Annotated in this window: 56 protein-coding genes, 4 tRNA genes and 1 pseudogene (1 of these 61 only partly in view); 23 read left to right on the top strand and 38 right to left on the bottom strand. The window is 68.3% G+C overall.

Annotation, left to right across the window (positions count from 1 at the left end; all coding sequences use genetic code 11):
- Nucleotides 1–250 carry the start of an IclR family transcriptional regulator gene (locus tag AC6LJ5_RS04320; RefSeq protein ID WP_103275486.1) on the bottom strand. It extends 515 nt beyond the left edge of the window, so the window shows 250 of its 765 coding nt (coding positions 1–250); it begins with the start codon at nt 248–250; its stop codon lies beyond the left edge, outside the window.
- 85 nt (nt 251–335) lie between these two features.
- Nucleotides 336–959, bottom strand: coding sequence for a cysteine dioxygenase family protein (locus AC6LJ5_RS04315; RefSeq protein WP_498139895.1), 624 nt, complete (start codon nt 957–959; stop codon nt 336–338).
- 262 nt (nt 960–1,221) lie between these two features.
- On the opposite strand from AC6LJ5_RS04315, the gene AC6LJ5_RS04310 reads away from it, so the two are divergent.
- Entirely contained in the window at nt 1,222–2,085 is an 864-nt protein-coding gene (locus AC6LJ5_RS04310; RefSeq protein ID WP_498139894.1) for an SIR2 family NAD-dependent protein deacylase, read from the top strand.
- 105 nt (nt 2,086–2,190) lie between these two features.
- On the opposite strand, the gene AC6LJ5_RS04305 is transcribed toward AC6LJ5_RS04310, so the two are convergent.
- Nucleotides 2,191–2,910, bottom strand: a complete 720-nt coding sequence (locus AC6LJ5_RS04305; protein WP_498139893.1) for a hypothetical protein — start codon at nt 2,908–2,910, stop codon at nt 2,191–2,193.
- On the opposite strand from AC6LJ5_RS04305, the gene AC6LJ5_RS04300 reads away from it, so the two are divergent.
- Both AC6LJ5_RS04300 and AC6LJ5_RS04295 read left to right on the top strand, forming a co-directional pair.
- Nucleotides 2,893–3,246: a hypothetical protein gene (locus AC6LJ5_RS04300; protein WP_498139892.1), complete on the top strand. Its 354-nt coding sequence runs from the start codon at nt 2,893–2,895 to the stop codon at nt 3,244–3,246. The two genes, AC6LJ5_RS04305 and AC6LJ5_RS04300, sit on opposite strands and share 18 nt — an antisense overlap.
- 88 nt (nt 3,247–3,334) lie before the next feature.
- Nucleotides 3,335–3,562, top strand: coding sequence for a hypothetical protein (locus AC6LJ5_RS04295; RefSeq protein ID WP_103275490.1), 228 nt, complete (start codon nt 3,335–3,337; stop codon nt 3,560–3,562).
- 12 nt (nt 3,563–3,574) lie between these two features.
- Here AC6LJ5_RS04295 and AC6LJ5_RS04290 read toward each other — a convergent pair whose 3' ends face one another.
- Nucleotides 3,575–4,459: a LysR family transcriptional regulator gene (locus AC6LJ5_RS04290; protein ID WP_392411470.1), complete on the bottom strand. Its 885-nt coding sequence runs from the start codon at nt 4,457–4,459 to the stop codon at nt 3,575–3,577.
- Nucleotides 4,460–4,585: 126 nt separating this feature from the next.
- On the opposite strand from AC6LJ5_RS04290, the gene AC6LJ5_RS04285 reads away from it, so the two are divergent.
- On the top strand, nt 4,586–5,182 hold the full coding sequence (locus AC6LJ5_RS04285) for a short chain dehydrogenase (protein WP_103275492.1): 597 nt from the start codon (nt 4,586–4,588) through the stop codon (nt 5,180–5,182).
- Between the two features lie 29 nt (nt 5,183–5,211).
- Here the strand turns inward: AC6LJ5_RS04285 and AC6LJ5_RS04280 are convergent, their stop codons facing one another.
- Entirely contained in the window at nt 5,212–5,667 is a 456-nt protein-coding gene (locus tag AC6LJ5_RS04280) for a GNAT family N-acetyltransferase (RefSeq protein ID WP_158658465.1), read from the bottom strand.
- A 196-nt stretch (nt 5,668–5,863) separates the two neighbouring features.
- Nucleotides 5,864–5,940 (bottom strand) — tRNA-Arg (locus tag AC6LJ5_RS04275).
- A 210-nt stretch (nt 5,941–6,150) separates the two neighbouring features.
- On the opposite strand from AC6LJ5_RS04275, the gene AC6LJ5_RS04270 reads away from it, so the two are divergent.
- Nucleotides 6,151–6,375 carry a DUF3079 domain-containing protein gene (locus AC6LJ5_RS04270; RefSeq protein ID WP_392411468.1) on the top strand — a complete coding sequence of 75 codons (225 nt, stop codon included), beginning with the start codon at nt 6,151–6,153 and terminating at the stop codon, nt 6,373–6,375.
- Between the two features lie 162 nt (nt 6,376–6,537).
- Here the strand turns inward: AC6LJ5_RS04270 and AC6LJ5_RS04265 are convergent.
- The 8 genes from AC6LJ5_RS04265 to cysS form a co-directional block, all read right to left on the bottom strand.
- A tRNA-Arg gene (locus AC6LJ5_RS04265) sits at nt 6,538–6,614 on the bottom strand.
- Between the two features lie 156 nt (nt 6,615–6,770).
- Nucleotides 6,771–6,847: transfer RNA gene (locus tag AC6LJ5_RS04260), tRNA-Arg, on the bottom strand.
- A 342-nt stretch (nt 6,848–7,189) separates the two neighbouring features.
- Nucleotides 7,190–7,282 (bottom strand) — tRNA-Ser (locus AC6LJ5_RS04255).
- Nucleotides 7,283–7,371: 89 nt separating this feature from the next.
- The gene (locus AC6LJ5_RS04250; protein ID WP_103275495.1) at nt 7,372–8,637 is read right to left on the bottom strand and encodes an aspartate kinase; all 1,266 of its coding nucleotides are present in this window, start codon (nt 8,635–8,637) and stop codon (nt 7,372–7,374) included.
- A gap of 167 nt (nt 8,638–8,804) precedes the next feature.
- A complete protein-coding gene (gene tilS / locus AC6LJ5_RS04245) occupies nt 8,805–9,776 on the bottom strand; it encodes a tRNA lysidine(34) synthetase TilS (protein WP_498139915.1) in 972 nt (323 codons plus the stop codon).
- A 152-nt stretch (nt 9,777–9,928) separates the two neighbouring features.
- A complete protein-coding gene (locus tag AC6LJ5_RS04240; protein ID WP_103275496.1) occupies nt 9,929–10,894 on the bottom strand; it encodes an acetyl-CoA carboxylase carboxyltransferase subunit alpha in 966 nt (321 codons plus the stop codon).
- Nucleotides 10,895–10,930: 36 nt separating this feature from the next.
- Nucleotides 10,931–11,575 carry a DNA-3-methyladenine glycosylase family protein gene (locus tag AC6LJ5_RS04235; RefSeq protein ID WP_103275497.1) on the bottom strand — a complete coding sequence of 215 codons (645 nt, stop codon included), beginning with the start codon at nt 11,573–11,575 and terminating at the stop codon, nt 10,931–10,933.
- Nucleotides 11,576–11,599: 24 nt separating this feature from the next.
- Nucleotides 11,600–13,054 (bottom strand): cysteine--tRNA ligase, encoded by a 1,455-nt coding sequence (gene cysS / locus AC6LJ5_RS04230; RefSeq protein WP_498139891.1) that lies wholly within the window; start codon nt 13,052–13,054, stop codon nt 11,600–11,602.
- A gap of 294 nt (nt 13,055–13,348) precedes the next feature.
- On the opposite strand from cysS, the gene AC6LJ5_RS04225 reads away from it, so the two are divergent.
- The 3 genes from AC6LJ5_RS04225 (at nt 13,349) to AC6LJ5_RS04215 (ending at nt 15,442) form a co-directional block, all read left to right on the top strand.
- Nucleotides 13,349–14,032 (top strand): tetratricopeptide repeat protein, encoded by a 684-nt coding sequence (locus AC6LJ5_RS04225; protein ID WP_498139890.1) that lies wholly within the window; start codon nt 13,349–13,351, stop codon nt 14,030–14,032.
- Between the two features lie 134 nt (nt 14,033–14,166).
- On the top strand, nt 14,167–14,676 hold the full coding sequence (locus tag AC6LJ5_RS04220) for a peptidylprolyl isomerase (RefSeq protein ID WP_103276590.1): 510 nt from the start codon (nt 14,167–14,169) through the stop codon (nt 14,674–14,676).
- Nucleotides 14,669–15,442: a UDP-2,3-diacylglucosamine diphosphatase gene (locus AC6LJ5_RS04215; protein ID WP_498139889.1), complete on the top strand. Its 774-nt coding sequence runs from the start codon at nt 14,669–14,671 to the stop codon at nt 15,440–15,442. Before AC6LJ5_RS04220 ends, AC6LJ5_RS04215 begins: the two co-directional genes overlap by 8 nt.
- A 49-nt stretch (nt 15,443–15,491) precedes the next feature.
- On the opposite strand, the pseudogene AC6LJ5_RS04210 reads toward AC6LJ5_RS04215, so the two are convergent.
- The 5 genes and pseudogenes from AC6LJ5_RS04210 to AC6LJ5_RS04190 form a co-directional block, all read right to left on the bottom strand.
- Nucleotides 15,492–17,153: pseudogene (locus AC6LJ5_RS04210) on the bottom strand (YadA family autotransporter adhesin); the annotation flags it as partial.
- 798 nt (nt 17,154–17,951) lie between these two features.
- Entirely contained in the window at nt 17,952–18,815 is an 864-nt protein-coding gene (locus tag AC6LJ5_RS04205) for an undecaprenyl-diphosphate phosphatase (protein ID WP_103275501.1), read from the bottom strand.
- Nucleotides 18,816–18,834: 19 nt separating this feature from the next.
- Nucleotides 18,835–20,418: a TerC family protein gene (locus AC6LJ5_RS04200; RefSeq protein ID WP_498139888.1), complete on the bottom strand. Its 1,584-nt coding sequence runs from the start codon at nt 20,416–20,418 to the stop codon at nt 18,835–18,837.
- Between the two features lie 136 nt (nt 20,419–20,554).
- Nucleotides 20,555–21,190, bottom strand: coding sequence for a TerC family protein (locus AC6LJ5_RS04195; RefSeq protein WP_498139887.1), 636 nt, complete (start codon nt 21,188–21,190; stop codon nt 20,555–20,557).
- A gap of 208 nt (nt 21,191–21,398) precedes the next feature.
- Complete coding sequence (locus AC6LJ5_RS04190; protein ID WP_392412294.1) at nt 21,399–22,184, bottom strand: inositol monophosphatase family protein; 786 nt, start codon at nt 22,182–22,184, stop codon at nt 21,399–21,401.
- 239 nt (nt 22,185–22,423) lie between these two features.
- Here AC6LJ5_RS04190 and AC6LJ5_RS04185 point away from each other — a divergent pair, with 239 nt between their 5' ends.
- Nucleotides 22,424–23,176 carry an RNA methyltransferase gene (locus AC6LJ5_RS04185; RefSeq protein WP_392412337.1) on the top strand — a complete coding sequence of 251 codons (753 nt, stop codon included), beginning with the start codon at nt 22,424–22,426 and terminating at the stop codon, nt 23,174–23,176.
- Nucleotides 23,177–23,278: 102 nt separating this feature from the next.
- Here the strand turns inward: AC6LJ5_RS04185 and AC6LJ5_RS04180 are convergent, their stop codons facing one another.
- Nucleotides 23,279–24,268: a Bug family tripartite tricarboxylate transporter substrate binding protein gene (locus tag AC6LJ5_RS04180; RefSeq protein WP_392412296.1), complete on the bottom strand. Its 990-nt coding sequence runs from the start codon at nt 24,266–24,268 to the stop codon at nt 23,279–23,281.
- Nucleotides 24,269–24,440: 172 nt separating this feature from the next.
- On the opposite strand from AC6LJ5_RS04180, the gene AC6LJ5_RS04175 reads away from it, so the two are divergent.
- A complete protein-coding gene (locus tag AC6LJ5_RS04175; RefSeq protein WP_103275514.1) occupies nt 24,441–25,202 on the top strand; it encodes an IclR family transcriptional regulator in 762 nt (253 codons plus the stop codon).
- Between the two features lie 91 nt (nt 25,203–25,293).
- Here AC6LJ5_RS04175 and AC6LJ5_RS04170 read toward each other — a convergent pair whose 3' ends face one another.
- The 6 genes from AC6LJ5_RS04170 to AC6LJ5_RS04145 form a co-directional block, all read right to left on the bottom strand.
- On the bottom strand, nt 25,294–26,070 hold the full coding sequence (locus AC6LJ5_RS04170; RefSeq protein WP_498139886.1) for an APH(3') family aminoglycoside O-phosphotransferase: 777 nt from the start codon (nt 26,068–26,070) through the stop codon (nt 25,294–25,296).
- Nucleotides 26,071–26,127: 57 nt separating this feature from the next.
- Entirely contained in the window at nt 26,128–26,925 is a 798-nt protein-coding gene (locus AC6LJ5_RS04165) for a mechanosensitive ion channel family protein (RefSeq protein ID WP_369869799.1), read from the bottom strand.
- 167 nt (nt 26,926–27,092) lie between these two features.
- Nucleotides 27,093–28,262, bottom strand: coding sequence for a DUF1513 domain-containing protein (locus AC6LJ5_RS04160; RefSeq protein WP_498139885.1), 1,170 nt, complete (start codon nt 28,260–28,262; stop codon nt 27,093–27,095).
- Nucleotides 28,252–29,256: an imelysin family protein gene (locus AC6LJ5_RS04155; RefSeq protein ID WP_498139914.1), complete on the bottom strand. Its 1,005-nt coding sequence runs from the start codon at nt 29,254–29,256 to the stop codon at nt 28,252–28,254. The genes AC6LJ5_RS04160 and AC6LJ5_RS04155 overlap by 11 nt, the downstream gene beginning before the upstream one ends.
- A 173-nt stretch (nt 29,257–29,429) precedes the next feature.
- Entirely contained in the window at nt 29,430–30,938 is a 1,509-nt protein-coding gene (locus AC6LJ5_RS04150; RefSeq protein ID WP_498139884.1) for a di-heme oxidoreductase family protein, read from the bottom strand.
- Nucleotides 30,935–32,233 (bottom strand): imelysin family protein, encoded by a 1,299-nt coding sequence (locus tag AC6LJ5_RS04145; protein WP_392412306.1) that lies wholly within the window; start codon nt 32,231–32,233, stop codon nt 30,935–30,937. Before AC6LJ5_RS04145 ends, AC6LJ5_RS04150 begins: the two co-directional genes overlap by 4 nt.
- A gap of 236 nt (nt 32,234–32,469) precedes the next feature.
- On the opposite strand from AC6LJ5_RS04145, the gene AC6LJ5_RS04140 reads away from it, so the two are divergent.
- Entirely contained in the window at nt 32,470–32,703 is a 234-nt protein-coding gene (locus AC6LJ5_RS04140; protein ID WP_498139883.1) for a hypothetical protein, read from the top strand.
- A gap of 39 nt (nt 32,704–32,742) precedes the next feature.
- Here the strand turns inward: AC6LJ5_RS04140 and AC6LJ5_RS04135 are convergent, their stop codons facing one another.
- Entirely contained in the window at nt 32,743–33,282 is a 540-nt protein-coding gene (locus AC6LJ5_RS04135) for an antibiotic biosynthesis monooxygenase (protein ID WP_103275520.1), read from the bottom strand.
- 166 nt (nt 33,283–33,448) lie between these two features.
- Here AC6LJ5_RS04135 and AC6LJ5_RS04130 point away from each other — a divergent pair, with 166 nt between their 5' ends.
- Nucleotides 33,449–34,000 (top strand): NADPH-dependent FMN reductase, encoded by a 552-nt coding sequence (locus tag AC6LJ5_RS04130; RefSeq protein ID WP_392412311.1) that lies wholly within the window; start codon nt 33,449–33,451, stop codon nt 33,998–34,000.
- A gap of 783 nt (nt 34,001–34,783) precedes the next feature.
- Here the strand turns inward: AC6LJ5_RS04130 and AC6LJ5_RS04125 are convergent.
- Nucleotides 34,784–34,999 (bottom strand): dodecin, encoded by a 216-nt coding sequence (locus AC6LJ5_RS04125; protein WP_103275523.1) that lies wholly within the window; start codon nt 34,997–34,999, stop codon nt 34,784–34,786.
- A 188-nt stretch (nt 35,000–35,187) separates the two neighbouring features.
- Between AC6LJ5_RS04125 and AC6LJ5_RS04120 the strand changes: the two genes are divergently transcribed.
- The gene (locus tag AC6LJ5_RS04120; protein WP_103275524.1) at nt 35,188–35,697 is read left to right on the top strand and encodes a DUF6496 domain-containing protein; all 510 of its coding nucleotides are present in this window, start codon (nt 35,188–35,190) and stop codon (nt 35,695–35,697) included.
- A 69-nt stretch (nt 35,698–35,766) separates the two neighbouring features.
- On the opposite strand, the gene AC6LJ5_RS04115 is transcribed toward AC6LJ5_RS04120, so the two are convergent.
- Nucleotides 35,767–36,669, bottom strand: a complete 903-nt coding sequence (locus AC6LJ5_RS04115; RefSeq protein ID WP_498139882.1) for a LysR family transcriptional regulator — start codon at nt 36,667–36,669, stop codon at nt 35,767–35,769.
- A 162-nt stretch (nt 36,670–36,831) separates the two neighbouring features.
- On the opposite strand from AC6LJ5_RS04115, the gene AC6LJ5_RS04110 reads away from it, so the two are divergent.
- The 3 genes from AC6LJ5_RS04110 to AC6LJ5_RS04100 all read left to right on the top strand — a co-directional run bounded on the left by AC6LJ5_RS04110 (nt 36,832) and on the right by AC6LJ5_RS04100 (nt 39,091).
- Nucleotides 36,832–37,626: an SDR family NAD(P)-dependent oxidoreductase gene (locus tag AC6LJ5_RS04110; protein WP_103275526.1), complete on the top strand. Its 795-nt coding sequence runs from the start codon at nt 36,832–36,834 to the stop codon at nt 37,624–37,626.
- A gap of 30 nt (nt 37,627–37,656) precedes the next feature.
- Complete coding sequence (locus AC6LJ5_RS04105) at nt 37,657–38,670, top strand: zinc-binding alcohol dehydrogenase family protein (protein WP_498139881.1); 1,014 nt, start codon at nt 37,657–37,659, stop codon at nt 38,668–38,670.
- A 145-nt stretch (nt 38,671–38,815) separates the two neighbouring features.
- Nucleotides 38,816–39,091, top strand: a complete 276-nt coding sequence (locus AC6LJ5_RS04100) for a hypothetical protein (RefSeq protein ID WP_233772512.1) — start codon at nt 38,816–38,818, stop codon at nt 39,089–39,091.
- Between the two features lie 21 nt (nt 39,092–39,112).
- Here the strand turns inward: AC6LJ5_RS04100 and AC6LJ5_RS04095 are convergent, their stop codons facing one another.
- Nucleotides 39,113–39,469 carry a hypothetical protein gene (locus AC6LJ5_RS04095; protein ID WP_498139880.1) on the bottom strand — a complete coding sequence of 119 codons (357 nt, stop codon included), beginning with the start codon at nt 39,467–39,469 and terminating at the stop codon, nt 39,113–39,115.
- A 30-nt stretch (nt 39,470–39,499) separates the two neighbouring features.
- A complete protein-coding gene (locus AC6LJ5_RS04090; RefSeq protein ID WP_498139879.1) occupies nt 39,500–40,417 on the bottom strand; it encodes an aldose 1-epimerase in 918 nt (305 codons plus the stop codon).
- Nucleotides 40,418–40,541: 124 nt separating this feature from the next.
- Here AC6LJ5_RS04090 and mutS point away from each other — a divergent pair, with 124 nt between their 5' ends.
- The 3 genes from mutS to AC6LJ5_RS04075 all read left to right on the top strand — a co-directional run bounded on the left by mutS (nt 40,542) and on the right by AC6LJ5_RS04075 (nt 44,853).
- On the top strand, nt 40,542–43,196 hold the full coding sequence (gene mutS / locus AC6LJ5_RS04085) for a DNA mismatch repair protein MutS (protein WP_498139878.1): 2,655 nt from the start codon (nt 40,542–40,544) through the stop codon (nt 43,194–43,196).
- Nucleotides 43,193–44,386: a ribosomal protein uL16 3-hydroxylase gene (locus AC6LJ5_RS04080; protein ID WP_498139877.1), complete on the top strand. Its 1,194-nt coding sequence runs from the start codon at nt 43,193–43,195 to the stop codon at nt 44,384–44,386. The genes mutS and AC6LJ5_RS04080 overlap by 4 nt, the downstream gene beginning before the upstream one ends.
- Before the next feature lie 251 nt (nt 44,387–44,637).
- Nucleotides 44,638–44,853 carry an endopeptidase gene (locus AC6LJ5_RS04075; RefSeq protein WP_212319459.1) on the top strand — a complete coding sequence of 72 codons (216 nt, stop codon included), beginning with the start codon at nt 44,638–44,640 and terminating at the stop codon, nt 44,851–44,853.
- 188 nt (nt 44,854–45,041) lie between these two features.
- Here the strand turns inward: AC6LJ5_RS04075 and bamC are convergent, their stop codons facing one another.
- The 4 genes from bamC to AC6LJ5_RS04055 form a co-directional block, all read right to left on the bottom strand.
- A complete protein-coding gene (gene bamC / locus AC6LJ5_RS04070; protein ID WP_199770900.1) occupies nt 45,042–46,166 on the bottom strand; it encodes an NlpB/DapX family lipoprotein in 1,125 nt (374 codons plus the stop codon).
- A 17-nt stretch (nt 46,167–46,183) separates the two neighbouring features.
- A complete protein-coding gene (gene dapA, locus AC6LJ5_RS04065) occupies nt 46,184–47,119 on the bottom strand; it encodes a 4-hydroxy-tetrahydrodipicolinate synthase (RefSeq protein ID WP_369869709.1) in 936 nt (311 codons plus the stop codon).
- An 88-nt stretch (nt 47,120–47,207) separates the two neighbouring features.
- Nucleotides 47,208–47,858, bottom strand: a complete 651-nt coding sequence (locus AC6LJ5_RS04060; protein ID WP_103275546.1) for a site-2 protease family protein — start codon at nt 47,856–47,858, stop codon at nt 47,208–47,210.
- 83 nt (nt 47,859–47,941) lie between these two features.
- The gene (locus tag AC6LJ5_RS04055) at nt 47,942–48,568 is read right to left on the bottom strand and encodes an L-threonylcarbamoyladenylate synthase (RefSeq protein ID WP_103275547.1); all 627 of its coding nucleotides are present in this window, start codon (nt 48,566–48,568) and stop codon (nt 47,942–47,944) included.
- Between the two features lie 84 nt (nt 48,569–48,652).
- On the opposite strand from AC6LJ5_RS04055, the gene ypfJ reads away from it, so the two are divergent.
- From ypfJ to AC6LJ5_RS04040, 3 genes are all read left to right on the top strand, one after another.
- Entirely contained in the window at nt 48,653–49,507 is an 855-nt protein-coding gene (gene ypfJ / locus AC6LJ5_RS04050; RefSeq protein ID WP_103275548.1) for a KPN_02809 family neutral zinc metallopeptidase, read from the top strand.
- 227 nt (nt 49,508–49,734) lie between these two features.
- Complete coding sequence (locus AC6LJ5_RS04045) at nt 49,735–50,271, top strand: hypothetical protein (RefSeq protein ID WP_103275549.1); 537 nt, start codon at nt 49,735–49,737, stop codon at nt 50,269–50,271.
- On the top strand, nt 50,268–51,032 hold the full coding sequence (locus AC6LJ5_RS04040; RefSeq protein ID WP_103275550.1) for a DUF1828 domain-containing protein: 765 nt from the start codon (nt 50,268–50,270) through the stop codon (nt 51,030–51,032). Before AC6LJ5_RS04045 ends, AC6LJ5_RS04040 begins: the two co-directional genes overlap by 4 nt.
- Before the next feature lie 13 nt (nt 51,033–51,045).
- Here the strand turns inward: AC6LJ5_RS04040 and AC6LJ5_RS04035 are convergent, their stop codons facing one another.
- The 3 genes from AC6LJ5_RS04035 to AC6LJ5_RS04025 form a co-directional block, all read right to left on the bottom strand.
- Complete coding sequence (locus AC6LJ5_RS04035) at nt 51,046–51,318, bottom strand: hypothetical protein (protein WP_103275551.1); 273 nt, start codon at nt 51,316–51,318, stop codon at nt 51,046–51,048.
- A gap of 231 nt (nt 51,319–51,549) precedes the next feature.
- Complete coding sequence (locus AC6LJ5_RS04030) at nt 51,550–52,245, bottom strand: N-acetyltransferase (protein ID WP_498139876.1); 696 nt, start codon at nt 52,243–52,245, stop codon at nt 51,550–51,552.
- 72 nt (nt 52,246–52,317) lie between these two features.
- Nucleotides 52,318–53,061 carry an ArsR/SmtB family transcription factor gene (locus tag AC6LJ5_RS04025; protein WP_103275553.1) on the bottom strand — a complete coding sequence of 248 codons (744 nt, stop codon included), beginning with the start codon at nt 53,059–53,061 and terminating at the stop codon, nt 52,318–52,320.
- A gap of 76 nt (nt 53,062–53,137) precedes the next feature.
- Here AC6LJ5_RS04025 and AC6LJ5_RS04020 point away from each other — a divergent pair.
- Nucleotides 53,138–54,351: MFS transporter (locus AC6LJ5_RS04020; RefSeq protein ID WP_498139875.1), on the top strand; the 1,214-nt coding region annotated here is incomplete at its 3' end.

Raw genomic sequence — 54,351 nt, 5'->3', positions numbered from 1 at the left:
CCAGCTTGCGCACGTCCAGCTGCGCCAGCTGCCGCGCGGCCAGCTCAAACAGCCGCACCGCGCCGCGATAGCCGCCGCCCTCGTCGTCCTTGATCACATAGCCGGCATGGATCAGCGTCTGCAGCGTGCGATGGGTATTGCTGCGGGTCAGTCCCACGCGGGCGGCCAGCGCATCGATGGTGCGCGGCGGATTGTCCACGTCGGTGACCGCCTCCAGCACCATCAGCCCCTTGAGCAGCGTCTTGTCCATATCGTCTATTTCCTAATATTTAGGACGAGACCATAGCATGAGACGTCAAGCGCGGACAGGTCCGCGCCCCCTGGGCCGGCGCCTGTCAGGCCGAGGCGGCCAGCCCGGCGCGCACCGCTTGCGAACGGTCCCAGAGATTGGGCAGGCTGGTCGAGGAATAGCCCGACACGAAAGGCTTGGCCATGCCGGTGACCGGATCATAGACATGGCGCGACACCGCGCCGATATTGCCGCCATACAGGTGCACGCTGATCGATACGCGATCGGCATGCGCGTTGGACACCTGATGGATATCGCCTTCCTCGGGCGCCAGCCGCTCCACGTCGCCCGGCAGCAGGGTCGATGCCGCGCCCGCCAACCGCAGGCCGCCGTCCGCCTCGCGCACGTAGCGCTGGTTGATCTCCGAGCCGCGCAACATGCCCACGTAGCCCCAGACCTCGTGATCGTGCACCGGCGTGCTCTGGCCCGGCCCCCAGACAAAGCTGACCATGGAGAAGCGCTCCAGCGGGTCGCAATGCAGCAGGTATTGCTGGTAATACTGCGGATGCGGCACGGTACAGGCCTCGGGCAGCCAGTCATCGTGCCGCAGCAGCTCCGTGAACGCGGACTCCAGCGCCGGGCTCTGCGCCAGGCCCGCCGGGCCGGCCAGCCGCGTGGCGGTGGCGATGAAGCAACGAAGCCGGTCCAGGCCCGTGATCGGTTCAGGCATTGCTAGTCTCCCAGGTCGGGCGCGGCGGGCGAATCCGCCCTGGCCCGGTTGATGTTCCCAAAATCCTGGTGGCAGTATCCACGATTCGGGAACCCGCAGGCGCAATGCCCATGCGCCGGTCGCGGCGATTGCAACAAGCACGGCGATTGCTCCCCCGCTTGACAGGCATGCCCGCGTACAGGCAGCGTAGTGAACCATCGATCAGGTTGAACATGCATCACGCCACCGACTTTCCCACGCGCCCCGCTTGCGCCCGTCCGCGATGACCGGCCCGCGGCACGACATTCCCGCCGCGCTGGCGCAGGCCCTGCGGCAAAGCAGGCGGCCCGTGGTCTTCACGGGCGCGGGCGTCTCCGCCGAAAGCGGCATCGCGACGTTCCGCGACGCGCTCACCGGACTATGGTCGCGCTTCGACGCGCAGGCCCTGGCCACGCCCGAGGCCTTCCGCGCCCATCCCGACCTGGTCTGGGGCTGGTATGAATGGCGACGCGAGCAGGCCCTGCGCGCCTGGCCGAACGCCGCGCACCTGGCCATCGCCAGACTGGCCGCGCATGCGCCGGCGCTCACCGTGATCACGCAGAACGTGGACGATCTGCACGAGCGCGCGGGCAGTCCGAAAGTACTGCATCTGCATGGCAGCCTGCACGCGCCGCGCTGCGCCGATTGCCGCGCGCCCTGGAGCCGCGCCGAGCCCGCGAGCGCTGACGCCGCGGCAGCCGGCACAACGGCAGCCGATATCCGGACAGCCGACGCCGCGACCGCCAGCGCGGCCGCGTCCGGCGCGCCGAACGGGGAACAGGACGAAGGCCGCCGCATCGAGCCGCCCCGCTGCGCCGCTTGCGGCGGTCCCGTGCGGCCAGGCGTCGTCTGGTTCGGAGAAAGCCTGCCCGCCGACGCCTGGCGCGCGGCCCAGCTCGCCGCCGAGCAATGCGATCTGCTGCTGAGCATCGGCACCTCGGCCCTGGTCTATCCCGCCGCGGAGCTGCCGCAACGCGCGCTGGCCGCGGGCGCCGTCGTCGCGCAGGTCAATCCGGCCGCCACGCCAATGGATGCGCGCGTGAAGTTCAATCTGCGCGGCCAGGCCGCCGACGTGCTGCCCAGGTTGCTGCAAAGCGCGGGGATCTGAACCGGCGACCGCGAACGCGGGCCACGCCGTGCGCATCATCCGCAAATGGCGCCCGCATGGCTATCAGCCACGCGCATCATGCGTGCCCTGCCGCGCCTGCGGCGATCACCACTTGCAGCCGCTGTCCGTGACCGTATCAGCCAAAAGAAAGGGCAGCGCCAGCAGGCCCTTGGATGCATGCGCATCGCGGCAAGGCGGACGCGCGGCCTTCTCCATCTCGCGCGACAGCACGGTGCGTTCGGCCGGCGCCTTGGGCGCGAGCCTGGGCACGGGTTCGCCGCGCGCGCGCCGTTCGCCGGGCGCGGCCGAGTCCGACGGCTGCCAACCGAAATCGCGTGACGCAGGCGCTGGCGCGCCGGCGGACGGCGCATCAGCCGGCTTGCCCGCGCGAGGCTCGAACTGGACGCGAGATCGCGCTGCCGCTGGCTGCGTGTCTGTCTGCATGTTTTTTTGAGTGTTCGTCTGCGTGGGCGACGGCTGCGCACGCGATGGCTCGGCGCGCTCGGGCTGTGCTCGCGGCACCTTCGCCGCCGGCGTCTCCACGGAACCCCGCGCGGGCGCCGCGACCTGCCCGCTCTCGCCGCGTGGCGACGCGCTGCGCTCGACGCGTGGAGTCGGCGGCGCAAGCAGCTCCACGAACATGGATTCGGAATCAGACGGCATGGCCGGCGGAATCGGCGACGGCGTCATGCCGCGCCAGATCAGGCTTCCGATGCCCACATGCAAGGCGCAGGCCAGCAAGGCCGCGATCCACGACGTTGCGCGCCTGCCGCGCGCATTCCCGCCATCCCAGCCCAGGCCGTTGACATGGCCGGCGGCAAGCATCGGGACCATCTGCAATACTCGACTGACAAGCCCGATTCCACGGGCGACCGGGGGATGATAGCCCTCGCGCCGGTGAAGATTTGTGAAGTTGTAGCCGAGTCCTGTGAGCGCTACGCGCGCGCCGCCACGAAACGAGGGGAAACCCCAAATTCCAGGGCGCTCGCGATGGACTTAAAGTGGCAAGACACCATCCGGCCCTGGAGAGCATCATTCCATATCGAACTGGAACGGCCGCGGCCGCGCCCCCGCCAGATCATCCTGGAGCGGGTATCGGCAGCGCTGGGGGTATCGCCCGAACAGCTCGACGACTCGTCTTTTGGCGGACACATGCATTGATGTCCGCTGGCGGGACGGTTTCGGCGCCGTAGCAGGAAATGGCCCGCGCATGAGGGGGATGGAAAAAATGCTCGGAACAGCAAGAAGATTGACCGACGTCCTGGCCACCGCGCCAGACGGCACGCTATACCGGATCGAGCGCTTCGTCTCGGACCCCGACGCCTACTCGGCCATGGGCACCTCGCGCTTCGACCCCCGGACGCATTGCGTCTGCCGCACCAGCTCCGGCGAGAAGGTCGCCTGGCTGGGCGGACAAACCTACCAGCTGCTCAAGAGCGGCACCTCGCTGACCGCCGTCGACCGACGACGCGGCTGACCCCCGGTCCTGCTAGGGCGTGAAACGCGCCACCACGAAGTTCACGAAAGTGGTGAGCTTGGGCAGCGCCTGCCTGTCCTTCGGATAGAGCAACGAGATCGGCCGCGCCGCCGGCCAATAGGGCCGCAATATCGGCGTCAGCCTGCCCGCGCGCACATCATCGGCCAGCAGCAGCTCGGGCTGCAGCACGATGCCGAATCCCGCCAGCGCCGCCTGCCGCAGCGCCTGACCATTGTTGGACACGAAACGGCCGCTGGGATAGCCCGTCTCGCCGCCATCGCCATTGCCCAGGCGCCAGCCGGTGCGACGGCTCCAGTACGAGAAATCCAGGCATTGATGCCGGACCAGATCGGCGGGCGTGGCCGGCGTGCCGTAGCGCTCCAGATACGAAGGCGCCGCGCAGACCATCATCTGATAGCGGCCCAGCCCACGCGCGATCAGCCCGGAATCCGCCGGCTCGCCGATGCGCACGGCCAGGTCGTAGCGCGAGGCGACCAGGTCTTCCACCAGATCGCTCAGCGACAGTTCCACGCTCACGTCCGGATAGGTGGACAGGTAGTCGGCGATGACCGGCGTCAGGGCGAACGAACCGAAGGACACGGTCGAGGTGATGCGCAGATTGCCGCGCGGCGCCTCGCGCATGGCCTCGGCGCCCTGCTCGGCATCGCGGATCTCGGCCAGGATGTCCTTGCAGCGCGCGAAGTAGGCCTGCCCGGCCTCGGTCAGGCTCTGGCGGCGCGTGGTGCGCACCATCAGTCGCAGCCCCAGACGCGTCTCCAGGTTCTTCAAATGCTTGGCGGCCATGGCCGGCGACATCTCATGCAGCGCGGCCGCGGCGGTCAGGCTGCCCAGCTCCACGACGGCCACGAACACTTCCATGCTGAGCAGGCGGTCCATGAATTACTGACTCCAGGTATGAAGTATTCCAACCATTCTAGGATTTTTCGAAAGGAATCGGGCGGCCAGAATGCTTGCATGCGCCGGCCTTCCGCCAGCGCCCGCAACCACACTCACGGAGATCCCATGAAAATCGTACTCATCGGCGCCAGCGGCACCGTCGGCAGCGCCATCGTCCAGGAACTGGGCCAGCGCCACGACATCATCGCGGTCGGCAGGAACAGCGGCCAGCATCAGGTCGACATTACCCGCAGCGACAGCATCCGCGCGCTGTTCGAGCGCATCGGCAAGGTCGACGCCATCGTATCGGCGGCGGGCGGCCTGCATTTCGGCCCCCTGGCGGAAATGACCGCCGAACAATTCAAGATCGGCCTGCACGACAAGCTGCTGGGCCAGGTGGACCTGGCGCTGATCGGACAGCACTACCTCAACGAAGGCGGCTCCATCACGCTGACCAGCGGCATCGTCAGCGCCGAACCGATCCGCTACGGCGCCAACGCCTCGGCCGTGAACTCGGCCATTGACGGCTTCGTGCGCGGCGCGGCGGTGGAACTGCAAGGCCGCCGCATCAACGCCGTCAGCCCCAGCGTGCTGCAAGAGTCCTGGGGCAGCTACGGCCCATACTTCCTGGGCTTCGAGGCGGTGCCTGCCCAGCGCGTGGCGCTGGCCTACAGCCGCAGCGTGGAAGGTGCGCAGACCGGACGCGTATTCCAGGTCTGGTAAGCGCCGGGGCCGGACACAACGCCGCGGCGTCAGGCCGCCAGGTCGCGGGTGTAGGTGTAGAAGACCTCGTCGCGCACCCAGCCCAGCGATTCGTACAGCGACTGCGCGGTGGCGTTGTTCCGGGCCGTGGTCAGGTCCATGCGCTTGCAGCCGCGCTCGCGCGCATGCGTCTCGGCCGCGCGCAGCAAGGCCCGGCCCGCGCCGCTCTGGCGCGCGGCCGGCGCGACGAACAGGTCGTACAGCACGTAGATGGGCGCGGCGATCACGGAGCAGAACGACGGGTACATCTGGCAGAAGCCCACCGGCGCGCCGTCCACGCTGGCCAGCAGGATCACCGATTCGCCGCGTTCCAGGCGCGCGCTGATGAAGGCCAGCGCGGCGGCGGCGTCCGCCGGCTGCTCATAGAACTGGCGATACGCATCGAACAAGGGCGCGATGCGGGCGGCGTCGGCGACGCTGGCGTGGCGGATGTCGAGCTGGCTCATGGATGTAGCGGCGATCCTGTCATGGAGGCGATGAAAAACGCCGGCGCGATGTCGAATCCCTGCGCAAGCCGGCGGCAAGACGCGCACTATAGGCAGAGCGCGTGTCAGAAGTAAATCGCCGCGACTGGGCCCTAAAGCAAAATGCCCAAAGCAAAGCGGCTTGATGCGCAATGTCATCAAGCCGCTTTCGTATTGGTGGCGCGCCCGGCAGGATTCGAACCTACGACCCCCTGGTTCGTAGCCAGGTACTCTATCCAGCTGAGCTACGGGCGCGCTAAAGAGGCGTGTTTATACCATGGATAGGCCGGGGCTCGCAAATGGACGGCATGCGGGACCGCATACGGCCCGCGCACAATCCGCGCGTCCTTGCGCCAGCGCAAATGGCGCGGCGCATGCCCGGCGTAGCCTGGGGGCAAGCAGGCCGGGATGCCATGGCGCAAGGCGCGCGTGGCCCCTGGCTCGCATGAAGCACGAGGAGACCCCATGGCAAAGAAATTTCCGCTCCATCCCAAACACCCCGAGCGCATCTGCTGGGGCTGCGACCGCTATTGCGCGGCCGACGCCATGGCCTGTGGCAACGGCTCCGACCGCAGCATGCATCCGGCCGAACTGCTGGGCGATGACTGGTACACGGTGGGCAACTGGGGATTGGAAGTGGAAGCCGACGCGGCATCGCGCGATGCGAACGGCAAGACGCTGGAGCGATAGGCTCGGGCCGGCCTTCCGGACGCGAGGCCCGCGAAAGCTGACTATCGCCGCCTGCGCGCGCTCCGGGGCCGGCAAGAGCAGCGCAAGGACAAGGACAGGAACCAAAACAAAAAGGCCTTCGATCAATGATCAAAGGCCTTCTCATCTGTCTCTTTCAAGACTTGGCGCGCCCGGCAGGATTCGAACCTACGACCCCCTGGTTCGTAGCCAGGTACTCTATCCAGCTGAGCTACGGGCGCTCCGGTAAAGAGGCAAAATTATATCAGATAATTCGCCGTACTTCTGGCAATTCGTCACGGCATTGCCATACTACGAACTGCATATTGCGCATTGCATACTACGAATTGCATGCTACTTGCGCTTGCTTCGGCATCCAGGCTCCTTTTTCAAGAGCTTGGCGCGCCCGGCAGGATTCGAACCTACGACCCCCTGGTTCGTAGCCAGGTACTCTATCCAGCTGAGCTACGGGCGCGTTTCAAAGCAAGCCTTGAATAATAGCGTTGTTTCGGAAACTGCGCAAGTCGACTGGTTCCGCCGCACAATGTCATGACGCAGGAACGGCGACCTGCACAGCCGCGCAGACAGGTTCGTACAAGCGCTCCGCGCATGCCTCGCACATGCCACGCAGATTTCGATCTACTCACTGGCGCATGTGGAATGATCCCTTGGCAACGGCATCAACCCCAGGCATGCGCGGCACACGCGAACCACAGGCCGGACAAGCAAGCGCCGCCTGAAAAAGAAAAACCCGCAACAGCTTGCACTGTTGCGGGTTTTTGTCTTCGATCCAGTCAGACTGGACCGAAGAGGCGTCTGGCGGAGACGGAGGGATTCGAACCCTCGATGCAGTTTTTAGCCACATACTCCCTTAGCAGGGGAGCCCCTTCAGCCTCTCGGGCACGTCTCCGAAGAGAACGAGATTCTAGCACGACTTTTTTGGACCTTGCCCGGAATCGGGTACGAATCACAAAAAAATTTGCGCCGGATCCTTGTTCCTCAGGCCTTGGCGGCGGGCGCCTGGTCCAGGCCGAAGGCCTTGTGCAGCGCGCGCACGCCCAGTTCCATGTACTTGTCGTCGATGATCACCGAGGTCTTGATCTCGCTGGTGCTGATCATCTGGATGTTGATGCCCTCTTGCGACAGGGTCTGGAACATCAGGCTGGCCACGCCGACGTGCGAGCGCATGCCGATGCCGACGATGGAGACCTTGGCGACCTTCTCGTCGGTGGACAGCTCGCGGGCGCCCACGGCCGGGATGACCTCGCGCTTGAGCAGGTCCACGGCGCGCGCGAACTCGTTGCGGTTCACGGTGAACGAGAAGTCGGTCGTGCCGGCCACGGACTGGTTCTGCACGATCATGTCGACGTCGATGTTGGCGGCGGCGACCGGACCCAGGATGGAGAAGGCGATGCCGGGCTTGTCCGGCACGCCCAGCAAGGTGATCTTGGCTTCGTCGCGGCTGAAGGCGATGCCGGAGACAACGGCGGCTTCCATTTTTTCGTCTTCCTCAAAAGTAATCAGCGTGCCCGAATGCATTTCTTCTTCGAGCGGGATGAGCGGGTCGGTCAGCGAGGACAGCACCCGCGTCGGCACACGGTATTTGCCGGCGAATTCTACCGAGCGGATCTGCAGGACCTTGGAGCCCAGCGAGGCCATCTCGAGCATTTCCTCGAACGACACGACCGCCATGCGGCGCGCTTCGGGCACGACGCGCGGGTCGGTCGTGTAGACGCCGTCGACGTCGGTGTAGATCAGGCATTCATCGGCCTTGATCGCCGCCGCCACGGCCACGGCCGAGGTGTCGGAACCGCCGCGGCCCAGCGTGGTGATGTGGCCGTCGGCGTCCACGCCCTGGAAGCCCGTCACGATGACCACGCGGCCGGCGTCAAGGTCGGCGCGGATGCGCGCGTCGTCGATCGAGGTGATGCGGGCCTTGGTGTAGGACGAATCGGTGCGCACGGGCACCTGCCAGCCGGCGTAGCTGCGCGCGGCCACGCCTTCGGCCTGCAGCGCGATGGCCAGCAGGCCGCTGCTGGCCTGCTCGCCGGTGGCGGCGATCATGTCGAGCTCGCGGCCGTCCGGCACGGGCGAAATCTCGCGCGCCAGACCGAGCAGGCGATTGGTCTCGCCCGCCATGGCCGACGGCACCACGACAACCTGGTGGCCTGCGGCGTGCCACTTCGCGACGCGACGCGCCACATTCCTGATGCGCTCGACCGAGCCCATCGAAGTACCGCCATATTTGTGAACGATGAGGGACATCTCGTACTCTGGCTGGGAACCCGCCCCAAGTATGTTGACGGGCAAAACCTCATATTCTAGCGCCACGGTGAAAATTTGCGCAGCCTGGGGCTTTCCCTCGGGTTTACCCGCAACACCGCCCTGCTCGCCCCGGAGACAGCGGCGTTCCAGCCAGGCCCGACCTGGATTCAGCGACGCTCCAGCCAGACCCGGCCACGGTGGCAGCGGATCGCATGGCCGGCCTGCTCGACGCGCAGCTGGCGGTCATGACCCAGGCTGTGCAGGCCGCGCAGCTGGCGCAGCAGGTCGCGCATGCGCGCTTCCGAAGGCATGCGCGCGCCATTGGCGTCCAGCCACCAGCGCAACACCTGCGCCTGCCGCGCCGGCGACAGATCGCGCCACGCGCGCAGCGAAAAGCTGGCGCCGTCCGGGCCCGGCTCCAGCGCGGCGAAATCCTCGCGCGCCACTTCGTCCAGGATCGACGCGGCCTCGGCCATGTGGCGCGCATGCCGCGCCACGATGCCGCGCCAGCCGGGCCAGCGCGCGTCCAGCGCCGGCGCCAGCAACTCGCGCAGCGCCGCGCGGGTGTAATGGGGATCGGAATTGGTCGGGTCCTGCACCGCGCGCCAGTCGGTGGCCGCCTCGAAGGCGGCGCAGGCTCGCAGGATGTCATCGCGGTCCTGGTCCAGCCAGGGCCGCAGGTAGTCCACCTCGTCACGGCGCGACAGCGGCGCCATGGCGGCCATGCCCGCCAGCCCGGTGCCGCGCAACAGGCGCAGCAGCACGGTCTCGGCCTGATCGCCCCGGTGATGCGCCAGCAGCACCAGCGGCGCGCCGTGTTCGCGGGCCAGCCCGGCCAGCGCGCGGTAGCGCGCATCGCGCGCCGCCGCCTCGATGCCCTTGCCGGCGCCTTCGGCCACGGTCACGCGCGCCTCGTGCGCCGGCAGGCCCAGCAGCCGGGCCAGCGCCCGCGTCTGTTCACTCCAGGCATCGGCGGCGTCCTGCAAGCCGTGATGCACGTGGAACAGCAGCAGGTCGATGCCCTGCTCCCGGGCGATGGCGGCCGCATGCAGCGCCAGCATGGCCGAATCGGCGCCGCCGCTGACGGCCACGGCCATGCGCGGCGGGCGCGCGGGCAGGCCGGCCAGCGCCTGTCGCAGCGCCTCGGCCAGGGCCGGGGAAAGCACATGGGAATGGCAACCAGCCGGCGCGCCCGAGGGCATGGCGTCGGGCGCGGTCGGCGTGTTCATGGCGGAACGGGGCGCGTGGACCTCGGCCGCGGCGCCGGCGACAAGGCCGGCGCCCGCGCGGATCAGGCGCGCACTTCCTGGAAGGCGCCGTAGGACAGCAGGCGCTGGATGCGCTGCTCCACGAGCTGCTCGGGCGTCATGCCCTGCAGCTGGCGCAGGGCGTCGCCCAGCGCGCGGCGCAGCAGGCGGGCCATGACGCGGGGGTCGCGGTGCGCGCCGCCCACGGGTTCGTTGACGACGCGATCGACCAGGCCCAGGTCCTTCAGGCGCGGGGCGATGATGGCCAGCGCCTCGGCGGCCTCGGGCGCCTTGTCGGCGCTGCGCCACAGGATGGACGCGCAGCCTTCGGGCGAGATCACCGCGTAGGTGGCGTATTGCAGCATCAGCACGGCGTTGCCCACGGCGATCGCCAGCGCGCCGCCGGAGCCGCCCTCGCCGATGATGGTCACGATGACCGGCACTTTCAGCTCGGCCATGGCGTACAGATTGTGGCCGATGGCCTCTGACTGGCCGCGCTCTTCGGCGCCGATGCCGGGATAGGCGCCGGGCGTGTCCACGAAGGTGAACACGGGCAGGTTGAATTTCTCGGCCAGGCGCATCAGGCGCAGCGCCTTGCGATAGCCCTCGGGCCGGGGCATGCCGAAGTTGCGCGCGGCGCGTTCCTTGGTGTCGCGGCCCTTCTGGTGGCCGATGACCATGCAGGGCATGCCGTTGAAGCGGGCCAGGCCGCCGATGATGGACTGGTCGTCGGCGTACATGCGGTCGCCGTGCAGCTCATGGAAGTCGGTGAAGATCTCGCGCACGTAGTCCAGCGTGTAGGGACGCTGGGGATGGCGCGCCACCAGCGCCGTCTGCCACGGCGTCAGCTTGGCGTAGATCTCCTTGGCCAGCGTCTGGCTCTTCTGCTGCAGACGTCCGATTTCATCGGAGATGTCCACGGCGGAATCGGCCTGCACGTAGCGCAGCTGCTCGATCTTGTTCTCAAGCTCGGCGAGCGGTTGTTCGAATTCCAGGAAAGTATTGCGCATGTAGTGTGGTTCCGTAGATGGGCGGCCTGATGAACGTCAGTATTGAACCGGATCCGGTTCCAGACTGCGCCACAGATACCAGGTCGCCACGGTACGCCAGGGCTGCCACGCCAACGAGACCTCGCGGGCCTCGAAGCGAGAGACGGGCTCGCCGCTGAAGTAGTGTAACGAGATTGCCTTCAGCAACCCAGGATCATCCAGTGGCAGGATATCGGGTCGCTGCAGATTGAAAATCAAAAACATCTCCGCCGTCCAGCGTCCGATGCCGCGGATCGCGACCAGCTCGGAAATAACGGCTTCGTCGTCCATGTCCGCCCAACGCTCGGGATGCACGCGGCGCTCGCCGAAATGGGCGGCCAGGTCCAGCACGTACTCTGCCTTGCGCTGCGACAGGCCGGCCTGCCGCAGGCCGTCGATGCCGACGCGCAGCACCGCCACCGGCGTGGGGCGCTTGCCAGCGGCTTCGATGAACTTGTCCCAGACGGCGTCGGCCGCCTTGGTCGACACCTGCTGCCCGATGATGGCGCGCGCCAGCGTCACGAACGGCGTGCCGCGCGAGGTCAGCCAGGCGTCCGGGTGCTGCGGGATGATTTTCTTCAGGATGCGGTCGCGGCGCATCAGGTGCGCGACGGCGGCTTCCCAATAGTCGGGCTTGGGAATCGGGGTATCTGCGGTGGACATGTCGGGCTTATTCCTGCCGGCTCATCAGGCCCGGCGCCACTGCGTCACGCCGCCGGGCTTGTCGTCGAGCTCGATCCCGGCATCGCGCAGCTCGGCGCGGATACGGTCGGCTTCGGCGAAGTCGCGCGCGGCCTTGGCGGCGGCGCGGGCGTCGATGCGGGCCTGGATGGCCTCGGCGTCCAGCGCCGGGCGGCCGCCCTGCTCCATGCCCACGGCCGAATAGCGGGTGGGCGACTGGAAATAGGCGGCCGGTTCCTGCTGCAGCAGGCCCAGCAGGTCGCCCAGCGCTTTCAGCTGGCCGGCGCTGCGGGCGCTCTTGGTCCGGTTGGCCTCGGAGGCCAGCTCGAACAGCGCCGCGACGGCGCCCGAGCTGTTGAAATCGTCGTCCATCGCGGCCTTGAATGCCTGGGCCTGCGGCTCGTTCCAGTCCACGCCCTGGCCGTCGGCGGGCACGTTCTGCAACGCCTGGTACAGCCGGTCCAGCGCGTTCTGCGCGTCGACCAGGTTGTCGGGCGTGTAGTTCTGCGGGCTGCGGTAGTGGTTGCGCACGATGAAGAAACGCACCATTTCGGCCTCGCGCGGATTGACGCGATAGCCGGCCTGGTCGGAGGGCGCGTCGTCCAGCGCGATGGTCTGGCGGATGGTGCGGAAATTGCCCAGCGACTTGGACATCTTGTCCGAGTCCACCATCAGCGGGCCGCAGTGCATCCAGACGTTGGCCAGCACGCCGCCGAAAGCGCCCTCGGTCTGGGCGATCTCGTTCTCGTGGTGGGGGAACTTCAGGTCGGGACCGCCGCCGTGGATATCCAGCGGCAGGCCCAGCAAGGATTTGCTCATGGCCGAGCACTCGATGTGCCAACCCGGACGCCCAAGGCCGTAGGGCGACTCCCACTTGGTGTCCTCGGGCTCCTCGGACTTGGCCGATTTCCAGAGCACGAAATCCAGCGGATCGCGCTTGGCCGAGCCGACCGCCACGCGCTCGCCGGCGCGCAGGTCGTCCAGCGACTTGCCCGACATCTTGCCGTAGCCCTCGAAGCCGCGCACGGCGTAGTTCACGTCGCCGTCATCGGCCTGGTAGGCCAGGCCCTTCTGTTCGAGCTTGCCGATGATGTCCAGCATGTCGCCGACATACTGCGTGGCGCGCGGCTCGCGGTCGGGCTTCTGCACGCCCAGCGCCCGCTCGTCGGCGTGCATGGCGTCGATGTAGAACTCGGTGACCTCGCCGATGCGGCGGCCGGTTTCCACGGCGCGGCGGATGATCTTGTCTTCGATGTCGGTGATGTTGCGCACGTAGTCGACCGCCAGGCCGCTGGCGCGCAGCCAGCGCTGCACCACGTCGAAGGACACCAGCATGCGGGCATGGCCCAGGTGGCAGAAGTCGTACACGGTCATGCCGCACACGTACATGCGCACCTGGCCGGCCTGGGCCGGTTTGAACGGTTCTTTGGTACGCGATAACGTGTTGTAGATTTGCAGCATGGCGCTATTGGGTTCGTGTGGGTTTCCGGGATGGCCGCGAGGTCTTGCGCTCCGGCGCGGCATCCCCATATGGCACGGATACGCTCGAGAATCTCGCGCCGCAAGCCGCCGGCTCCTGCCCCGGCCTGTGCTCCAGGTCGCCGGGAGGATCATCTCCAGGGGGCTGTCCGCCATATCCGCCCGGTCTTCCGGCAAGAATCGGTTCCGGGGCTAAAATGGCGACCGACAAGTATAGCAAGCGGCCCGGCCGCGCGCGTAAGCGCGGCGGGTTCGCGACTTTTAACGGATGCCCACGTGACTATCAAGCCGCGTTTCTGCGTCGCCCTGATCGCCCTGGCCCTGGCCGGCGGATCGGCCGGTCCCTCGTTCGCCCAATCCATGTCCGGCGGCGGCGCCGCCAATCCCAACGCCAGCCGCACCACCCTGGATCCCATCCCCCCCGAAGGCGGCTGGGAAGGCCTGGCCAACGTGCTCAAGGCCGTCCAACCCGGCGTCGACACCCGCCTGACGCCGACCGCGTCGCAGGTCACCGACCATATCGAGCGCCTGCTCAACCGTGGCGACAACGCCACCGCGCTGGACATGATCGAAAAGCGCCTGGCCGAGACCAAGGGCCAGCGCGGCACCGACGTACAACTGATGTTCCAGCATGCGCGCGCCCTGGCCGCCCTGCACCGCACGGCGGAGGCCATCGACGTCTACACCGAGATGACCACCAGCTACCCCGAATTGCCGGAACCCTGGAACAACCTTGCCGCTCTATATGCGGGTCGCGGTGAATTGGAAAAAGCGCAGGACGCCCTGCAAATGGCGCTGCGCGCCGATCCCGGCTACGCCGCGGCGCGCGCCAACCTGGGCGACCTGCAATTGCTGCAGGCCCTGCGCACCTACAAGCAGGCCGCCAGCGATGGCGTGCCGGGCATGCAGGACAAGGCCCGCGAAGTCGAAACCATGTTGAAGGAAAAACAAGGCAAATGATGTCGAGCTATTCTCCCCTGCGCCTGCTGCGCCTGACGGCCTGCGCATTCACGCTGGCCGCTGTCGCGCCCGCGCTCGCCAGCGCCGCGCCCGCGGCCTCCTCCACCCCCTCCACCACTGAAGGCACGAAATCCATGAGCACCAATCCCCGCGTCAAGCTGCACACCAACCAAGGCGACATCGTCATCACCCTGGACGCCGCCAAGGCGCCCAAGACGGTGGCCAATTTCCTGACCTACACCAAGGAAGGCTTCTACAACGGCACGGTGTTCCATCGCGTGATCGACGGCTTCATGGTCCAGGGCGGCGGTTTCGAGCCCGGCATGAAGCAGAAGCAGACCCACGCCCCGATCGAGAACGAGGCCAACAACGGCCTGAAGAACGACAAGTACACGCTGGCCATGGCCCGCACCAGCGACCCGCACTCGGCCACCGCCCAGTTCTTCATCAACGTGTCCAACAACGACTTCCTGAACTTCACCGCCCCCACGCCCAATGGCTGGGGCTATGCCGTGTTCGGCACCGTGACCGAAGGCACCGACGTGGTCGACAAGATCAAGGGCGTGAAGACCGGCAACAAGGGCTTCCACCAGAACGTCCCGAACGAGGACGTGATCATCGAGAAGGCCGAAGTTCTTGAATAAGATCGCCCTGACCGGCCCGGTCTGGCTGGCCTCTGATCTGCACCTGGGGCCGGCCACGCCGGCCACGTCCGAAGCCTTCCTGGCCTTTCTGCAGGCCGCGCGCGAGGAAGCGGGCGCGCTGCTGCTGCCGGGCGACATATTCGACGCCTGGATCGGCGACGACGCGATCCGCGTCGCCCCGCCCTGGCTGGCGACGGTGTTGAAGGCGCTGCGCGAGACGGCCGCCGGCATTCCGGTCTGGCTGGGGCGCGGCAACCGCGATTTCCTCATGGGCGAGGAACTGGCGGCCGCGATCGGCGCCAAGCTGCTGCCGGAACCGGCCCTGCTGGAAACGGACTACGGCACGGTGCTGCTGACCCACGGCGACGAATTCTGTACCGACGACGCCCCGTACCAGCAGTTCCGCGCCATGGTGCGCGATCCGCAGTGGCAGGCCGCCTTCCTGGCCAAGACCATTCCGGAACGCCTGGCCATGGCCCAGCAGGCGCGGGGCGAAAGCCAGGCCGCCAACCAGATGAAGTCGCAGGAAATCATGGACGTCAACGCCGGCGCCATCGAAGCCGTCTTCCGCGACACGGGCGTGAGCCTGCTGGTGCACGGCCACACGCACCGCCCGGCCCGCCACGTGCTGGAGATCGACGGCAAGAAGCGCGAGCGCTGGGTGCTGCCCGACTGGGACTGCGACCACGCCCAGCCGCCGCGCGGCGGCTGGCTGGTGATCGATCAGGATGGCCTGACGTTCTACGACCTCGATACCGAGGACTGAACGCGCAGCCGCATCCGCCCGCGCCACCTCGTGGCGCGGGCGCCCGATCTCACCATTGATAGCCGGCGCCTATCACCGCGCCGCCGTGCCCCCGGGTGCTGGTCGCGAGCGAACCCTTGTAGCTCCAGCGGCCTCTCTCGGACACCCGGGATACGCCGATCGCCATGCCCTGCTGCCCTTGCCACGTCGAACCGGCCATCGACACCATGTTCTTGCCCGGCTCCGTCGCTTGCGGCAGGCCCGCGACCGCCATCGTCGCGGCGACGCCGCCGTCCACATAGCGTTTCAGCCCCTTGATCTGCTGATCCGTATAGCGGTTCGACTGCGCCGCCGCGTTGTTCAACTGGTTCAGGTTGACGGCATCGGTGCCGTTCACGCCCGGCGCCACGTTGCTGATGCCGCGCTCATTGCCGACCGAGCCCACCGACAGCGTGTTGGGCGCGCTCGCCACTGAATTCGCCCCCACCGCGACCGAATTCGCGCCGCTTGCGTAGGCGTGATCGCCTATCGCGGTGCTGGCGTCGCCCGATGCCACCGCGCCGCTGCCCGTCGCCGTCGCGTTCCGGCCGCTTGCGGATGGCGCGGTGTAGGTCGTCGGATTGCCTGTGGCCCAGGTCCTGCCGCCGCCACCCGGCGGCAGTCCGTTGATGGTCTGGTTCAGCGTGCTGACCGCGCTCTGGAGCTGGCCCAGGTTGACCGCGTCGGTGATCTGCACGCCGGGCGCGACGTTGATGACCTGCCGCGCCCCGCCTGCCGCGCCGACCGACACCGCGCCGGCCGTCGTCGTGAAGCCGTTGCCGCTGACCGGATCCACGTAGGCGCCGGCAGCCCGGTCGGCCACCGAGCCGGCCCCCAGCGCGACCCCGCCGACCGTCGTCGCGCTCGATTGATAACCCAGCGCAACGCCGGTGCTCTGCGTGGCATGGGCCGCGTTGCCGAAGGCAATCGCGTCGTTGACCGGCGCGGCCGACGAGCCTATGGAACTGCCCGCGTCCATGCCGATCGCGATATTGTTGTTGCCCGTCGCGTACAGCCCCGCCCGGGAGCCGATGCTCACGTTGTTGCCGCCGGCCACTGCTGTACCGGAATAGGTACCGATCGAGACGTTGTTGTCTCCGCCAGAGACGGCATTGCCACTGACGTAGCCAATGGCCACGTTGGTGCTGGTCAACACGCCGTTGCCAGCCAGGGCGCCAAACGCCGCGTTGTTGAGTACCGGCGCCCCGATGCGACCAACGCCGATGCCGGCACTCGTGCCTATCGCCGTGTTGCTATCCCCGATGACGGATATCCCCGCGCTGAGTCCAAAGGCGCTGTTGTGGTTGCCCGTCACCGAGACGCCACTGGTGTTGCCCGTCGCCGTGTTGTGGTTGCCCTGCACGAGCGCCCCAGCGCCCGTGCCAACCGCCGCGTTGCCTATGCCCTGCACCGAGTTACCCGTCATCGCGCCCACCGCGACGTTGCCCGCGGAGCCAACAAGCGAGTTGATGCCGGCGGCTGTTCCGATCGACACGCTATCCTCGCCAATCGCCAGCGCCTGATAGCCGATGGCGATGGTATGGTCTCCCGATGCCTGCGCCTTGGATCCCACCGCCGTCGCCGCACGCCCGGTCGAGGTCGCGTCCGTCCCGGCGGCCAGGGAGCCGGCGCCGGTCGCGCCGTTATTCGTGCTATTCCCGCCCGGCGTACCGCCGTCGTCCACGCTGTAGTACTGCGCATGCGCGGGGCTCGCCGCGATCGCCGCCGTGATCGCCAGCGCACAGGCCGCGACCCGCATCGGGCCGGCCTTGCCGCCCGTCGCCGACGAAACCGGGACGCCAACAGCCGGCCGGCCCGCGCGGCCCTGGGCCGCTCTAGACACTGACTTCATCCTTACTCTCCAACATCGATCTGGAAGCTCTGTTGTCGCCACGCGGCAAGACCCCGAGACATCCGCAATGCCGAATCCCGCATGCCGGGCACGCGCCCCGCGACGGACGCCAGACTGGCGTCGACGCGAGCCATGCCCGCCGCCTTGATTCAAGCCGTTCACCGATGCGCATCGCAGCCTGTCCGGCAAGGCTCGCGCGGCGCTATCGCCCATCCCGTCCAGCGCATGCCAGGCGATGGAAATCTGCCTGGCACGCCATGAACGCCCGGACAATACAGCGCCGTTCGTGTTGGATTTTTTTCTCTTGACAGTTGTTGACAGCGCTGGGCAACAGTGCGTCGTCAAAAGGCATATTTCCATGCAAGCGTTGCGCGCAATGACACGGAAGTCACCTTTTCCATCGGCTTGCCGCCATGCTGGCGTACCGGATGTCCTAGGACGGAGCCCGGGATTCCAGGCTTCCGATGCATCGCGGCGCGACAACGGTCAAGCGCGGCGACGCCGAGCGCGCGCGCGTAAAAAAGCCCAAGGGCTGGACTGATATCCCACCCTTGGGCCGCAATGCGCGAACGATTCAGCGAACGATTCAGCGAGCGCGCGGCGATGTCGCGCCCGCGAGGCGCCTTGCCGGACGGGCGATCACGCCATCCAGATCCACGCCGCCACGATGGCGCCGAACACGATCCGATACCAGGCGAACACGCGGTACGTGTGGTTGGCCACGAAGCGCAGCACCGCCCGCACCACCACCATCGCGCTCAGGAAGGCAGCGACGAAGCCCACCGCGATGCCGGACAGGTCGTGCTGGGTCAGCAGCCCGAAGTTCTTGTACATGTCGTACACCGCCGCGCCCAGCATGGTGGGCATGGCCAGGAAGAACGAGAACTCGGTCGCGGTCTTGCGCTGGATGCCGGCGATCATGCCGCCAATGATGGTGGCGCCCGAGCGCGAGGTGCCCGGGATCATGGCCAGGCATTGCGCCACGCCCACGCCCAGCGCCTGCTTCCAGGTGATCTGCTCCAGGCTGCGCGCGGTGGCGCGCTCGTCCGAAGCGGTGTCGTCGGCCGCGCCCGGCACGTCGCCGGGCGTATGCCGCGTCTTGCGCTCGACCCACAGCATGATCAGGCCGCCCAGCACCAGCGTCACCACCACCACGCCCGGGTGGTAGAAGACCTGCTTGATGGACTTGATGAAGATGCCGCCGATCACCGCCGCCGGCAGGAAGGCGATCAGCAGGTTGCGCGTGAAGGCGACCTCGCTGGGCACGCCGGTGAGCGTGCCGCGGATCAGCTGCAGCAGCCGCGCGCGGAACACCCACATCACGGCCAGGATGGAGCCGAGCTGGATCACCACCTCGAACACCTTGCCCTGGCTGGATTCGAAGTTGATCCAGTCGCCGATCAGGATGAGGTGGCCGGTGCTGGACACCGGAATGAACTCGGTCAGTCCTTCGACGATGCCCAGGAAGAAGGCCTTGATCAGATACAGGGTGTTTTCAGTCACGATATGGGCGGGTCCGGGGTTAGTCGTTGGTCAGGGACGCTTCGTCGGACAGCGGCTCCTGGGGCTTTTTCTCGACCCGCACCAGGGCGATGCGGCGTCCGTCCATCTCCAGCACTTCGAAGCGGAAATGATCGTGGTGGATTTCATACTCGCAGGCGTCGCCCGGCTTGGGCAGATGGCCAAAGCGCGACAGCAGATAGCCGGCCAGCGTGGAGAAGTCCTGGGCCTCGTCGATCAGGCCCTCGGTTTCCAGCACCTGCTCGACATGGTGCAGGTCGGCCGCGCCATCTATCTTCCAGGTGCGCTCGCCGTCGGCCACGATGTCGGGCAGCTCGTCCTCGTCGGGGAATTCGCCGGCGATGGCCTCGAACACGTCGATCGGCGTCACCAGGCCCTCGATGGCGCCGAACTCGTCCGCCACCAGCACCAGCTGGCCGCGCGAGCGCTTGAGCGTGTCCATCAGGCGCAGGATGCCGATGGCCTCGTGCACGATGATGGGATCGCGCAGCCGGTTGCGGCGCACCCGGCCCTCGGTGAGCAGATCGGCGATCAGGTCCTTGGCGCGGCCGATGCCCAGCACCTCGTCCAGCGAGCCCCGGCACACCGGGAAGAAGCTGTGCGGCGCCTCGATCAGCTGGCCTCGGATGGTGTCGGCGTCATCGTCGATGTTGATCCACGACACGTCGGTGCGCGGCGTCATGATGGAACGAATGGAGCGTTCGGCCAGCGTCAGCACGCCGCTGACCATGTTGCGCTCCTCCACGCCAAAGGCCGGGATGGCCGGCGCGCTGGCGCTGGGCAGGTCGGGCTCGTCGGCGGGCGGGCGCTTGCCCAGCATGCGCAGCACGGCGGCCGCCGTGCGCTCGCGCATGGGACGGCGCGCATCCAGCTTGAGCAGATTGCGCCGCGCCAGCTGGTTCAGCGCCTCGATCGCGACCGAGAAGCCGATGGCGGCGTACAGATAGCCCTTGGGCACCTTGAAACCGAAGCTTTCCGCCAGCAGCGAGAAGCCGATCATCAGCAGGAAGCCCAGGCACAGCACGACCACGGTGGGATGCGCGTTGACGAAGCGGGTGAGCGGCTTGGACGCCAGCAGCATGATGCCGATGGCGATGATGACGGCAATCATCATGATGGCCAGGTGGTCCACCATGCCGACCGCGGTGATGACCGAGTCCAGCGAGAATACCGCGTCCAGCACCACGATCTGCGTCACGATGACCCAGAAGCTGGCGTACACGCGCGGCCCCGACGAAGAACCGTGGCCGCCGCCCTCGAGCCGCTCGTGCAGCTCCATGGTGCCCTTGAACAGCAGGAAGAAGCCGCCCGCCATCAGGATCAGGTCGCGTCCGGACGGCGCCAGGGGGCCGATGGAGAACAGCGGCGTGGTCAGCGTGACCAGCCAGGACATGACGGACAACAGGCCCAGGCGCATGACCAGCGCGAGGCTCAGCCCCAGGATGCGCGCGCGGTCGCGCTGCGAGGGGGGCAGCTTGTCCGCCAGGATGGCGATGAAAATCAGGTTATCAATGCCCAGGACGATCTCAAGAACGACCAGGGTAAGCAGGCCGACCCACGCAGCGGGGTCCAGCAGCCACTCCATCAGGAGCTCCAAAAGTTACTCAGCCGACAATCGTACCCGGAAAATCCATGACACGCCGGTCATGAACCCCCCGCCCGGCAAGGCGCCGGGCCCGCATGCCATACCTGCATGCCATACCCGGAGCCATCTTTGGACGTCAGGCCCAGTCCATCCGATTGGCGAACACCAGCAGCGCGGTCCAGGCCATCATCTGCCACGGGGACGTCCCGGCGATGCGCGCCAGCGACCGGGACAGGCGCAGGAAGAACCAGAAGGCGGCCAGCATCGCGGCCATGGCGATCTCGACCCGGTGAGTCATGGCCGAGACGGTAACGACCGACCGGGCCGCGAACACCGCGTTCAGCGCCACGATCTGGAACAGGACCAGCACCGCCCTCAACCCGGCGCCCCCGCCGGAATCCGCCGGATCCGGCGCGCCCGTCCAGATCCGCCATCCGGACCTGGCGCCCTGGAACAGCAGCGACAGCACCAGCACGCCGCCCGCCATCAGCACCAGATGCTGTCCGGTGTAGTCATACGGTCCGACGGACAGCTGGGACCGGTTCAGGAACTTGACCGGCCAGTCCAGCCCCTGGGCCAGCGGCCACAGGCGCATCAGCAGCATCAGGCCCAGGCCGAACAGGCGCGCGCGGTTGCGCTGCGCGGCGGGAAACTCATTGGCCAGGATGGCGATGAAGACCACGTTGGCGAGCCCCACCAGGACCTCGATCGCGGTCAGCCCCAGCACACCCACCCAGGCTTGCAGTCCGCCCATCCACTCCATCGGAGTCATCCACCCCATCAGCTCCTCCCGCATGCGCGTAGCGGGCCATCGTACCTAAAAAGCCCGCGCGGGCGGCGCTTTGTCGACCGCCTTTTCCCACATGCCGCTGGAGGATCCCAAAAAAATCGCGCGCAGCCTGGGGCTGCGCGCGTGGTTCACTTTGCCCGACGGCGGCCGGGCCCGGCTGGGTTGGGGCCTGTCGACAGGCCCCGCCGGATCAGATCGAGGCCGACGGATTCAGCCCGGCCAGCATCTGCGTGAAGATCTTGGGGCTGGCGGCCAGCACGTTGCCGGAATCCATCCAGCCCTGCTCGCCGTCGAAGTCGGCGACCAGGCCGCCGGCTTCCAGCACCAGCAGGCTGCCCGCGGCCAGATCCCAGGGCTTCAGGCCCACGCCGCAGAACCCGTCCAGGCGGCCGCAGGCCACGTAGGCCAGATCCAGCACCGTGGCGCCCAGGCGGCGCACGCCGGCGCTGTTCTCGGCCATCTTGCGGAAACGCGCCGAGCCCTGCTCCATGTCGCCCGAGTTGGGCCAGTGAGCGCCCAGCAGCGCGTCGTGGTAGCGGATGCGGCCCGAGACGCGCACGCGGCGGTCGTTCAGGAAGGTGCCGCCGCCACGGCTGGCGGTGAACAGTTCGTTGCGCGACGGATCGTAGATGCACGCCTGCGTGACCTGGCCGCGCTGCGTCAGCGCGATCGACACCGCGTAGTTCGGCAGGCCGTGGATGAAGTTGGTGGTGCCGTCCAGCGGATCGATGATCCACTGGAACTCGGCCTGATCCGGACCCTGCAGGCCGAATTCCTCGCCCAGGACCGCGTGGTCCGGGTAGGCGGCGCGCAACGTCTCGACGATGGACTCCTCGGCGGCGCGGTCGACTTCCGTGACATAATCGCGCGGCCCCTTGCGAGCCACGTTCAGGCGTTCCAAATCCAGGCTGGCACGGTTGATGATGGTGCCGGCACGCCGGGCCGCCTTGATGGCGATGTTGAGCATCGGGTGCATAAAATTCCGTACGAATGCGGTGAGATAGGCCGTCAGCCGCCTCCCCGCCGCGCCGCTCCCACACTGGGGTAACGGCCCGAAAACATCAGGAAAGCGCCAAGCCAAACGCGCCATTTTAAATGACTCAAGAAAATTTCATCGGCGAACCGTCCCGGGACGGTAAATCGCCCTCTTCCGAAGGGGTCTCCGCGCCCTCCGAAACCGGCTCGCCGGCGGCGTTTTCCCGCGTCCGTTTCATCATGGTGAACCCCAGCCACCCCGGCAACGTCGGCTCGGCCGCCCGGGCGATCAAGACCATGGGGTTCTCGGAACTGGTGCTGGTGGCCCCCCATATCGAGGACGTGACCCGGCACCCGGAGGCCGTGGCCCTGTCCAGCGGCGCCGCCGACGTGCTGGAGAACGCCCGCGTCTACGCCACGCTGGAAGAGGCGCTGGCCCCGGTGACGCTGGCCTTCGCGCTGACGGCGCGGGTGCGCGACCTGGGCCCCCCGCCATGCGACATCCGCCAGGCGGCCGAGCTGGCCTGCGCGCACCTGGGACAGGCCGCCGAAGGCGTGGCGGCCATCGTGCTGGGCACCGAGAAATCCGGGCTCACCAACGCCCAGATCGCGCTGTGCCACCGCATCTGCCACATCCCGGCCAATCCCGAGTACAGCTCGCTGAACGTGGCTCAGGCGCTGCAGCTGGCCGCCTGGGAACTGCGCTACGCGCTGCTGATCGACCAGGGCGCGGCCCTGCTGCCCGTCTCGACCGCGCAGGAACCCTCGCGCGGCGCGGAACCGGCCTCCAGCGAAGCGGTGCAGGCCTTCCTGGCTCATTGGGAATCGGCGCTGGTCGAGGTACGTTTCCTGGACCCCGCCCACCCCAAGAAGCTGATGCCGCGCATGCGGCACCTGTTTTCCCGGGCCGGCCTCACGCGCGACGAGGTCGACATGATGCGCGGCGTCTGCACCGCCATGCTGACGGACTACCGGAACAGCAGGAAAAAATAGGCAAAAAAAGGACGGAAATTCCGTCCCCTGTCCGTCCAGGCCCCGCCATCCGGCGACGGGCCCGGGCGATTCGCCGGGGCCGGCCAAGCCGGCCCGCGGCGCTCAGTCCACCTTGGCGCCCGAGGCCTTGACCACCGGGGCCCAGCCTTCCACTTCGGACTTGATGAACTGGCCGAACTCGGCCGGCGTGGTCTTCACGCCCACGGCGCCCAGCTGCTCGAAGCTGCGCTGCACCTCGGGCTTGTCCAGTGCCTTCACCATGGCGGCGTTGAGCTTGTTGATGACCTCCGGCGGCGTGCCGGCCGGGGCGATCAGGCCGAACCAGGACGACACGTCGAAATTGGCGAAGCCGGCTTCCTTCATGGTCGGCACGTCCGGCGCGCTCTTGGAGCGCTCGGTGGTGGTCACCGCCAGCGCGCGCAGCTTGCCCGACTGCACGTGCGGCCAGGCCGAGGGCATGTTGTCGAACATGAACTGCACCTGGCCGCCGATCAGGTCGGTGATGGCCGGCGCGCTGCCCTTGTAGGGCACGTGCAGCACATCGATGCCGGTCTGCATCTTGAACAGCTCGCCCGCCATGTGGATCGAAGTGCCGCTGCCCGACGAGGCGAAGGCCAGCTTGCCGGGATTCTTCTTGGCGTAGTCGACCAGTTCCTGCGCGGTCTTTACCGGCACCTGCGGATTGACCACCAAGATGTTGGGCACCTTGGCGCCCAGCGCCACCGGCGCGAAATCGCGGGTCAGGTCGAAGTTGACGTTCTTGTACAGCGTCTGGTTGATCGCGCTGGTCACGGCCACGAACAGCAGCGTGTAGCCGTCCGGCGCCGCGCGTTGCACCTGATCGGTGGCGATGTTGCTGCCCGCGCCCGGCTTGTTCTCGACCACGAAGGACTGGCCCAGGCTCTCGGTCAGTTCCTTGGCCATGATGCGGGCGATCACGTCGGTGGTGCCGCCGGCGGAAAAGCCGACCACGATGCGGACAGGCTTGTCCGGATAGGCCGCCAGGGCGGCGCCGCTGGCGAACACGCCCGCGGCGGCGGTCAGGAGGGTGGCGGCAAGGCGCCGCAGACCGGGCTTGTGACCTGGAATCATGATGTCTCCGTGCAGGTACTGTCCATCAAGTGGACGATTTGAATTCTTGAATAGGGAATTCTCGGCTATACACGGCCGGCCCATCAAGGTAGAGTCCACGCAACGGACAATGGTTTTCCCTTGCCCGGTGTTTGCCAGTTGGTGATAACCCCCAAAGTTTTCAGAGAGTTGCATGCAAGACAGCGATGCCGCGGCCGCAGGCCCACGCACATTGCGGCGCGGATTGGCCGTCCTGGCCGCCCTGCGGGACCAGGGCCCTGACGGCCTGAGCGTGACCGATATCGCCCGCCTGACGGGCATCCAGCGCCCCACCATCTACCGCCTGCTGGCGGCCCTGCTAGACGCCGGCCTGGTGCTGCCCGTGACGGGCACCAAGAAGTACCGCGCCCAGCTCGCGGTGGACCCCGATACCCGCTCCCGCGATCCGCGCGTGCGCCAGCTGCTGCCGGTGCTGCGACGGCTGGCCGACCGCACCGGCGACGCGGTGTTCCTGGTGGTGCGCGACGAGGACGATTCCATCAGCCTGCATCGCGAGATCGGCAGCTACCCCGTGCAGATCCTCGCCACCTACGCCGGCAAGCGCCAGCCGCTGGGCGTGGGATCGGGCGGCATGGCGCTCCTGGCCGCCCTGCCCGACGAGGTCGCGCGCGGCATCGTCGAGCGCAATTCCGGCCGGCTCGACGAGTACGGCGGCATGACGCCGCAGGAAATGTACCGATTGATCGAGAACACCCGCGCGCGCGGCTATTCGGTGGTGGGCAACCACGCCGTGCGCGGCGCGCTGGGCGTGGGCTGCGCGCTGCTGGACGCGCATGGCGCGCCGCTGCTGGCCGTCAGCGTCACCGCGATCATCGACCGCATGCCGGCGCAGCGCCAGCGCGAGATCGCCGGCTGGATCAAGACCGAGCTGGCAAGGCTGGCGGCGCAGGCCTAGCCGGCGCGGCCCGTTCGATGGCGCCACGGCGCCCTCGAACGCGGTCCGTCGAACACTCGGCCTGGAACCCGATCTTGCCCCGGCAAGCGCGCTAGAACAGCTCATCCAGCATCTCGAAGAATTCCCGCTTGGCCGGCTCGTCCGGCTCGCCCAACGCATCCAGAAAGGCGGCGGCCTCGGGCAGCGATACTTCCTCGCGCAGGTTGCGATGGATGAAGGCCACGTCCATCCAGCGATCCGCCAGTCCGGCCCGGCCCATGTCGATGAAATGCAGCTGTTCGCGCGCGTCCACGAACACATTGCTGTCGCCCAGGTCGCCGTGCGAGAACACCGGGTCCTCGCTCGGCAGCGTCGCCCGCAGCCGCTCCAGCAGGTCCTCGGGCGTGGACAGGTCCGGCCAGGGTTCCAGGTCGTAGTTCCTGTCGCACAGGTCATTGGCCAGCAGGTATTCCAGCTCGCGCAGGCGAAAGGCCGCGCCCGCCTGGAACGGACAATCCGCCGCCGGCACCGCGCGCAGCTGGCGCAGCGCCTCGGCGAACAGTCCGCGCACCGGCCGCCCGGCGTCCACGCGCGCGGTCAGCGGTTCGCCGGGCACGGCGCGGGTGATCATGTAGGCGCCGCCGCCGTTGGCGCCGGCCTGCACCACTTCGGGCACATTGAGCCGGCCCGACAGCCATTGCAGCACCTGCGCCTCGCGCACCACGCTATAGGTCGTGGGCGCCAGGACGGCGCATGAGATTTTGAGGAAGTACCGGTCGTTGCCGCGCGTGAAGCGGTAGACGTCACAAGGCGATTCGCCGACCTCGTCGGGCGACAGCCGGGCGTCGCCGATGAAGCGCGTGGCCGCCAGCGGCAGGGTGAAGGACATGCTCGAGCACATGCGAACCTCCCGGCCGCTGCCGGTTTTGCTGCGTATTGCGGAGAATCAGGCGGCGCCGGACTTGGCGGACTGCGCCGGGTTCTGGATTTCGCGCACGGGAATCGGCGCCTGGAAGCCGGCGGCCTCCAGCTTGCTCCGGATCTGCTGGTACAGGCCCCAGCGCAGATCCCAGTACTTCGAAGCCTCGGCCCAGGCGCGCACGTTGACGATAACGCCGTTCTCACGATACTCGCTGACCTTCACCAGCGGCTCGGGATCCTTGAGCGCGAACTCGTTGGCCGCCACGATTTCCTTGAGCTTGGCCAGCGCCAGTTCCAGGTCGTCGCCATAGCGCACCGGCACCGGGATATCCAGGCGGCGGGTCTTGTTGCGGCTGTAGTTGGTGATGGTGGCGTTCCAGACCACGCTGTTGGGCAGCGTGATGTGGATGCCGTCGACCTGCACCAGGCGCGTCAGGAACAGGCCGACTTCCTCGACCGTGCCCTCGGCGCCGGTGCTCAGGCCGACGAACTCGCCGGTGCGCACCGGACGCAGGATCAGCAGCATGATGCCCGCCGCGATGTTCTGCAGCGTGCCCTGCAAGGCCAGGCCCACGGCCAGGCCGGCGGCGCCGAGCACGGCGATCAGGCTGGCCGTCTGCACCCCGAAGCGCGCCAGCACGGCGATCAGCGTGAAGATGCGCACCGTCCAGACCACGGTGCTGTAGAACATGGGAACGATCGTCGGATCGATCTTGCTGGAACGGGTCGCCATGCGCCGGACCCAGCGGCCCAGCAAGGCCGATACCCACCAGCCGACGACGAGGATGACCAGGGCGATGAGCAGATTCGTGCCCAGGTCCATGAGCTTGGGCGCCCATGCATTGACGGATTTCAAGGCTTCTTCCACGGTATCTCCTGCAAAGTGTGTAACGGCCGCCAAGCCGGGCGAGCGGCGCGGCGGCGAAAAATGCGACCGAAAACTTTATCAGAAGACCATGGCGCCCAAGGCGCGGGCGCGGGCTTCCTGTGTCAAGCTTTGTAAGGATACCGGGGAGCCGCCACGTCCGGCACGCGCCGGAAATGATTGTCCCAGGACAGGTCCGACGAAGCCGGCAACACCGGCCGCTCCTGCCCGCCCGCATCCGCGCGCAGCATGGCGCCCAGGCCGCTGCTGACCAGGAAGCCGCCGGCGCTGGCCGGCGCCACGCCGCAGCCGTCCGCCACGGCGGTCGCGCCCAGGCTGCGTCCGCTGGCCGCGTCCCAGTACATGACCTGCCCGCCCACGGGGCTGGACGTGGCCACCACCGCGCCGGCCGCGTCCACCGCGACCGAGCCGATGTAGTTGCGCATCTGGCGCAAGGCATCCCCGGGGCCGGGGAACAGTTCCGGCGCCTGGCCGCGCCGATGGCGGCCGACCAGCGCGGGCCGGTCGCCCGCCGGACCCATGTACTGGCAGCCGAACCACACCGCGCCGTCGGCCGCGACAGCCAAGTGCCGGATCGACAGCCGGTGCAGCGCGGGATCCAGCTCCACCCGCTCCAGCAGCTTGCCGCTGGCCGCGTCCAGATAGGCCAGGGACGGGCGCATGGTGTCCAGGTTCAGCTCCAGCTTGCCGTAGTCCGGATGTGTCAGGATGCCGCCATTGGCCACGCACAGCGTCTTGCCGTCGGGCAGCAGCAGCACCTCGTGCGGCCCGATGCCGCCGCAATCGAATTCGCCGACGCGCCGGTAGGCGCCGCCGGCCGAGGCATCGTAGATGCCGAGCACGCCGCGTCCGCCGTCGAAATCATTTTCAGTGGCTGCCAGCAGCCGGCCGTCGTCGAAGAACGCGCCATGGCCGAAGAAATGCCGGTCCTGCGGCAGGTCCAGTTCAACGGGGCCGGCCGCGCCATCCAGGCCGAAGCCCAGCGCGAAGAAGCCCGGCTGGCGGCCGAAGACCACGGCGCGCCCGCCGGCCGCGTCAATGGCGAAGCTGTGGCCGCGCGCCGGCATCGGCACGACGCGCAGGTCGCGGCCCGATTCGTCCAGCAGCGCGGTCTCGTCGCGGCCGCCGCGCTTGCGCGCGCTCAGGTAGCGGGCCCCGCCGGTCCGCGCGGCCTCGGCGGCCCTTTCTGCTTCGGCGGCCAGGGCCGCGACAGGTATATGGCCCAGCCCCAGCGCGGTCCCCAGCGCCAGGAAGCGGCGACGGTCAATCGCCATCGAGCGCGTTGAAGCCGATGGTCACGCCCAGCGCGGGCGCCAGGTCCTGGTCGACCACCGCCTTGGCGTTCTTCAAGGTCAACCCGGCCAGCGTCCATCGGCGGCGCGTCTCGCCGTCGCTGGCCACGTCCTGGTAGGGCGCCGCCGCGTCGCGCAGGGTCTGCGCGGCGCGCGACAATTCGCCGCGCACGGCCTCGTCGATCCAGCTCCCGCCCTGCGGCAGCGGATAGGCGCCTGCGCGGTGGAAGGCCAGCATGGCGTCCAGGCTGGACGCCAGCGTGCGGGAGGACAGATTGCTGCGCCAATAGGCGGCGCGCTTGGGCCGGGCGGCCTCGGGCGCGTCGCCCAGCACGGGCAGGATCTTCACGTCGCGCGCGAACTGCAGGCCGGTGGACAGCGCCTTGACGGCCTCGGCCGCCACTTCCTGCGAATTGCGGTACAGGTCATTGGCGGGCCTGGGCGCGGCGAACTGGCGGCCGAAATCGCCTTCGGCGCTCCAGGCCTGCGCCAATTCGCGCGAGATGCCGGACACGTTGGCGGACACCGCCCGGGCATAGCCGCAGGCATAGGCGAAGTCCGCGCCGTCGGCGCGCTTGAGCAGCGCCGGCTCGCCGTACAGCACGTATTCCAGCGCCGGCAGGCCCTGCAGCGCCACGCTGCGCCCGGCCATAGCGCCGGGCTTGATCAGCTCGGGATCCTGCGCGGCGATGGCGGCCTGCACCTGCCTGGGCATGACGCCGCGCGTATCGGGCCAGAAGGCCAGCCGCTCATAGCGGTTGGCCTGGACCAGCGGACCGAAGCGCAGGAACTCGATGCCGGACCAGGCCAGGGCCAGCCCGGTGTGCGCGTCGTTCACGCGCATGGCGCCGGCGGCGTCGGGCCGCGCGCACCAGGCGCCCAGCGCGGCGTCCATCTGTTCGGAGGCCTGCGCCATCCTGGCCATCGCGGGTCGGGCGTAGTCGCGCGCCAGGCGCTCGCCCAGGTCGGCGGGCAGCCCGGCCGCGATCGCGACCGGCGCCAGCGAGCAGAGCGTGGCGGCGCACAGGGCTCGCGCGAAGGATCGGGGCAATGCCCGAGGCAGCGTTCGGAACCTCGCCCCTGTCAACGACGCAAGCAGGGGCCGGGACGGCACGGAGCCGGCGCGGCGGCCGGCGGTGAATGGCGGCATCACAGGGACTCCAGAAAACGGATCAGGTCGGCGCGCTCTTCGGGCGTCATCGCCACGACGCGGTCGCGCGCCGGCTTGGCCGCGCCGCCGTGCCACAACACGGCTTCCAGCAGCGTGCGCGCACGGCCATCGTGCAGCCAGGTCGCGCCGGGATTGACGGTCTTGGTCAGGCCGATGCCCCACAGCGGCGGCGTGCGCCATTCGCGGCCGTTGGCCAGGCCGTCGCTGACGCCGTCGGCCAGGTCATCGCCCATGTCGTGCACCAGCATGTCGGTGTACGGCCAGATCAGCTGGAAGCGGTGCTCGGCCTGCCTGGCATTGCGGCTGGTGACGTACTTGGGCACGTGGCAGGCCACGCAATTGGCCTCGTAGAACAGCTTCTTGCCCGCCAGCACGCGCGCGTCGCCGGCGTCGCGCCGCTGCGGCACGGCCAGGTTGGTGGAGTAGACGGTGACGAAGTCCATCAGCTTGGCCGGCACCTCTTCGGGACCGAAGCGCGGCTGCGCGCCGTGCGGCATGTCCAGGCAGCGCTGCTGGCCGCGCGTGCAGTCGCCCCAATGGCTGGGGAACATCGGCGTGGACAGGCCCATGTCGTTGGAGAAGGCGGCGGCGCTCTGCTGTTCAACCGTGGGCTGGCCGGCCTTCAGGTTGAAGCGGCCCAGCACGGTCTTGCCGCTGCGCGCGTCGGTCACCCAGTTGGCCTTGCCGACGATGCCGTCGCGCTTGTCGGCGCCTACATTGGCCAGGATGTCGGCCTCGTGGATGGATTCGAGCAGGCCCAGCCCGATCATGGGCGGCGCCAGGCGCGGCGAGATCTGCGTGTCGGCGCGCATCGGGCCGTAGCCCAGGTTCTCGATGCGATAGGCAGGCTTCATCAGCGTGGCGGTCTCGCCGCCATTGAGCGGCACGACCATCGGCGTGTAATCGATCTCCATGCGCCCTTCGGCCGGCAGGCCGGCCACGGCGAAGTTCTGCAGCTGCACGCCGTAGACGGGTTCGGGCAAGGAGGCGATTTCATCCGGCCCCAACCTCGGATGGCCACGGTCCGGCCCTTCCGGAATGGCCAGGCGCAGCAGCAACGCCACGGCGTCGGGCCGTTCCAGCGGATCGAAGCCCGGCACCGAGCCGCGCCCGTCCTTGGTGTGACAGGCCTGGCAGGAGCGCGCGTTGAACAGCGGCCCCAGGCCGTCGGAGGCCTGGGTGGACGACGGCGCCGACACCCAGTCCTTGCGAAACAGGCCATTGCCGACCTGGAACTCCTGGCGGCGCTCGAAATCCATGTTGGCCGAGGGCTGCGAGAAAATGTCGGCGTTGATCATCTTGCCGGTGGTGGCCGCGCCGGCCTGCATGGTCTCGAAGGTCTCGGCCTTGGAGAAATCGCGGGCGGGCGCGGTGATGGCGGTGACGCGCTTCAGATCCCCGGGCGTGAGGTCATCGCGCACCGGCGGTTGCGCGGCGGCGCCGGCATGGACCGACGCCGCCAGTATGGCTGCCAGGACGCGCTTCACTTGAATACGGCGTCGGGCTTGTCCAGGCTGTCGGAGCCTTCGATGGCGATCTTGCCCAGGTCCAGCAGCGCGATCACGCGTTCCAGGCTGCGGGTCTGGTCGATCAGGCGGTCGATGGCGGCCTGCACCACCGCGTTGCCTTCCTTGTTGCCGTCCGCGATCATCTGGTCGTAGGTCTCGACCGTCTCGGCGCGCGTCTTCATGGCCTGCATGGCGGCCACGGTGGCATCGAGCTTGGCGCGCACCTCGGCGTCGAGCTTGGGGTCCCTGGCCTTGACCAGTTCCGACAGGCTGGCGCCGGACACCGTCTTGCCGTCGATGCGCTTGTACTCGCCCAGGTAGACGTTGCGGATGCCGATCTGGTTGTAGAAGTGCGAGTTGTGGGTGTTGTCCGAGAAGCAGTCATGCTCTTCCTCGGGATCATGCAGCATCAGGCCAAGCTTCATGCGCTCGCCGGCCAGTTCGCCGTAGGACAGGCTGCCCAGGCCCGTCAGCATGGCCACCAGGCCCGCCTTGGGATCTTCCTCGACGGCCTTGCGCGCGGCGCCGCCCTGCTTCCAGTGGCCCGCCATTTCTTCCAGGTCGGTCACCAGCAGCTCGGTCACGGCCTTCAGGAAGTCCACGCGGCGCTCGCAGTGGCCGCCGGTGCATTGCTTGATGTCGAAGTCGGTGTGCGGACGGTTGCCCGAGTGGCGTTCCTGCGGCGTGCCCTGGCGGCCGGCCGGCGCCGGACCGGTGCCGTTCAGGTCCTGGCCCCACAGCAGGAATTCGATCGCGTGGTAGCCGGTGGCCACGTTGGCCTCGTTGCCGTCGGCTTCGTGCAGTACCTCGGACAGCAGCTTGGGCGTGATCTTGCTGGCGTCGACGGTCTTGCCGCCGACCGAGATCTTGGAATTGGCGATGACGTTGACGGCGTAATAGGCGTTGTCGTCCTTCTCGGTGCCGTAGGACGCGTCGACGTAATCGATCAGGCCTTCGTCCAGCGGCCAGGCGTTGACCCGGCCTTCCCAGTCATCGACGATGGCATTGCCGAAGCGGTAGGCCTCGGTCTGCTGGTACGGCACGCGCGCCTCCAGCCAGGCCTGGCGCGCCGCCTTCAGCGTGTCCGGGCTGGGCTGGGCGACCAGCGCATCCACCGCCTTGCGCAAGTTCCTGGCCGAGGCCAGCGCGTCCTCGTAGCCGGCCTGGGCCAGATCCGAGTAATTGGCGACCACGGCCTTGGGTTGCACCGCGGCCAGTGCCGTGCCGCCGTATACGGCGGCGGCCAGCGCCACCCCCAAAAGCAACTTGCGCATACGAATTCTCCCGTGACTCCGGCGGCCCGCCCCCACGGCGAGCCAGCCTGGACTGTATTTTGCGGATGAGAGTGTAAACAATTTTCGTTTGTCGTTCAGCATAGGGTCAGCTAGCTGACATTTATCCGAACAGATGCTGTGCGTTTCCCGTTGGCGACGGGGTACGCTCTGAAAAGGTGTGCGCCGCACTCGGGGTTGCCCGGCGGCGGGGACCTTCAACGCAAAAGAAGAACGCCGTGCCTATCCGCAATGATCCGTCCAGGCCACACGAGGCCAGGCTCATCAACGAGCCCATCACCACGCCACGGAATATCGTCGAGTTGCTGGCCCAATGGCGCCAGGACGAACCGCTGGGACCGGAAGATCAATTCCCCGAGACGGCCGACCTGCCGTTGCAGCCGGAGTTCGCCCCTTTCAGCTCCAACTGGTGCATGGCGCACCGCCTCGGTTCGCGCTCGGCACCGATGTAACGCATGTCGGACGCGAACCGCCGCAGCAAGCTGACTCCATCACGCCGGCCGCAGCCAGCGTCGCAACAGCCGCGTGGCCAGCGGAATGCAGGCGTACACCATCACCGGCGTCAGCGCGACGCTGGTCAGCAGCGCGCGCCAGAACGTCGGCAAGGCCGCCAGCCGTTCGCCCAGCAGCGCCGAGAACATCAGCAGCAGCGGGAAGTAGGCCAGCCAGATGCTGACCGCCTGCTTCCAACGCGGCGGCGCGCTTGGCCCCTGGCCGAACCAGCCGTCCATGCCGCGGGCGCGGCGCACCTCGCTGCCGCGCACCAGCGCCGCGCCGCGCTCCAGCCACATGCGGCGCGGCAGCGAGCGTTCCCAGCGATCCAGGCTGGCCTCGTCGTCGAAGCGCAGCACGATCTGGTACTGGTCGCCGCCCGCCGGCGGCTGCAGCACGCCGGAACCCAGGAAACCGGGAAAGCCCGCCGCCAGGATCTCGCCCTGCCGCATCCAGGCCAGGAAATCGCCGTAGCGTTCGGGCTGGATGTGACGGGTGACGAGCAGAGTGACGGGGGCAGACAAGGCGGAACGCGGCATGAGGGACTCCTGAGCGGCTCGCGACAACTGGCAAGCCTGGCACCGGAACATCAAGCAAGCGGCGTGCCAGCCGGGTTGCGCAGCGGACGTAGCGGCCCGCATTGAGCCTGCGGGATTGCGCGTCTACACTGTCCCGACCCCCTCCCCCACTTGGAGCACGCGTCCCATGAGCACCTACAAGATCGCCGTTTTCGTCGGCAGCCTGCGCGCCGCCTCGATCAATCTGCGCCTGGCCCGCGCGCTGGAAAAACTGGTTCCGCCGGATTTCAAATTCGACTACGTGAATCTGGACGTGCCGCTCTTCAACCAGGACAACGAGAACAACCTGCCCCCGGGCGTGGCCAAGCTCAAGCAGCAGATCACCGAATCCCAGGGCGTGCTGTTCGTCTCGCCCGAGCACAATCGCTCGGTGCCCGCCGCCATCAAGAACGCCATCGACTGGGGCTCGCGTCCGTGGGGTCACAACTCCTGGGCCGGCAAGGCCGCCGGGGTGCTCGGCACCTCGCCCAGCGCCGCCGGCACCGCGCTCATGCAGCAGCACCTGCGCAACATCCTGGCCGCCGAAGGCGCCAGCACGCTGACCACGCCCGAGGTCTTCCTGCAGTACTCGGACGGCTTGGTGAACGATCAGTACGAGATCACCAACGAAGGCACGCGCAAGTTCCTGCAAGGCTGGATCGACCGCTACGTCGACTGGATCCGCAAGTTCAACGCCTGATCGCCGCCATGACCGGACGCGGCTCGTTCCCGCGTCCGGCGTCCTCCCGATCCGGGCATGCGCCCGCCGGCGCACCCGTGGCTGTGGGCTTATCCCCGCCAACTGTGGAGAAGCTTGAGGACAGCCTTGGGGCAGCATGGAAAAACCCTGCTGCGCCAAGCACTTGCAAGGGCCGATCAAAAACTGCGCAATCGCTCCAAAACACCCTACGCAGCCCTGTTATCCACTGTTTTGCCGGCATGCGGACAGCTCGACGCGGCATTCATCCCCACGCTGCGCAATTGTCCCCGCCTTCTGTGGAAAAGCATGAGGACAGCATGAGGGCAGATGCGAAATCCCCTTTGCAATCAAAGCGCTGCAGACGCTGCTCAAGAAACGCCCAATCCCCGGATATCCCCGCCCTGGTTGTCCCCGCCAAATGTGGACAAGGCTGAGGACAGCTTGCGGGCAGCCTGCAAATCCTCTTTCGCGTCAATGACTTGGAACTCGTGAGCAATAAACGAGCAGCCCCCGCCCATCCACCTGTCGCGGGCGCGGGTCGGCGCCATCGTCCACAAGGCATGCCCGTTTGTCCCCACCGAATGTGGACAAGCCTCTGAACAGTCCAGTGACAAGCTGAAAATCGTCTTTGGGGGCAAGGACTTGCGATCGCTGGTCAAAGAATGACCTGTCCGCGACCCGGCAACGGGGCAGATTGCGGCCCGGGCGGCGTCTTGCGGCGGTCCGAGGCCGGGTCCGAGCCCTGCTGCCCGGCGTGGTTCCAGACCGCCAGGCGCGGCGCCGCTATTCGTTGCCTTCCAGGCGCATGCCGATCTTCAGCCCGACCTGCCAGTGCGCCACCTTGCCGTCCTTGATGTGGCCACGCACTTCTGTGACCTCGAACCAGTCCAGATGGCGCAAGGTTTCGGAGGCCCGCTCGATCGCCTGCTTGATGGCGTCGTCGGTGGACTTGGTGGAGGAACCCACCAGCTCGATCTGCTTGTAGACGTGGTTGGACATCGCGTGTCTCCTGTGGAAGGAATCAGTCACGAACTGTCGGCCGGCGACGAATCCGGCGCTTACGACCGGCAATCCATTCGAACACACAGGATACGCCAGCCAACCTAGACTGGGGGTGCGCGGTTTCGTCGCGCCAGCAGGAAGCCATCCGGCGAAGCCGCTTTCGCAACGCAAGCACGGAGGGAATCATGCCCGAACGCAAAACCCTGGAACGCGCCGCGCGCGACAAACGCCAAGGCAAGTCGGCGTCCACGCAAGCCGGCGAATTCATACGCGAGGAAATCGAGCATGTGCGCGCCGGCAAGCACGGCGTGCGCTCGACCAAGCAGGCAGTGGCCATCGGCCTGTCAAAGGCGCGCCGCGCCGGCGTCAAGCTGCCCGCGCCCAAGCATGCCAGCGCGGCAGTCAAGCGCAAGGCCGAACAGGACCTGAAGGCAGCTGGCGACGGCCAAGCGAAATCGCGCAGCCGGGCGCGCGCCGCCGCCGGCGCGCTGAAGAAAGAAAGCGCCCGCCCCGCATCGCCCCAGGCGCTCTCGCGCCAGGCCAGCGCGGCCGCCAGCCAGCGCAGCGCCGCCGACCGTTCCGCCGCCGCGCGCAAAGCCGCCCGAACCAAAGGCGCGGCCGGCCGGAGCGCCGCTGCCAAGAAGGCCGCGCGCACCCGCGCCGCCAACCGCCAGGCGCGCCACGCGGCCGCCTGAAGCCTGATGCCTGGGAGTGCGCCGTCCGACGCGCCTCGAGCCTGACGCGCGCCGTCCGGCGGACCGCGCTCAGCCCGCCGCGAACGCGGCGAAGCGATCCTGCAGGCAGGCGCGCAGGCGCTTGACCGCCGGCGACAGCAGCATGCGGTGCACGCACAGCAGATACAGCGGTGAAGGCTCGCCCAGATGGTCGCCGAACAGCTGCACCAGCCGTCCGGCGCGCAGGTCTTCCAGCACGTCGTAGCGCGATTTATAGGCCACGCCGCAACCGGCCAGCGCCCAGCGGCGCACCAGTTCGCCGTCGTCGCTGACGCGGTCGCCCTTTACCGGCACGGTCTGGGACACGCCGTCGCGCTCGAAGGTCCAGCGGTCGTGCAGCGACTCGCCCAGCACGAAGGACAGGCAGTTGTGGCGGCGCAGGTCGGCGGGCGCCTGCGGCGTGCCGTGACGCGCCAGATAGGCCGGCGACGCGCACACCACGCGGCGGTTGGATTCGGACAAGGGCAGCGCCACCAGGCTGGAGTCGGCGGGCGTGCCGTAGCGCACCGCGAGGTCCACCGGCTGGCGGAACAAATCGGCCAGCCGGTCGCTGATGCGCACCTGGAAGCCGACGCGGGGATGGCGGCGCTGGAATTCATCCAGCCAGGGCAACAGCACGTTGCGCCCCAGGTCCGAGGGCACCGAGATCGACAGCGTGCCGCTGATGGCGGTCTTGTCGCGCGCCAGCGCGTTGCGGCCGGCGTCCAGCGTTGCGATGGCCGAGCGGGCGTACTCCAGGTAGCGCTCGCCGTCCGCCGTCAGCCGCAGGCTGCGCGTGGAGCGGACGAACAGCCGGGTCTCCAGCGTCAGCTCCAGCCGTTTCAGGGCGGCGCTGGCGACCGCCGGCGTCAGGTCCAGCTCGCGCGCGGCGGCCGAGAAGCTGCCGTGGTCGGCCGCGGACACGAAGATCCTCAGGTCTTCGAAGCGGACCATGATGTCCTCATTTTCAAAAAATTATTGAAACTGGTTCCGATGCTAGCCGGTTTTTCACATGCCCGCGCCGGGCAATGATGGCCACACCCCGATTCATCAGCGACGGGCGGCGGACAAGCCCGCCACCGTCGCGGCAAACCCGACACCCCCAGGAACCCTCATATGAAAATCGAACTGAACGGCAAGAAGGCGCTCGTCACCGGCTCATCCGGCGGCATCGGACAGGCCATCGCCCAAGGGCTGGCCGAGGCCGGCGCCGAGGTGGTGCTGCACGGCCGCGACGCCGGCAAGCTGGCGCGCGCCGCGCAGGAGATCGCCGCGCGCGTGCCCGGCGCGCGCCTGGGCACCGTGCAGGCAGACCTGGCCACCGCCGACGGCGCCGCCTCGATCTGCGCCGCGCATCCGGACGTGGACATCCTGGTGAACAACGCCGGCTACTTCGCGCCCAAGTCCTTCACCGAAATCACCGACGACGACTGGCAGTACATGCTGGACGTCAACGTCATGAGCGGCGTGCGCCTGTCGCGCTACTACCTGCCGCGCCTGCTGGCGGCCAACTGGGGGCGCATCGTCTTCCTGTCCAGCGAATCGGCGCTGCAGATTCCCGCGGAAATGATCCACTACGGCGTCAGCAAGACGGCGCTGCTCGGCGTATCGCGCGGATTGGCCGAACTGACAGCCGGCACCGGCGTGACCGTCAACGCCGTGCTGCCCGGTCCGACGCGCTCGGAAGGCGTGGCGTCCTTCTTCGCCGAGCTGGCGCAGGCGCAGGGCGTGCCGCAGGCGCAGATGGAGCGCGACTTCATCGCCCAGAACCGCCCCAGCTCGCTGCTGCGCCGGCTGGCCACGGTGGAGGAAGTGGCCAACATGGTGGTGTACGCCTGCTCGACCCAGGCCTCGGCCACCAACGGCGCGGCGCTGCGCGTGGACGGCGGCGTGGTCCGCTCGATCGCCTGAACCCGCCCACCCATCATCCGGAATCCTGACATGAAAGCCATCGCCTATTTCGAGAACCTGCCCGCCGATCATCCCGAGGCGCTGCGCGACATCACGCTGCCCGAGCCCGTGCCGGGCGAGCGCGACCTGCTGGTCGAGGTGCGCGCCATCTCCGTGAACCCCGTGGACGTGAAGATCCGCGCCAACCGCAAGCCCCGGGACGGCCAGCCCGAGGTCATCGGCTGGGACGCGGCCGGCGTGGTGCGCGCCGTGGGATCGCGCGTCAGCCTGTTCAAGCCCGGCGACCGCGTCTGGTACGCCGGCGCGCTGGACCGCCCCGGCGCCAACAGCGAGCTGCACGCGGTCGATGAGCGCATCGTCGGCCGCATGCCGGACAGCCTGGACTATGCCCAGGCCGCCGCGCTGCCGCTGACCACCATCACCGCCTGGGAACTGCTGTTCGACCGGCTGCGCGTGCTGGACAACGCCTTGCCCAGCCAGCAGAGCCTGCTGGTGGTGGGCGCGGCCGGCGGCGTGGGTTCCATCCTGGTCCAGCTGGCCCGCCAGCTGACCGGCCTGACCGTGATCGGCACCGCCTCGCGCCCGCAGACCCAGGCCTGGGTGCGCGAGCTGGGCGCGCATCACGTCATCGACCACGGCCAGCCGCTGGCCGAGGAACTGCGGCGCCTCGGCATCAACGAAGTCAGCCACATCGCCAGCCTGACCCACAGCGACCAGCATTTCGCGCAGATCGCCGAGGCCATCGCGCCACAAGGCCGGATCGCGCTGATCGACGACCCGGCCGCCCTCGACGTGCGCCTGCTCAAGCGCAAGTCGGCCTCGCTGCACTGGGAATTCATGTTCGCGCGGCCGCTGCACCAGACGCCCGACATGATCGCTCAGCATGAACTGCTGAATCAGGCCGCGCGCCTGATCGACCAGGGCCGGTTGCGGACCACGCTGGGCGAACACTACGGCACGATCAACGCCGCCAACCTGCGGCGCGCGCACGCCTTCATCGAAAGCGGCCGCGCCCAGGGCAAGGTGGTGCTGGAAGGCTTCTGACAGCCAGGGACGGTCGCCGGGGCGGCCGCCAGCGGGCTTCTTGCGACGGGCAACTCGTATTACAACGCGGAAACGGTTAAAACCGCGTTTGCGCGATGCCCGATGGCAGCCGCGCACCGTCCGGAGAACTCCCCTGCTCGCCCACATGCTCGACCAGGCCCTGGAACCCAGCCTCTGGGCCATGGTCGCCTTGACTCTACTGTTGCTTCGTTTCGTCCCGCTGCAAGGCTGGCTGGCCGTGCTGGTGGCCGGCACCACGTCCGGCCTGATCCTGGACACCATCCAGTTCCGGGTCGGTCCACCGCGCCTGTGGGATGCGCTGGTCTGCGCCTCGGTGCTGGCCGCGCTGCTGGTCGCCGCCCTGCTCGAGGCCCTGTACGCGCTGTTCAGGCGCTACCGTGGCGGCAAGCTCCCGCGCTGAACGGCACGAACAGACAGCACACTAGCCGCGCGCGTCGCGCCGGGCGCGCGCCTGGGGATCGTTGATCTCGGCTTCCAGCTCGGCGATCAGCCACGAGAACCAGCCATTTTCGCTGCGGGCATAGACCACTGCCGCCGGCGTCTTGCCGGCGCGCCAGTCCGGCTGGTGCGCGTCCATCCAGGCCGACAGGCTCTTGTGCGGCGCGAGCAGGCCGGACAGCCAGGACCAGGCGTAGTCCGCCGCGCTGCGGCGGTATCCCTTGGCGCAGGCGTAGAGGGTGGGCTCCAGCGGCAGGCTGCCCGAACGCGCGAGCCGCTCCTGCACCCGGCGCAAGATTTCCGCCGTTGCCTGCAATTGTTCGGTGCTGAGCTTTTTCACTTGGAGACTCCCTGGCTTGATGTCGGCGGATTATCGCCTGATCGCGCCGGGCTTTCCAAGCTGGAAATCCATGCGCAGCGAGGCGCTGTAGCGCTCGCCCGGCGCCAATACCCGCATGCCGGTGCGCGCGTCGCCCGCCGCCGCCAGGTTGAAGGCGTCGGCCACGTTGCTGACCGGTTCCACGCACAGGAAATCGGCGCCGGGCGCGGTGTACACCACCAGATGCGCAAAGGCCGGATCGGCGCGCAGGGCCAGCTCGCGCCCGTCGTCCCAATGCAGCGTGGCGCGCCCTTCCCATTGCGACAGATAGGTATCGCAGCCCTCGGCCGACTGGCGCAGCTCGCGCACATGCGTGACCTTGCTGCCCGTGGGCAGGCCGCGCTCATCGGCCGGCCACAGCCGGCGCGCGTGCAGCGCCACGCGCCGCGCCGTGAAGTACGGATGGATGCCGAAGCCGAAGGGCATGGGGGTATCGCCGCCATTGCGCATGATCAGTGTCAGGCTCAGGCCGCCGGCATCCAGCCGATAGCGCTGCACGCACTCGAACGGCCAGGCCCAGCCCATGGTCCCGGCCGGCGCGTCCAGCACCAGGTCGACCGAGTCGGCCTCCAGCGCCCGCACCTGCCACGGCAGGTACAGGCCGCTGCCGTGGATGGCCTCGGACCGCCCCGCCAGCGAGCGCAGCCGATGGCGGGCGCCGTCGAAGGTGAAGACGCCGTCGCGGATGCGGTTGGAATACGGCGCCAGCGGATACGAGCCGGCGCGCGGCCATTTGGCCGCCGGCCAGTCCGTCTCGGCCAGCGGCACGATCCAGTCCAGCCCGTCCGTGGACAAGCCGGTCAGGCGTCCGCCCGCTGCGGGCGCGAATTCGGCCGTGTGGCCGGCGCTGGCGATGCGCACGCGCTCGCTGGCATCCAGTTGGGTGTCATCGTTGGGGAAATCCGGCATGAAAGGCTCCGGCGGCGGGTCTGTGCCGCCCAGGCAGTGATTGTGCCCAGGGCGAGCGACAGGGATCAAGTCCGGCGCAAAACCGTCTCTTTGTCCTATTGCCCGGCCCGATACAATCACGGGCATGAATTCCGCAACGCAGACCACCGCCGCCGACGCCCTCGCGGGCCACACCCCCATGATGCAACAGTACCTGCGCCTCAAGAACGAGGCCGGACCGCTGCTGCTGTTCTACCGCATGGGCGACTTCTATGAGATGTTCTACGAAGACGCCGAGCGCGGCGCGCGGCTGCTGAACCTGACCCTGACCAAGCGCGGCTCGTCCAACGGCACGCCGATACCCATGGCCGGCATCCCTGTGCACGCCATGGAACAGTACCTGGCGCGGCTGGTGGCGCTGGGCGAGTCGATCGCCATCTGCGAACAGATCGGCGACCCGGCCACGTCCAAGGGACCGGTCGAGCGCCGCATCGTGCGCATCGTCACGCCCGGCACGCTGACCGACGACGCGCTGCTACCGGCCAAGGCCGACCGCGCGCTGGCCTCGGTCTACATCGGCGGCAACGCGCGCGCGCCACGCGCCGGCCTGGCCTGGCTGAACCTGGCCAGCGGCGACTTCCGCGTCACCGAATGCGCGCCGGCCCAACTGGAATCCGAGCTGCACCGCGTCGCGCCGGCCGAGATCATCTGCGCCGAGAGCGCCGAACTGCCCTTCTCGTTCGACGGCGCCCGCGCCCGCGTGCCCGACTGGCACTTCGAGGGCGACAGCGCGCGCGCCCACCTGCTGGCGCATTTCAAGACCGACACGCTGGCCGGCTTCGATGTCGAGGACATGCCGGCCGGCGTCTGCGCCGCCGGCGCGCTGCTGCGCTACGCCGCGCGCACCCAGTCGCAGGCGCTGGCGCACGTGCAGAGCCTGTCGGCCGAGCGCCCCGGCCAGTACGTGCTGCTGGACCCGGTCACGCGCCGCAACCTGGAACTGACCCAGACCCTGTCAGGCGAGGACGCGCCCACGCTGTTCTCGCTGCTGGACGGCTGCCGCACGCCCATGGGCAGCCGGCTGCTGCGGCGCTGGCTGCATCACCCGCTGCGCGAGAGCGCGCCGGCGCTGGCGCGCCAGCACGCCATCTCGGCGCTGCTGGCCGGCCGCATGGACGTGGAACAGACCTTCGGCGCCGCCGGCCTGCTGGAAACGCTGCGCGCCACGCTCAACGCCTTTCCCGACATCGAGCGCATCGCCGCGCGGCTGGCGCTGCGCTCGGTGCGCCCGCGCGAGCTGGCCAGCCTGCGCGACGCGCTGCACGCGCTGCCCGCGTTGCGCGAGCTGGTCGCCCCCATGTCGTCCTCGCCGCGCCTGGGCGAGCTGCTGGCCCAACTATCCGTCGACCCCGACCTGGCCGACCTGCTGACCCGCGCCATCGCGCCCGAGCCGGCCGTGGCCATCCGCGACGGCGGCGTGCTGGCGACGGGCTTCGATGCCGAACTGGACGAGCTGCGCGGCCTGGCCGCCGACGGCGGCGACTTCCTGCTGCAGCTGGAAACCCGCGAGCGCGAGCGCACCGGCATCAGCAACCTGCGCGTGGAATTCAACCGCGTCCACGGCTTCTATATCGAAGTGACCAAGGGCCAGACCGCCAAGGTGCCCGAGGACTACCGCCGCCGCCAGACGCTGAAGAACGCCGAGCGCTACATCACGCCCGAGCTCAAGACCTGGGAAGACAAGGTGCTGTCGGCGCAGGACCGCTCGCTGGCGCGCGAGAAATGGCTGTTCGAGCAGCTGCTGGACGTGCTGGCCGAACACGTGCGCCCGCTGTCCGACTGCGCCGCGGCGCTGGCCGAACTGGACACGCTGGCCGCGCTGGCCGAGCACGCGCGCCGCCACGACTGGGTGGCGCCCGAGCTGTCCGAGCAGGCCGACATCGATATCGACGCGGGCCGCCATCCTGTGGTCGAGAACGCCATCGAACGCTTCACGCCCAACGGCTGCCGGCTGGACCCGGCGCGCCGCATGCTGCTCATCACCGGCCCCAACATGGGCGGTAAATCGACCTATATGCGACAGGTCGCGCTGATCGCGCTGCTGGCGCGCACCGGCAGCTTCGTGCCGGCGGCCAGCGCGCGCGTCGGCAAGATCGACCGCATCTTCACCCGCATCGGCGCGGCCGACGATCTGGCGGGCGGCCGCTCCACCTTCATGATGGAAATGACCGAAGCCGCCGCCATTCTCTCGGCCAGCACGCCCAACAGCCTGGTGCTGATGGACGAGATCGGCCGCGGCACCTCGACCTACGACGGCCTGGCGCTGGCCTGGGCCATCGCCTGCCGCCTGCTGGCGCACAACCGCGCGCTGACGCTGTTCGCCACGCACTACTTCGAACTGACCCGCCTGCCGTCCGAACAGCCTTCGGCGGCCAACGTGCACCTGGCGGCGGCGGAATCCGCCGGCGGCATCGTATTCCTGCACGAAGTCCGCGAAGGCCCGGCCAGCCGCAGCTACGGCATCCAGGTCGCGCAGCGCGCCGGCGTGCCGGCCGCTGTGATCCGGCAGGCCACGCGCGAACTGGAACGCCTGGAATCCCAGGGCGCGCCCACGCCGCAGCTCGGCCTGTTCGCCGCCGCGGCCGACGCCGACGCGCAGGCCGAGGCCGCCGCCGAACGCTCCGGCGCCCTCGAGGCGCTGGATGCGCTGCGCGACGAACTCGCCGCCATCGATCCCGACAGCCTGACCCCGCGCGAAGCGCTGGACGCCCTCTACCGTCTCAAGAAGCATCTGCAATGAACCTCGATCATCCCCTGCCGCTGCTGGGCAACCAGAGCCCCAACGACTTCATGCGCCGCTACTGGCAGAAGAAGCCCCTGCTGATCCGCCAGGCGATTCCCGGCTTCAAGCCGCCCGTCGCCATCGCCGCGATCAAGAAGCTGGCGCGCCGCGACGACGTGGAATCGCGCCTGATCTGGCGCGAGAACGGCGAATGGCAGATGGAGAACGGCCCCTTCGCCCGCCTGCCCAAGGACAACGAGGGCGACTGGACGCTGCTGGTGCAGAGCGTGGACCTGCACAGCGACGCCGCGGCCGAACTGATGCAGCAGTTCCGCTTCATCCCCGATGCGCGCCTGGACGACGTGATGATCAGCATCGCCAGCCACGGCGGCGGCGTCGGTCCGCACTTCGACAGCTATGACGTATTCCTGCTGCAGGCCGCCGGCCAGCGCGAATGGCGCTACGGCCGCCAGAAGGATCTGTCGCTGGAGCCTGGCCTGCCGCTGAAGATCCTGAGCCGCTTCGAGCCCGAGGCCAGCGCCGTGCTGTCGCCCGGCGACATGCTCTACCTGCCGCCGCAGGCCGCGCACGACGGCATCGCCGTGGGCGACGGCTGCATGACCATCTCGATCGGTTTTCGCGCGCCCACGCAGGCCACGCTGGCGCGCGGGCTGCTGGAAGCGGCCGCCGACCAGGTCATGGCGCGCGTCGGCCTGCTGGGCGGTCCTTACGGCGAACCGGCGCTGCCCGGCCCGAAGCTGTCGGCCGTCTACCGCGATCCGGCGCAGCCGGCTGTCGCCACACCGGCGGAACTGCCCGACGGCCTGATCGCCGCCACGCTGGAAACCGTGGACAAACTGCGCTTCGACGAGGCTCTGGCCTCGCGCTTCCTGGGCTGCTGGCTGACCGAGCCCAGCAACCTCAGCGTGTTCGATGCGCCCGAGGACATGGATGTGGACCTGGAAGAAGACTGGCCCGCATCCGGCAGCCTGCTGCTGGACCGCCGCAGCCGCATGCTCTATCGCGGCAAGCAGCTCTTCATCAACGGCGAGACCGCGATGGTTCCGACCGACGCCGCGCTGCGCAAGCTGGCCGACGCCCGCCGCCTGGACTGCGCCGATCCGCTCTGCGCCAGGCTGTCGGACGAGGCCCGCTCCTGCCTGGCCGACTGGCTGGATTCCGGCTGGATCCGCTACGTAGCGGCCTAGTGTTCGCCGGGCCGGATCCCGCGGCACGCTGTAGGATCCGGACACCTGCGCGTATCCATCGCGCACAGAACGCAATGAGGTCTGTGCACGGGGACACATAAGGAAAGACATCACACCGCGCGGAAAGGTTTGTTGCCTTTGGGATGCCACCGCTTTAATTTGAAAACCGGCGCGCGCAGCGAGTTCCTGTAGCCTGACTCCTGGTTTCCCCTGAGTGGGTTTCAAGAGTCATCATCTACAGGAGTCCAAAAATGATGAGCAAAACCTTGATCGTTGCCTCGGTGCTGGCCGTCGCGCTGAGCGCGTGCAACAAGAAGGACGAGACGGCGCCGCCCGCTTCCAACCCGGCTCCGGCCACCAGCGCGCCCGCGCCCTCGGGCACCTCGCCAGCACCGGCGCCCGCGCCCAACACCACGCCCGGCGGCGGCTCCACCACGCCCGGCGGCTCGACCACTCCGGCGTCTTAATCCGCCGCAGCGCAGAACCCCCGCTCTGTGGTTGAAGAATAGCCCCGGCATGGCCGGGGCTATTTGCTGTCCGCGCGCGGAAAACACGGTCAGGCACGAAGCCCATCCGAAAAAGAAAAGGCCCCGGAAAAACCGGGGCCTGGACCTGATGCCTGACGGCGGGCGCAATGCCCGCCGCGATGCCAGGTTTACATCTTGTCCTTCAGCACGCTCAGCAGGCGCTGGGCGGTGGCACTGCTGTCGCGCTGGCCGTTCGCGTCCAGGACCGTGACGTTGGTCTGGTTGCCCGAACCGGCCACATGGATGCGGTACTGCGGCGCCTGCGCCTTCTTGTCGCCCGAGAACATGCGGCTGAAGAAGCCCGGCTGTTCGTTCTTCTCGCCGGTGTCGGTGTCGACGTAGCGCACGAAGTAGTCGCCGGCGGAGCGGTCGCGGTCTTCCACGGCGAAGCCGCCGCTGTCCAGCGCCACGCCAACGCGACGCCATGCGCGGTCGAAGGACTCGTCGACGACCAGCTGCGCGCCCTGGGCGCGGACGTCCTGCTGCACGGCAGGCTTCTGCGGCGCGGCCTCGGCCTGCTGCACCAGCTTGCGGGCATTGTCGACATCGGTGCCCAGGAACACCAGCATGCGGGCCAGCATGGCGGCGTTCAGGCCCGGATCTTCCTTGCCGTTCTGCCACTGGACCTGCGAGCCGTCGGAGCCGACGCGCTTCTCCAGCATCTGGCGATGGCTGACGTAGATCTCGGTGTGGCCGTTGACGCGCTCGACACGGGTGCGGAATTTCTCGCGCTCGCCGCTATCCCAGGCCTGTTCCAGCACGCTGCCCAGCGCTTGGCGCAGCCAGCTTTCCGGGATCTTGGCGCGGTTCTCGGCCCAGTCGGTCTCGATCAGGCCGGCCTTGGGGTTGTTGCTCTGGATCGTGAAGCCGCTCTCGGTCCAGAAGTCCACGACGCGCGGGAAGATGTCTTCGGGCGGACGGTTGATGACCAGCCAGCGCAGGTCGCCGTCGCGCTCGACGCGCATGTCCTGGCGGTCGGGCAGCACATTGGTGGACTTGGGCGCGGTGGCCTGGGTCTGCCCTTGTTGCTGGAACTGCGAATAAGTGGTCGAGCCGGACACCGGCGCGCGATAGCGCGGATCGCTGGCGGCCTGGGTCAGGTCGGGCGGAATGCTCAGAGGCTCGCCGCGCTGGCTGACCGCGCTCTTGTAGTTGACGGATTCTTCTTTGCCCAGGAACTGATTGACCTCGCTGCAGCCGGCCAACAGTACCAGAGACATCAATGCCGACAGGCCGGCATGACGCTTGTTCATACTTATCCTCACGATATTTAGAGCAGGCCCACTTCCTGGAGGGCGCGGCGCACCGTCTCATGGTGCTGCGCACCGAGCTCGACCAGCGGCAGCCGGTAGCCCAGCTCGCTGCGGCCCATCTGGGCCAGCGCCCACTTGACGGGAATGGGATTGGCCTCGACGAACAAGGCCTTGTTCAGACGCGCCAGGCGGGCGTTAAGTTCACGCACCTGGGGCACGTCGCCAGCCAGGGCGGCCGCGCATAGCTCGCGCATCAGGCGCGGCGCCACGTTGGCGGTCACGGAAATATTGCCGCGCGCGCCCAGCAGGATCAGGGCGGCCGCGGTGGGATCGTCGCCGCTGAAGACCTGGAAGCTGGCCGGCGCCTCGCGCAACAGCAGGCCGCCGCGCGCGATGTCGCCGGTGGCGTCCTTGATGCCGATGATGCCGGGCACCTGCGCCAGGCGCAGGACCGTCTCGTTGCTCATGTCGGCAACGGTGCGGCCCGGCACGTTGTAGAGAATGGTCGGCAGATCCACCGCTTCGGCGATGGCGCGGAAGTGGCGGTACAGGCCTTCCTGCGAGGGCTTGTTGTAGTACGGCACGACCGACAGGCCGGCCTGCGCGCCCACGGCCTTGGCGTGGCGGGTCAGGTGGATGGCTTCGTCGGTGGAGTTGGCGCCCACGCCGGCGATGACCGGGATGCGGCCGGCGGCGTGTTCGACGGCGACGCGGATCAGCTCGGCGTGCTCTTCCATCGAGACGGTGGGAGACTCCCCGGTGGTGCCGACCACCACGAGCGCGTCCGTGCCTTCCTGGACGTGCCAGTCGATCAGCGACCGGTAGGCGGCGTAATCAAGACTGCCGTCGGCCCGCATGGGGGTGACCAGGGCCACCATGCTGCCTTGGAACGAATTGCCCTGGGACGAACTGCCCTGGGAACCAACGCCTGCGGCGGTTGCAGGGGATGCCATAGATGAGAGGCTCCATAGCCCCATGGCGGGATTGCCCCGGGGCCACAATCGATTAAACCGACGAGTTTAACGGAATTTGGCGGGAATCCTATAGCAGAAACCACTGGACGATCGAGGTACCCAGCCCGATTATGGGACGCATCAAGGTCCATAGCACGCCAGTGGCCAGCAGCACCACCACGATCATCAGCCCGTAGGGCTCGATTTTCGAATATTGCCAGGCCAGCCGGTTGGGGAGCAGGCTGAAAACGATCCGTCCCCCGTCCAGCGGCGGCAGCGGCAGCAGGTTCAGCGCCATCAATACCAGATTAACGTTGACGCCGGCCACGCCCATCTCGAACCAGAAGCTCTCCTGCATGCCCGATTCCAGGAACAGCCGCAGCGCCAGGGCCCACAGCACGGCCATCAGCATGTTGGCCGCCGGTCCGGCCAGCGCCACCCACAGCATGTCCTGCTTGGGCCGGCGCAGGCGCCCGAAATCGACCGGCACGGGCTTGGCCCAGCCGAAAAGCATGCCCGGGCTGCCCAGCAGCTTGGACGCCAAGAGGATCGCCACCGGCACCAGCAGCGTGCCCACCGGGTCGATGTGGCGCGCGGGGTTCAGGCTGATGCGACCGGCCTGGTAAGCCGTGGGATCGCCGAACAGGCGCGCCACATAGCCGTGGGCCGCCTCGTGCAGCGTGATCGCGAAGATGACCGGCAGCGCGTAGACCGCGATGGTTTGGATGATGTCGTTCATGGCGAACCGGATTGTAAAGTGCCGAAGCCGGCGCGCCGCAAGGCAGCGGAGATTCTTTTTGGATCAGCCCGCGAGCCCGGCGCTCAGGCCAGGCCCAGGCTGGCGGGATCGCCGCGCCCGACGCGCACGACGACGGGCTCGTCGCTGGTCAGGTCGATGACGGTGGTGGGCGATTGCGGGCAGGCGCCCGCGTCGAGAATGGCCGCGAGTTCATGGTCGTAGCGCGCGCGGATGTCCTCGGCGTCGTTGAGCGCGTCGGACTCGTCCTTGGGAATCAGCGTGGTCGACAGCAGCGGCCCGTCCGTCTGCTCCAGCAGGCCAAGCATGACGACGTGGTCCGGCACACGAATGCCGATGGTCTTGCGCGAGGGATGCGAAACGCGCCGCGGCACTTCCTTGGTGGCTTCCAGGATGAAAGTCCAGGGGCCGGGCGTGGCGGCCTTGAGCAGCCGGTACTGGCGGTTGTCGACCCGGGCGAAATGGCCGATCTCGGCCAGGTCGCGGCACAGCACGGTCAGGTGATGGCGGTCGTCGAGGCCGCGCAGCCGGCGCAGGCGGTCGGCGGCGTTCTTGTCGTCGAGCCGCGCCACCACCGCGTAGCTGGAATCGGTGGGCACCGCCACCAGGCCCCCTTCGCCCAGCCATTGGGCCGCCTGCTTGAGCAGGCGCGGTTGGGGATTCTCGGGATGAATGGATAGAAACAGAGCCATGGGTTTATCCTAACACTCCTGAAGGCCGCGCAGGCAAGCGCGGTAATGCAATATGGCGGGTCTGTGGCCCGCCCGGAGAAGAAAATGCGTTTGGACGATTCGCGCGAAAGCGACAATGTGGAAGACCGCCGCGCGAGCGGCCCGCGCATCGGCGGCCGCGGCACCATCGGCATCGGCACCATCGTGCTGGCGCTGGTGGCCATGTATTTCGGCGTGGATCCCAACGTCGTGCTGCAGATGGCCGAAGGCCCGACCGCGCAGCAACAGCAGGCGCCGGCGCAGCGCCCGCCGGCGGACGATCCGCAGGCCCGTTTCGTGGCCAAGGTGCTCGGCGAGACCGAGGACACCTGGGCCGCGATCTTCCAGAACGACCTTAACCGCCGCTACGCGCCGCCCAAGCTGGTGCTGTTCCGCGGCGCCACTCCCACCGCCTGCGGCACCGGCCAGTCCGCCATGGGGCCGTTCTACTGTCCTGGCGACAGCAAGGTGTACATCGACCTGGCCTTCTTCGACGAGCTGAAGAACCGCTTCAAGGCGCCGGGCGATTTCGCCCAGGCCTACGTGATCGCGCACGAGGTCGGCCATCACGTGCAGCACCTGCTGGGCATCTCGGACCAGGTCGACAACCTGCGCCGCCGCAACCCGTCGCAGGCCAACGCGCTGTCGGTGCGCATGGAACTGCAGGCCGACTGCTTCGCCGGCCTGTGGGCGCAACGCGCCAACGCCGCCCGCCACATCCTGGAAAGCGGCGACGTGGAAGAAGCGCTGGCCGCCGCCACCGCCATCGGCGACGACCGGCTGCAGAAGCAGAGCCAGGGCTATGTCGTCCCCGACACGTTCACCCACGGCTCCTCGGAACAGCGCGTGCGCTGGTTCAAGCGCGGCCTGGAAGGCGGCAGCCTCAAGCAGTGCGATACCTTCTCGGCCGGCCAGCTGTAGGCCGGCGGACGCCGCGCTCACGCTGTATGGATATACAGCTTTAGTACGTGATCGCGCCGCTTCTTGTAAGATTACGCCCCCTCGCAATGTTGCACGCGTGAGTCTCCCGCCGCTGCCCGCGAGCGGCGCGGTGTATCTACGACAAAGCAGCGACGACAACGCATCGACGGCAAGGCGTCAACGACAACGCCTCCTCGACAGCGCGACCCAGACCCGATATCCGTTTCATGGCCAACAAGTCCGAACCCTTAATCACCGTTGATGAGGTGCAAGAGATCCTTGCCGAACCCAAGGAAACCGTAAAGCCGGTTGCCTGGGTGCCGAAGCCGGCGGCCAACAATGTGCAATGGATGGAATTCTCCAGCCCCTGCAAGGTCAAGGGCGAAGTGCGCGAGGACGTGATCTTCCGCGTGACCTACCGCGCGGCGCGCACCGATGTGCATGGCCAGGCCACGATCTTCCTGGCCGAGACCTTCTGCGCCAGCCTGTTCGTGGGCCCGCACCGCGTGTACGGCGTGGATACCGACGACTCTTTCCATACCAGCCTGGTGGGCGAAGGCCGGCCGCTGTTCCGCAAGCCGCTGGCCGACCGCAGCCACGAGCATCTGTGGGTGGACGCGGGCGAAGGCTATGCCGAGCCGGTGACGCCGCCGCTGCAGACCATCGCCGCGCTGATGCAGCATTTCCTGCCGCGCGCGAATCTCACGCTGACCGGCGGCTTCGCGCATCCGCTCAAAGGCCGCCAAATCGAATTGATCCTATGAGCACTTTCCTGGAAGCCTCGGGCTGGACCGTCCTGCCCGCGGGCGAACATGCCATTCGCGCCGTATCGCCCATGACGCTGGGCCTGGACGGACAGCACGCCGCCTTCTTCATCGCGCGCCCCGACGACGCCTCGTTCTACCTGACCGACGCCTGTGAAACCGCCATGCACGCGGCCAGCTACGGCATCGACGTGGCGGCCAAGCGCATCGATATCCTGAACGAGACGCCCGGCGTGAGCCTGGCGCATTTCGACAAGTCCGGCGCCATCGTCGCCTCCGGTCCCAACGAACAGTTGCAGGAAGCGCTGTGGGACGCGGTGAAGCTGGCCATGGCGCTGTCGTTCCAGTGCGCCAAGTGGATGCCCAGGTTCAGCCAGCTGCGCTTTCGCGCGCAGGTCGGCCGCGCGCTGGCCGAGGCCGTGGGCGCGAACCGCATGGTCAAGGGCGCCCGCGCCAAGGGCAGCAGCGGCCACACCGCGGATTTCGCCTATGCCGTGCGGGCCGCGGGCAGCACCGCGCTGACCTATATCGAGCCGATCGCGCTCAAGGCCGGCAAGAAGATGGACTGGACCCAGGTCTACCAGACCCACGGCAAGATGTCGGATGTGAAGATGGCCGATGCGCGCAATTCGCGCATGGTCATCCTGGAGGACGGCGCCTCGGCCGAGGAGTTCAAGAAGGCGGTGGCGATCCTGGAGCAGTCCGCCACCGTGCAGACGCTGGCCAAGACGCGCGACTGGCGCGAGGTCTTCGCGGACTGAGCGCGGCGCGCCGTCAGGAAGGAACGCTGGTCAGGCCGTCGACGATTTCGCGGCCATGCAGTATCGCGGCGTGCACCGCCTCGCGCGGACTGTAGACATAGCCGCCGTCGGCGAAGCGCGGTACCGGATATTCGTCGCCGCCATCCTGCACGGCGCCCGCCTGGACCACGGTGATCGATGCGATGAAGATGGGGCCGCTGGACAGCGCCTGGACCTCGGCGCCCGCGCCCCGGGATACTCTGGCCGTCAGGCGGTATCCCTTGTAGATCAAGTTGTTCTGATGCACTTCGGATGCCCTCTATCTGTGGTCCAGCATACCCCGCCTGTTCATGACAGTTCGGATATGTTTTGTAACGACGGCAGAAGACAGAAACACTGTTGCATCGAACAAGTCTCGTCCCCGTTTTCATCGACCGCTACACGGCGTCCGGTCGATTGGCGTATCGACAGGCCTGACGCGGCCTGCGGGTCAATGGCAAGGTTCGCCGCGACGACCGCGCAGGCATCGATTACGGGATTACCCTAGATCCTGTTGCGTGCACGCACCTTCGGACCAAGTCATGCCCGTCGCCTGCATGTGCCGCTCCAGGGTCCAGCCCCGGCCCAGCAGGACCATGCGCGTGTGCAGATCGCCCAGCACGGCCGCGTCCACCGCGCGGCCCAGGTAGCTCAGTCGCTTGCGCCGCAGGTCCACATAGCCCAGCTCGTAATCGCGCGCCAGCCCCAGCCACAGTCGATGCGCCCCTTCCGACTGGCGCGCGCCGCTCATGATGCACAGTCCCGCGTCCAGCCCCCAGCGGTACACGGCCGTCGCCAGCCCCATGCGCTGGTAGGGCGCGGCGTACTTCGAATGCGGCGCGCGCAGATAGGGATCGGCGCGCCGTCCGACTTCGATCAGCCGGTTGAACACCGTGTAGCCCGCCACCCGGTCGCGCCGCAGATCCACCACGTAGACGTAGTACTCGCCATCCGCCTCGCGGTGGCGCAGCACCAGGCCAGGGATGTCGGTGCGGACCTCCGGCAGCCCATACAGCCGGTCCGAAGAACGGCTCATGCGATTGCGGATGGCGTCCAGTTCGGACTCCACTTCGTCCGGCGTGTGATTCACGTCAATGCGCAGTTCCGTCACCAGGCCCAAGGCCAGACGGATTGCGGGCAGCGCCAGCGTAGGCACGGCAAACTCCTGTAGCAGGTTGAAGAAAGGAAAGATCATGGGCGCGGCCAGTCCGCGTCCATGTGAAAAGGGCCGCATCCGCGGCCCGAATGTCGAAGTCTGGACAGCGCGCTAAGCCGCGGCCGGACGGGACGCGATGTCCCAATCCTTGCCCGCGACGGCCTGCGCGCCGGCATCGCCGAAGAACGCCGGAAACTGGCGCTCGCCCTTGCGCGTGAGGCGCACCGCGCGTGAATCCAGGTCGCGGCTGACCCAGCCGCGTTCGGTCAGCGCGTCCAGCAAGGCCGCGCCCAGCGCGCCGCCCAGGTGCGGACGGCGCTCGCTCCAGTCCAGGCAGGGGCAGGCGAAGCGGCGACGGCGGCGGCGCGCCTCAGCCGCGTCCACGCCGATCTGCGCGAGCGAGGCCTCGCCCAGCGGGGTCAGCGCGTAGTCCTTGCCGTCGGCCGCCAGCCATTGGCGCGTCAGCATCGCGTCGTGCATGCGCACCGCCAGGGTGCCGGCCATGTGGTCGTAGCAGGTGCGCGCCTCGCGCAGCGCCGATGGCGTGCTGGGCTTGAACGGCGTGCGCTCGGCGCCGGCCACCACCAGCAGGGCCTCCAGCGCGCGCGCCACTTCGCCATTGGCCAGCCGGTAATAGCGATGCTTGCCCTGCGCCGCCTGTTCGACCAGCCCCTGGTCGCGCAGGCGCTGGAAATGGCTGCTGGCCGTGGACGCGCCGATCTCGGCGGCCGCGGCCAGCTCGGTGGCGGTGCGCGCGCGACCGTCCAGAAGCAGGCACAGCATGCGCGCGCGCGCCGGATCGGCGATGGCGCCGGCGACGGAAGAAAGCTGGCTGTCGGCGAAGTCGGAATCCATGTTTCGGCCTTGATCGAAGTGTAGTGCGCAGCCCCAAGCATACTGCGGCTCATCGAAACAAGACACCCGCAACGCCATGCGCAGCCCCCCGAAGTTCTTTGGCTGGACCGTTGTTTACGCCGCCTTCGCGCTGGCCATTTTCGGCTGGGGCGTGGGTTTTTATGGCCCCCCGGTGTTCCTGCACGCGGTCGCGCAACGCAGCGGCTGGAGCCTCGCGCTGGTGTCCGGCGCGGTGACGCTGCACTTTCTCACCGGCGCGGCGGTGGTGGCCAACCTGCCCCGCATCTATCGACGCGTCGGCGTTCCCGCGACCACCGCGACCGGCGCGGTGCTGCTGGCGCTGGGCGTATGCGGCTGGTCGCTGGCGCAAGCGCCTTGGCAGTTGTACGGCGCGGCGCTGGTCAGCGGCGGCGGCTGGGTGGCGCTGGGTCCGGCGGCTGTCAACGCGCTGATCGCGCCGTGGTTCGCGCGCCGGCGTCCGGCCGCGCTGAGCATGGCGTACAACGGCGCCAGCCTGGGCGGCGTGCTGTTCTCGCCCTTGTGGGTCTTCCTGATCGCCCAGGCCGGCTTTCCCCTGGCCGCGCTAGGGATCGGACTGATCATGGTGACGCTGATCGCGGCCCTGTCGCGCTGGGTATTCACCGCGACCCCGCAGCGCCTGGGCCAGCATCCCGATGGCGAAACCGCCGCGGCGTCCGCAAGCGCGCCCCCCGGCGTGCCCGAACGCGTGCCCAGCCTGCGGCGCGACCGCGCCTTTCTGAGCCTGGCCGCCGGCATGGCGCTGGGGCTGGTGGCGCAGATCGGCCTGATCGCTCATCTGCTGTCCGCGCTGGCGCCCTTGCTGGGCGCGCAGACCGCCGGCATCGCGATGGGGCTGGCCACCGCCGCCGCCATCGCGGGCCGCACGCTGGTGGGCTGGCTGATGCCGGCGGGCGCGGACCGACGCGTGGTGGCCTGCGTGGCCTATGGCGTGCAGCTTTGCGGCTCGCTGGTGCTGGCGCTGGCGCCGGGCCAGCTCTGGGCAGCGTGGCTGGGCGTGCTGCTGTTCGGCTCCGGCATCGGCAACGCCACCTCGCTGCCGCCGCTCATCGCCCAGACCGAGTTTTCACGCGAGGATGCGCTGCGCGTCGTGCCCTTGATCACCGCGCTCTCGCAAGCCGCCTATGCCTTCGCCCCGGTGCTGTTCGGCCTGCTGCGCGCGCAGCTGGAGCAGGCCGGGCAGCAGCCGTTGCGCTTCGCGGCCGCCGCCGCGCTGCTGCAGGCGGCCGCGATAGGCAGCCTGGCCTGGGG

It is taken from the genome of Achromobacter sp. 1011791174, assembly GCF_059760925.1.
Note: the sequence above shows the minus strand (reverse complement) of the source record. Positions and strands in the feature narration are given on the sequence as shown.

Excerpts from the sequence above, each read along its gene's own strand:
- AC6LJ5_RS04315 (WP_498139895.1), bottom strand. The coding sequence starts at position 959 with ATGCCTGAACCGATCACGGGCCTGGACCGGCTTCGTTGCTTCATCGCC.
- AC6LJ5_RS04310 (WP_498139894.1), top strand. The coding sequence starts at position 1,222 with ATGACCGGCCCGCGGCACGACATTCCCGCCGCGCTGGCGCAGGCCCTG.
- AC6LJ5_RS04300 (WP_498139892.1), top strand. The coding sequence starts at position 2,893 with ATGGCCGGCGGCAAGCATCGGGACCATCTGCAATACTCGACTGACAAG.
- AC6LJ5_RS04305 (WP_498139893.1), bottom strand. The coding sequence starts at position 2,910 with ATGCTTGCCGCCGGCCATGTCAACGGCCTGGGCTGGGATGGCGGGAAT.
- AC6LJ5_RS04290 (WP_392411470.1), bottom strand. The coding sequence starts at position 4,459 with ATGGACCGCCTGCTCAGCATGGAAGTGTTCGTGGCCGTCGTGGAGCTG.
- AC6LJ5_RS04285 (WP_103275492.1), top strand. The coding sequence starts at position 4,586 with ATGAAAATCGTACTCATCGGCGCCAGCGGCACCGTCGGCAGCGCCATC.
- AC6LJ5_RS04280 (WP_158658465.1), bottom strand. The coding sequence starts at position 5,667 with ATGAGCCAGCTCGACATCCGCCACGCCAGCGTCGCCGACGCCGCCCGC.
- AC6LJ5_RS04270 (WP_392411468.1), top strand. The coding sequence starts at position 6,151 with ATGGCAAAGAAATTTCCGCTCCATCCCAAACACCCCGAGCGCATCTGC.
- AC6LJ5_RS04250 (WP_103275495.1), bottom strand. The coding sequence starts at position 8,637 with ATGTCCCTCATCGTTCACAAATATGGCGGTACTTCGATGGGCTCGGTC.
- AC6LJ5_RS04240 (WP_103275496.1), bottom strand. The coding sequence starts at position 10,894 with ATGCGCAATACTTTCCTGGAATTCGAACAACCGCTCGCCGAGCTTGAG.
- AC6LJ5_RS04235 (WP_103275497.1), bottom strand. The coding sequence starts at position 11,575 with ATGTCCACCGCAGATACCCCGATTCCCAAGCCCGACTATTGGGAAGCC.
- cysS (WP_498139891.1), bottom strand. The coding sequence starts at position 13,054 with ATGCTGCAAATCTACAACACGTTATCGCGTACCAAAGAACCGTTCAAA.
- AC6LJ5_RS04220 (WP_103276590.1), top strand. The coding sequence starts at position 14,167 with ATGAGCACCAATCCCCGCGTCAAGCTGCACACCAACCAAGGCGACATC.
- AC6LJ5_RS04200 (WP_498139888.1), bottom strand. The coding sequence starts at position 20,418 with ATGGAGTGGCTGCTGGACCCCGCTGCGTGGGTCGGCCTGCTTACCCTG.
- AC6LJ5_RS04195 (WP_498139887.1), bottom strand. The coding sequence starts at position 21,190 with ATGACTCCGATGGAGTGGATGGGCGGACTGCAAGCCTGGGTGGGTGTG.
- AC6LJ5_RS04190 (WP_392412294.1), bottom strand. The coding sequence starts at position 22,184 with ATGCACCCGATGCTCAACATCGCCATCAAGGCGGCCCGGCGTGCCGGC.
- AC6LJ5_RS04185 (WP_392412337.1), top strand. The coding sequence starts at position 22,424 with ATGGTGAACCCCAGCCACCCCGGCAACGTCGGCTCGGCCGCCCGGGCG.
- AC6LJ5_RS04180 (WP_392412296.1), bottom strand. The coding sequence starts at position 24,268 with ATGATTCCAGGTCACAAGCCCGGTCTGCGGCGCCTTGCCGCCACCCTC.
- AC6LJ5_RS04175 (WP_103275514.1), top strand. The coding sequence starts at position 24,441 with ATGCAAGACAGCGATGCCGCGGCCGCAGGCCCACGCACATTGCGGCGC.
- AC6LJ5_RS04170 (WP_498139886.1), bottom strand. The coding sequence starts at position 26,070 with ATGTCCTTCACCCTGCCGCTGGCGGCCACGCGCTTCATCGGCGACGCC.
- AC6LJ5_RS04165 (WP_369869799.1), bottom strand. The coding sequence starts at position 26,925 with ATGGACCTGGGCACGAATCTGCTCATCGCCCTGGTCATCCTCGTCGTC.
- AC6LJ5_RS04160 (WP_498139885.1), bottom strand. The coding sequence starts at position 28,262 with ATGGCGATTGACCGTCGCCGCTTCCTGGCGCTGGGGACCGCGCTGGGG.
- AC6LJ5_RS04145 (WP_392412306.1), bottom strand. The coding sequence starts at position 32,233 with ATGCGCAAGTTGCTTTTGGGGGTGGCGCTGGCCGCCGCCGTATACGGC.
- AC6LJ5_RS04135 (WP_103275520.1), bottom strand. The coding sequence starts at position 33,282 with ATGCCGCGTTCCGCCTTGTCTGCCCCCGTCACTCTGCTCGTCACCCGT.
- AC6LJ5_RS04130 (WP_392412311.1), top strand. The coding sequence starts at position 33,449 with ATGAGCACCTACAAGATCGCCGTTTTCGTCGGCAGCCTGCGCGCCGCC.
- AC6LJ5_RS04125 (WP_103275523.1), bottom strand. The coding sequence starts at position 34,999 with ATGTCCAACCACGTCTACAAGCAGATCGAGCTGGTGGGTTCCTCCACC.
- AC6LJ5_RS04120 (WP_103275524.1), top strand. The coding sequence starts at position 35,188 with ATGCCCGAACGCAAAACCCTGGAACGCGCCGCGCGCGACAAACGCCAA.
- AC6LJ5_RS04115 (WP_498139882.1), bottom strand. The coding sequence starts at position 36,669 with ATGGTCCGCTTCGAAGACCTGAGGATCTTCGTGTCCGCGGCCGACCAC.
- AC6LJ5_RS04110 (WP_103275526.1), top strand. The coding sequence starts at position 36,832 with ATGAAAATCGAACTGAACGGCAAGAAGGCGCTCGTCACCGGCTCATCC.
- AC6LJ5_RS04105 (WP_498139881.1), top strand. The coding sequence starts at position 37,657 with ATGAAAGCCATCGCCTATTTCGAGAACCTGCCCGCCGATCATCCCGAG.
- AC6LJ5_RS04100 (WP_233772512.1), top strand. The coding sequence starts at position 38,816 with ATGCTCGACCAGGCCCTGGAACCCAGCCTCTGGGCCATGGTCGCCTTG.
- AC6LJ5_RS04090 (WP_498139879.1), bottom strand. The coding sequence starts at position 40,417 with ATGCCGGATTTCCCCAACGATGACACCCAACTGGATGCCAGCGAGCGC.
- mutS (WP_498139878.1), top strand. The coding sequence starts at position 40,542 with ATGAATTCCGCAACGCAGACCACCGCCGCCGACGCCCTCGCGGGCCAC.
- AC6LJ5_RS04080 (WP_498139877.1), top strand. The coding sequence starts at position 43,193 with ATGAACCTCGATCATCCCCTGCCGCTGCTGGGCAACCAGAGCCCCAAC.
- AC6LJ5_RS04075 (WP_212319459.1), top strand. The coding sequence starts at position 44,638 with ATGATGAGCAAAACCTTGATCGTTGCCTCGGTGCTGGCCGTCGCGCTG.
- bamC (WP_199770900.1), bottom strand. The coding sequence starts at position 46,166 with ATGAACAAGCGTCATGCCGGCCTGTCGGCATTGATGTCTCTGGTACTG.
- dapA (WP_369869709.1), bottom strand. The coding sequence starts at position 47,119 with ATGGCATCCCCTGCAACCGCCGCAGGCGTTGGTTCCCAGGGCAGTTCG.
- AC6LJ5_RS04060 (WP_103275546.1), bottom strand. The coding sequence starts at position 47,858 with ATGAACGACATCATCCAAACCATCGCGGTCTACGCGCTGCCGGTCATC.
- AC6LJ5_RS04055 (WP_103275547.1), bottom strand. The coding sequence starts at position 48,568 with ATGGCTCTGTTTCTATCCATTCATCCCGAGAATCCCCAACCGCGCCTG.
- ypfJ (WP_103275548.1), top strand. The coding sequence starts at position 48,653 with ATGCGTTTGGACGATTCGCGCGAAAGCGACAATGTGGAAGACCGCCGC.
- AC6LJ5_RS04045 (WP_103275549.1), top strand. The coding sequence starts at position 49,735 with ATGGCCAACAAGTCCGAACCCTTAATCACCGTTGATGAGGTGCAAGAG.
- AC6LJ5_RS04040 (WP_103275550.1), top strand. The coding sequence starts at position 50,268 with ATGAGCACTTTCCTGGAAGCCTCGGGCTGGACCGTCCTGCCCGCGGGC.
- AC6LJ5_RS04030 (WP_498139876.1), bottom strand. The coding sequence starts at position 52,245 with ATGATCTTTCCTTTCTTCAACCTGCTACAGGAGTTTGCCGTGCCTACG.
- AC6LJ5_RS04025 (WP_103275553.1), bottom strand. The coding sequence starts at position 53,061 with ATGGATTCCGACTTCGCCGACAGCCAGCTTTCTTCCGTCGCCGGCGCC.